Source organism: Kribbella sp. NPDC054772 (assembly GCF_053611945.1).
The window spans coordinates 1-57671 of sequence record NZ_JBSHBJ010000018.1 but is presented as its reverse complement, the minus strand read 5'-3'; the positions used below and the strand labels follow the sequence as shown (position 1 = coordinate 57671).

The 57671-nt window shown below is 68.2% G+C and carries 48 protein-coding genes (1 of these 48 running past the window's edge); 10 read left to right on the top strand and 38 right to left on the bottom strand.

Annotation, left to right across the window (positions count from 1 at the left end; translation table 11 throughout):
- Positions 1–1662, bottom strand: the 5' portion of a protein-coding gene (locus ACWGID_RS25625; RefSeq protein WP_452200602.1) for a family 78 glycoside hydrolase catalytic domain. 1053 nt of this gene lie to the left of the window's left edge; the window shows 1662 of its 2715 coding nt (coding positions 1–1662); it begins with the start codon at positions 1660–1662; its stop codon lies off the left edge, out of view.
- Positions 1659–3365: a hypothetical protein gene (locus tag ACWGID_RS25620; protein ID WP_452200600.1), complete on the bottom strand. Its 1707-nt coding sequence runs from the start codon at positions 3363–3365 to the stop codon at positions 1659–1661. Before ACWGID_RS25620 ends, ACWGID_RS25625 begins: the two co-directional genes overlap by 4 nt.
- Before the next feature lie 130 nt (positions 3366–3495).
- On the opposite strand from ACWGID_RS25620, the gene ACWGID_RS25615 reads away from it, so the two are divergent.
- The 3 genes from ACWGID_RS25615 to ACWGID_RS25605 are packed head-to-tail and all read left to right on the top strand — an operon-like array spanning position 3496 to position 7035.
- Positions 3496–4503 (top strand): zinc-dependent alcohol dehydrogenase, encoded by a 1008-nt coding sequence (locus ACWGID_RS25615; protein ID WP_452200598.1) that lies wholly within the window; start codon positions 3496–3498, stop codon positions 4501–4503.
- Complete coding sequence (locus tag ACWGID_RS25610; protein ID WP_452200596.1) at positions 4500–5777, top strand: RuBisCO large subunit C-terminal-like domain-containing protein; 1278 nt, start codon at positions 4500–4502, stop codon at positions 5775–5777. Before ACWGID_RS25615 ends, ACWGID_RS25610 begins: the two co-directional genes overlap by 4 nt.
- A 1-nt stretch (position 5778) precedes the next feature.
- A complete protein-coding gene (locus tag ACWGID_RS25605) occupies positions 5779–7035 on the top strand; it encodes a four-carbon acid sugar kinase family protein (RefSeq protein ID WP_452200594.1) in 1257 nt (418 codons plus the stop codon).
- On the opposite strand, the gene ACWGID_RS25600 is transcribed toward ACWGID_RS25605, so the two are convergent.
- From ACWGID_RS25600 to ACWGID_RS25545, 12 genes are read right to left on the bottom strand one after another with little or no spacing between them, the layout of a single operon-like run.
- Positions 7013–8137: a glycoside hydrolase family 28 protein gene (locus ACWGID_RS25600; protein WP_452200592.1), complete on the bottom strand. Its 1125-nt coding sequence runs from the start codon at positions 8135–8137 to the stop codon at positions 7013–7015. The two genes, ACWGID_RS25605 and ACWGID_RS25600, sit on opposite strands and share 23 nt — an antisense overlap.
- Positions 8137–10200: a hypothetical protein gene (locus ACWGID_RS25595; RefSeq protein WP_452200590.1), complete on the bottom strand. Its 2064-nt coding sequence runs from the start codon at positions 10198–10200 to the stop codon at positions 8137–8139. The genes ACWGID_RS25600 and ACWGID_RS25595 overlap by 1 nt, the downstream gene beginning before the upstream one ends.
- Positions 10200–11360, bottom strand: coding sequence for a DUF5605 domain-containing protein (locus ACWGID_RS25590; RefSeq protein ID WP_452200588.1), 1161 nt, complete (start codon positions 11358–11360; stop codon positions 10200–10202). Before ACWGID_RS25590 ends, ACWGID_RS25595 begins: the two co-directional genes overlap by 1 nt.
- Positions 11357–12754 carry a DUF5060 domain-containing protein gene (locus tag ACWGID_RS25585; protein WP_452200586.1) on the bottom strand — a complete coding sequence of 466 codons (1398 nt, stop codon included), beginning with the start codon at positions 12752–12754 and terminating at the stop codon, positions 11357–11359. The genes ACWGID_RS25590 and ACWGID_RS25585 overlap by 4 nt, the downstream gene beginning before the upstream one ends.
- On the bottom strand, positions 12751–13815 hold the full coding sequence (locus tag ACWGID_RS25580) for a sialidase family protein (protein ID WP_452200584.1): 1065 nt from the start codon (positions 13813–13815) through the stop codon (positions 12751–12753). The genes ACWGID_RS25585 and ACWGID_RS25580 overlap by 4 nt, the downstream gene beginning before the upstream one ends.
- 33 nt (positions 13816–13848) lie before the next feature.
- Positions 13849–15369, bottom strand: coding sequence for an ABC transporter substrate-binding protein (locus tag ACWGID_RS25575; protein WP_452200582.1), 1521 nt, complete (start codon positions 15367–15369; stop codon positions 13849–13851).
- A 12-nt stretch (positions 15370–15381) separates the two neighbouring features.
- Positions 15382–16389, bottom strand: coding sequence for an ABC transporter ATP-binding protein (locus ACWGID_RS25570; RefSeq protein WP_452200580.1), 1008 nt, complete (start codon positions 16387–16389; stop codon positions 15382–15384).
- Positions 16389–17384 (bottom strand): ABC transporter ATP-binding protein, encoded by a 996-nt coding sequence (locus ACWGID_RS25565; RefSeq protein ID WP_452200578.1) that lies wholly within the window; start codon positions 17382–17384, stop codon positions 16389–16391. Before ACWGID_RS25565 ends, ACWGID_RS25570 begins: the two co-directional genes overlap by 1 nt.
- Positions 17385–17393: 9 nt before the next feature.
- Positions 17394–18548 (bottom strand): ABC transporter permease, encoded by a 1155-nt coding sequence (locus tag ACWGID_RS25560; RefSeq protein WP_452200576.1) that lies wholly within the window; start codon positions 18546–18548, stop codon positions 17394–17396.
- A 6-nt stretch (positions 18549–18554) separates the two neighbouring features.
- Positions 18555–19553 carry an ABC transporter permease gene (locus tag ACWGID_RS25555; protein WP_452200574.1) on the bottom strand — a complete coding sequence of 333 codons (999 nt, stop codon included), beginning with the start codon at positions 19551–19553 and terminating at the stop codon, positions 18555–18557.
- A 3-nt stretch (positions 19554–19556) separates the two neighbouring features.
- Positions 19557–21539, bottom strand: a complete 1983-nt coding sequence (locus ACWGID_RS25550) for an ABC transporter substrate-binding protein (RefSeq protein ID WP_452200572.1) — start codon at positions 21537–21539, stop codon at positions 19557–19559.
- A gap of 7 nt (positions 21540–21546) precedes the next feature.
- Complete coding sequence (locus ACWGID_RS25545) at positions 21547–23958, bottom strand: Ig-like domain-containing protein (RefSeq protein WP_452200570.1); 2412 nt, start codon at positions 23956–23958, stop codon at positions 21547–21549.
- 230 nt (positions 23959–24188) lie between these two features.
- On the opposite strand from ACWGID_RS25545, the gene ACWGID_RS25540 reads away from it, so the two are divergent.
- On the top strand, positions 24189–25961 hold the full coding sequence (locus tag ACWGID_RS25540; RefSeq protein WP_452200568.1) for a glycoside hydrolase family 127 protein: 1773 nt from the start codon (positions 24189–24191) through the stop codon (positions 25959–25961).
- Positions 25962–26076: 115 nt separating this feature from the next.
- Positions 26077–28890 carry a glycoside hydrolase family 2 TIM barrel-domain containing protein gene (locus tag ACWGID_RS25535; RefSeq protein WP_452200566.1) on the top strand — a complete coding sequence of 938 codons (2814 nt, stop codon included), beginning with the start codon at positions 26077–26079 and terminating at the stop codon, positions 28888–28890.
- On the opposite strand, the gene ACWGID_RS25530 is transcribed toward ACWGID_RS25535, so the two are convergent.
- Genes ACWGID_RS25530 through ACWGID_RS25490 form a run of 9 tightly spaced genes read right to left on the bottom strand, consistent with a single transcriptional unit; the run spans position 28874 to position 40490 of the window.
- Positions 28874–30982 carry a DUF6351 family protein gene (locus ACWGID_RS25530; RefSeq protein WP_452200564.1) on the bottom strand — a complete coding sequence of 703 codons (2109 nt, stop codon included), beginning with the start codon at positions 30980–30982 and terminating at the stop codon, positions 28874–28876. The two genes, ACWGID_RS25535 and ACWGID_RS25530, sit on opposite strands and share 17 nt — an antisense overlap.
- Positions 30983–31019: 37 nt before the next feature.
- Positions 31020–32447 carry a cellulase family glycosylhydrolase gene (locus ACWGID_RS25525; protein ID WP_452200562.1) on the bottom strand — a complete coding sequence of 476 codons (1428 nt, stop codon included), beginning with the start codon at positions 32445–32447 and terminating at the stop codon, positions 31020–31022.
- A gap of 14 nt (positions 32448–32461) precedes the next feature.
- Complete coding sequence (locus ACWGID_RS25520; protein WP_452200560.1) at positions 32462–34021, bottom strand: FAD-dependent oxidoreductase; 1560 nt, start codon at positions 34019–34021, stop codon at positions 32462–32464.
- Between the two features lie 3 nt (positions 34022–34024).
- Positions 34025–35059 (bottom strand): LacI family DNA-binding transcriptional regulator, encoded by a 1035-nt coding sequence (locus ACWGID_RS25515; RefSeq protein ID WP_452200558.1) that lies wholly within the window; start codon positions 35057–35059, stop codon positions 34025–34027.
- The gene (locus ACWGID_RS25510; RefSeq protein WP_452200556.1) at positions 35056–36012 is read right to left on the bottom strand and encodes an ABC transporter ATP-binding protein; all 957 of its coding nucleotides are present in this window, start codon (positions 36010–36012) and stop codon (positions 35056–35058) included. The genes ACWGID_RS25515 and ACWGID_RS25510 overlap by 4 nt, the downstream gene beginning before the upstream one ends.
- Positions 36009–36983 (bottom strand): ABC transporter ATP-binding protein, encoded by a 975-nt coding sequence (locus tag ACWGID_RS25505; RefSeq protein ID WP_452200554.1) that lies wholly within the window; start codon positions 36981–36983, stop codon positions 36009–36011. Before ACWGID_RS25505 ends, ACWGID_RS25510 begins: the two co-directional genes overlap by 4 nt.
- Positions 36980–37840: an ABC transporter permease gene (locus ACWGID_RS25500; RefSeq protein WP_452200552.1), complete on the bottom strand. Its 861-nt coding sequence runs from the start codon at positions 37838–37840 to the stop codon at positions 36980–36982. Before ACWGID_RS25500 ends, ACWGID_RS25505 begins: the two co-directional genes overlap by 4 nt.
- A 2-nt stretch (positions 37841–37842) precedes the next feature.
- Complete coding sequence (locus tag ACWGID_RS25495; RefSeq protein ID WP_452200550.1) at positions 37843–38841, bottom strand: ABC transporter permease; 999 nt, start codon at positions 38839–38841, stop codon at positions 37843–37845.
- 2 nt (positions 38842–38843) lie between these two features.
- Positions 38844–40490 carry an ABC transporter substrate-binding protein gene (locus tag ACWGID_RS25490; protein WP_452200549.1) on the bottom strand — a complete coding sequence of 549 codons (1647 nt, stop codon included), beginning with the start codon at positions 40488–40490 and terminating at the stop codon, positions 38844–38846.
- A gap of 587 nt (positions 40491–41077) precedes the next feature.
- On the opposite strand from ACWGID_RS25490, the gene ACWGID_RS25485 reads away from it, so the two are divergent.
- The gene (locus ACWGID_RS25485; RefSeq protein WP_452200547.1) at positions 41078–41896 is read left to right on the top strand and encodes an alpha/beta hydrolase; all 819 of its coding nucleotides are present in this window, start codon (positions 41078–41080) and stop codon (positions 41894–41896) included.
- A gap of 7 nt (positions 41897–41903) precedes the next feature.
- Here the strand turns inward: ACWGID_RS25485 and ACWGID_RS25480 are convergent, their stop codons facing one another.
- The 13 genes from ACWGID_RS25480 to ACWGID_RS25420 all read right to left on the bottom strand — a co-directional run bounded on the left by ACWGID_RS25480 (position 41904) and on the right by ACWGID_RS25420 (position 52491).
- Entirely contained in the window at positions 41904–42335 is a 432-nt protein-coding gene (locus tag ACWGID_RS25480) for a DUF2550 domain-containing protein (RefSeq protein ID WP_452200545.1), read from the bottom strand.
- A gap of 99 nt (positions 42336–42434) precedes the next feature.
- Positions 42435–42836 carry a F0F1 ATP synthase subunit epsilon gene (locus ACWGID_RS25475; protein ID WP_452200543.1) on the bottom strand — a complete coding sequence of 134 codons (402 nt, stop codon included), beginning with the start codon at positions 42834–42836 and terminating at the stop codon, positions 42435–42437.
- Between the two features lies 1 nt (position 42837).
- Positions 42838–44292 carry a F0F1 ATP synthase subunit beta gene (gene atpD, locus ACWGID_RS25470; protein WP_452200541.1) on the bottom strand — a complete coding sequence of 485 codons (1455 nt, stop codon included), beginning with the start codon at positions 44290–44292 and terminating at the stop codon, positions 42838–42840.
- Between the two features lie 5 nt (positions 44293–44297).
- The gene (locus ACWGID_RS25465; protein WP_452200539.1) at positions 44298–45209 is read right to left on the bottom strand and encodes a F0F1 ATP synthase subunit gamma; all 912 of its coding nucleotides are present in this window, start codon (positions 45207–45209) and stop codon (positions 44298–44300) included.
- Positions 45210–45215: 6 nt separating this feature from the next.
- Positions 45216–46853: a F0F1 ATP synthase subunit alpha gene (gene atpA / locus ACWGID_RS25460; RefSeq protein ID WP_452200537.1), complete on the bottom strand. Its 1638-nt coding sequence runs from the start codon at positions 46851–46853 to the stop codon at positions 45216–45218.
- Between the two features lie 93 nt (positions 46854–46946).
- Positions 46947–47744: a F0F1 ATP synthase subunit delta gene (locus ACWGID_RS25455; RefSeq protein ID WP_452200535.1), complete on the bottom strand. Its 798-nt coding sequence runs from the start codon at positions 47742–47744 to the stop codon at positions 46947–46949.
- Positions 47744–48316, bottom strand: a complete 573-nt coding sequence (locus ACWGID_RS25450) for a F0F1 ATP synthase subunit B (RefSeq protein ID WP_452200533.1) — start codon at positions 48314–48316, stop codon at positions 47744–47746. The genes ACWGID_RS25455 and ACWGID_RS25450 overlap by 1 nt, the downstream gene beginning before the upstream one ends.
- Before the next feature lie 37 nt (positions 48317–48353).
- The gene (gene atpE, locus ACWGID_RS25445) at positions 48354–48590 is read right to left on the bottom strand and encodes an ATP synthase F0 subunit C (protein ID WP_359929978.1); all 237 of its coding nucleotides are present in this window, start codon (positions 48588–48590) and stop codon (positions 48354–48356) included.
- Between the two features lie 75 nt (positions 48591–48665).
- Positions 48666–49448: a F0F1 ATP synthase subunit A gene (atpB, locus tag ACWGID_RS25440; RefSeq protein ID WP_452200532.1), complete on the bottom strand. Its 783-nt coding sequence runs from the start codon at positions 49446–49448 to the stop codon at positions 48666–48668.
- Between the two features lie 109 nt (positions 49449–49557).
- Positions 49558–49770: an AtpZ/AtpI family protein gene (locus ACWGID_RS25435; RefSeq protein ID WP_452200530.1), complete on the bottom strand. Its 213-nt coding sequence runs from the start codon at positions 49768–49770 to the stop codon at positions 49558–49560.
- Between the two features lie 90 nt (positions 49771–49860).
- The gene (locus ACWGID_RS25430; RefSeq protein ID WP_452200528.1) at positions 49861–50325 is read right to left on the bottom strand and encodes a hypothetical protein; all 465 of its coding nucleotides are present in this window, start codon (positions 50323–50325) and stop codon (positions 49861–49863) included.
- A gap of 205 nt (positions 50326–50530) precedes the next feature.
- Positions 50531–51649, bottom strand: a complete 1119-nt coding sequence (locus tag ACWGID_RS25425) for a glycosyltransferase family 4 protein (protein ID WP_452200526.1) — start codon at positions 51647–51649, stop codon at positions 50531–50533.
- Positions 51649–52491, bottom strand: a complete 843-nt coding sequence (locus ACWGID_RS25420) for an L-threonylcarbamoyladenylate synthase (protein WP_452200524.1) — start codon at positions 52489–52491, stop codon at positions 51649–51651. Before ACWGID_RS25420 ends, ACWGID_RS25425 begins: the two co-directional genes overlap by 1 nt.
- Positions 52492–52601: 110 nt before the next feature.
- Here ACWGID_RS25420 and ACWGID_RS25415 point away from each other — a divergent pair, with 110 nt between their 5' ends.
- The 4 genes from ACWGID_RS25415 to ACWGID_RS25400 all read left to right on the top strand — a co-directional run bounded on the left by ACWGID_RS25415 (position 52602) and on the right by ACWGID_RS25400 (position 55724).
- Positions 52602–53627, top strand: coding sequence for an adenosine deaminase (locus tag ACWGID_RS25415; protein WP_452200522.1), 1026 nt, complete (start codon positions 52602–52604; stop codon positions 53625–53627).
- 45 nt (positions 53628–53672) lie between these two features.
- Entirely contained in the window at positions 53673–54602 is a 930-nt protein-coding gene (locus tag ACWGID_RS25410) for a hypothetical protein (RefSeq protein WP_452200521.1), read from the top strand.
- Positions 54599–55483: an endonuclease/exonuclease/phosphatase family protein gene (locus ACWGID_RS25405; protein WP_452200519.1), complete on the top strand. Its 885-nt coding sequence runs from the start codon at positions 54599–54601 to the stop codon at positions 55481–55483. The genes ACWGID_RS25410 and ACWGID_RS25405 overlap by 4 nt, the downstream gene beginning before the upstream one ends.
- A gap of 100 nt (positions 55484–55583) precedes the next feature.
- On the top strand, positions 55584–55724 hold the full coding sequence (locus ACWGID_RS25400; protein WP_452200517.1) for a hypothetical protein: 141 nt from the start codon (positions 55584–55586) through the stop codon (positions 55722–55724).
- Between the two features lie 6 nt (positions 55725–55730).
- Here ACWGID_RS25400 and prmC read toward each other — a convergent pair whose 3' ends face one another.
- Both prmC and prfA read right to left on the bottom strand, forming a co-directional pair.
- On the bottom strand, positions 55731–56558 hold the full coding sequence (gene prmC, locus ACWGID_RS25395) for a peptide chain release factor N(5)-glutamine methyltransferase (protein WP_452200515.1): 828 nt from the start codon (positions 56556–56558) through the stop codon (positions 55731–55733).
- Positions 56555–57631 carry a peptide chain release factor 1 gene (gene prfA / locus ACWGID_RS25390; RefSeq protein WP_452200513.1) on the bottom strand — a complete coding sequence of 359 codons (1077 nt, stop codon included), beginning with the start codon at positions 57629–57631 and terminating at the stop codon, positions 56555–56557. Before prfA ends, prmC begins: the two co-directional genes overlap by 4 nt.
- Positions 57632–57671 lie beyond the last annotated feature (40 nt).

Here is a 57671-nt window from a genome sequence, read left to right as displayed (position 1 = left end):
ATCGGCCCAGGCCGGCGTCCCGTGCCGACCGGTGATGACGTGCGGGATCACATCCGGGATCGCGCCCTCGTCCGTCTGCGCGACGGCGAGGTCGGCGAACCAGTTCTCGAAGAACGTCAGTACGTCGGACTGGTACGCGGCCGTCGGGAGGAAGATCTGCGCGTCCGCTGTCCACCCGAGTCGCTCGTCACGCTGCGGACAGTCCGTCGGGACGCTGACGAAGTTGCCGCGTTGACCCCAGCGGATGTTGCTGAGCAGCTGATTGACCCCGGGGTCCGAGCAGTCGAACCGCCCCGCGACCGGCGTGTCCGAGTGCAGCACTCGACCCGTCACGTCCGCGGCCGTCAACTCACCCCGGTACCCCTCGATCTCGACGTACCGGAAGCCGTGGACCGTGAAGATCGGTTCGAAGAACTCTTCCGCGGCGCCGGCGCTGACGAAGTAGTCGGTCGCGTCGGCCGTGCGCAGGTTAGCGGTGTAGAGCTCGCCGTCGGCCTGGAGCATCTCGCCGTGCCGCAGGCGGATCCGATCGCCGGCCTGCGCGCCACGCACCCGCAGCCGCACCCGACCGGCAAGGTTCTGCCCGAGGTCGACGATGAACCGCCCGGGCTCCAGCGCAGTGATGGCGACTGCCGGGACATCCTCGGTCACGCGCACCGGATCGGTCGTCGTCGCGATCACCGTCGACACGTCACCACCGAGATCACCAGCCGGCACCCAGGCGTCTGCGTCGTACCCCGGGCTCGACCAATCGCCCAGCTCGAGCCGCGCGTCGTGCGACTCCCCCATCAGCAGGTCGGCGAACCGGATCGATCCGACGTGCTCCACCCATCGACCGTCCGTCGCCACCACGGTGCGCGAACCGTCCGGGTGGTCGACGACGAGTTGCGCGAGCAGCTGCGGCTTCTTGCCGTAGTGGTGCGCGTGACTGCGGGTGTCCCATCCGACGTACCCGGACCACCAGCCCTCACCCAGCACCGCACCGATCACGTTCTCGCCCTCGCGGAGGAGGTCCGTGACGTCGTACGTCTGGTAGGCGACGCGCTCGCGGTAGTCCGTCCAGCCCGGCGTCAGCTCGTCGTTGCCGACGCGCTGACCGTTCGCACTGAGCTGATAGAGACCGTGAGCAGTCGCATAGACGCGCGCACGCGTCACCGGCTGCGTGAGCTCGAACGAGCGGCGGTAGTACCGCGGCGGGGCGATGGTTGCCTGCCGCACGGTCCGCGGCTCGGCACGGTCCACCGGCGGCTCGAAGTACGGATCGGTCTCGTAGTCGTGTTCGATCCAGTGCGCCGCCCACTCGTCGTCGTGGAACAGGCCGGTCGCGAACGTCGCCTCGGCCGTCGACACAGCACCGGCCGCGTCACGTACCTCGAGCTGCCAGACGTAGTCGGTCTGCGAGGTCAGCGGAGCGCCACTGTGGTCGACGTACGTCTCCCGCTCGCTCCGCCACCCGCTGTCCCACACCAGTACGCCGCTACGCAGCACCTGCACCCGGAACGCGTCCTGCCGGTCGCCGCGGGTCGGTGACGCCAGCCGCCAGCTCAGCCGCGGTCGCGCCGTACCGATCCCGAGCGGGTCGACGCGATGCTCACACCGCAGGTCGTACGCCGTCAGCGTCGTCACGGTCGGCGCCTCGGACAGCACCCAGCCAGTTGTCACCAGGACCACTCCGTCTCAGGTCGGTGGAGCTCGTACTCACGCAGGCCGCCGGCGTGCTCCGGGCGGTCGCCGTACATCGGGCGGGACGTGCCGGGCGGGTCGATCGCTATTACGTCGTCGCCGCGCCAGGTGGTCCGGAATTCGTTGCCGGCCGCAAGCTCCGTGGTGGTCTGCTCGACCATCGGGAACGTCACGACGACGCGCTCGCCCGGCTGCGCCTTCGGAATCGACAGGTAGCCGTCCGGTGCCCAGATGCGCTCGGCGCCGGTCCACTCGTCGTCTCCGCGCTGCAGCCGCAGTCGCGCGTACCCAGCCCACTCCGGGATGCGCACGCGGAGGTCGTCGATCGGCTCGTTGACGTGCAACTCGACCTTGCCTTCGACGGGCAGGTGGCTGACGACGTCAACGGCGTGATGACCGCGGTTCAGCAACAGGTTCACTCGGGTCAGCCGGTTGTCGCCGGTGACAATGCTGTTCCACGCCCAGAACAGTCCGCGGACGCCGGACCCGACACAGCACGCCTGTACGTCGTTGGTGTGCCCACGCCCCAGTGGTACGTCGGACACGTAGTCGTTCGGAGCGCCGTACCCACAGAAGGCGCCGAGCACCCGCTCGCCGACGTTCACGTACGTCCGCCACCCCGGCTCGTCCTGCGAACGGTCGGGCGCGGACTCCACCCAGCTCACGTCCAGCAGTTGCGATGCGGCCAGGTGATTGCGGACGAAGCGCTCCACCACCGACCAGTACTGCGTGAGTCCGTTTCCGGCCAACGTAGTACCCAGGCCGACGAGGTCGACGAGTGAACAGGTCTCGTGTTCGTACTGCTGGTCGGCCAGGTCACCCGGAGTCCAGCCGAAGCCGGTCGCCTCACCGAGCACCCAGTCGTAGCTGCGCCGGACGAACTCGGTCAGCCCGTGGTCACCGGTGTGCCTCGCCAGCCGCGCCAGCCCTTCCAGCGTGCCCACGCGGGTGTGGAAATGACCACTGCGGTACGCACGGGCCGGGTTGAAGCTCCCGTCCGCGTTGAAGACACCGCTCTTCTCGACGATCAGCCGGGCGAACCACTCGCACAGCTCCAGCGCGTCGGTGTTGCCCGTGGCCTGGTGGTAGCGCAGCAGCGGCATGATCAGCCGGCCAGAGAACGACGCCGGGTCCGGCGCCAGGTGGAGGTCGATCGCGTTCGACGACGGCCAGCCGTCCGTCGTGTACTCCGACGCCGGGTAGAACCAGACGTCGCGCTCCTTGATCGCGATGCGCTTCAGAGCGGCGACCTGACGGTCCGCGGCCCGCTGGGCCTGTGGATCGTCCGCTGCGACCACTGCGGTGGTCATAGCGAGCAGCGTGGCGCGCTGGTCGATCAGATTGGCGTTGGGCAACCAATGGCCCTTGGGGTGGGTCTGCCGATACGTCAGACCGTCCTCGGCGAGCAGTGCGAACAGCCGCTGCCGGTACTGGTCGGCGATGGTGTCCCACCGCGGCTCCCAGTCCTTGCCGCCGGTCATCTGGCGGGTCAGCAGGATCGCATCGGTGAGCCGGCCGTGGCTGGAGCCGTAGTCCCAGTCGCCGTGGTCCATGCGGGCAGGGCGAGCCAACAGGTTCGCGCTGAAGAACGGGATGCCGTCCCAGTCGTCGTCGGCCAGGCCGGTCACCGCGTTCATCGCCAGCGCGGCTCGTTCCTCGAGTAACAGAGTCGCTGGGATCATCGCCATAAGGAAAACCTTTGCCTCCGGACGGGGCAAAGTCAACCGGCTATCCACAGGCTGGCCGATCGGCCTTGTTTTCTTGAGGTTTGACGACGGAGACTGGGCGGACGCCAGCAAAGGAGGAGCTCCGATGAAAGCAGCCGTTCTGGAGGCACCGCGGCAGGTCGAGGTGACCGACGTGCCGGATCCGGACGCGGGCGGCGACGTGCTGCTGCGGATGCGCGCGGTCGGGTTGTGCGGCTCCGACCTGCACACCTGGAGCGGTCATCACCCGTTCCGCAAACCTCCCGTGGTGCTCGGCCACGAAGGCGCGGGCGAGGTGGTCTCCTCCGCCGATCCACGCTTCCGGCCGGGCGACCGGGTGGCGGTGATGCCGGCGTTGTCGTGCTGGGGGTGCACGCGGTGCGAGGCCGGGAATCCCCATCTCTGCGTGCACAAACGCGTTCCGGGCCTCGGATGGGCCGGGATGCTGAGTGAGTACTTCGTCGCCCCGGCGCGCGTCCTGGTGCCCCTCAGCGACGAGATCGGGTACGACGAGGGCGCGATGATCGAGCCGGTCGCGGTGGGATGGCGATCCACGTCGGCCGTGCGGGGCGGTGACGCGGTCGCGGTGCTCGGCGGTGGCGCGATCGGGAGCCTGGCCGCCGCGATCAGCCGGTACCGCGGGGCACGGACGGTGATGGTGAGCGACGTCAAGCAGCACAATCGCGCGTTCCTGACGGAACGGGGCGTCGATCTCGTGGTGGATCCGGTCGCGTCGGATCTGGTGGCGACAGGGCTTGACGCGAGTGGTGGGGACGGCTTCGACGTCGTCGTGGTGGCGTCGGGACATCCGAGTTGCTTGGCGGAGGCGCTGGCGTTGTGCCGGCCGCGCGGACAGGTGGTGCTGCTGCCGATGTTCGGTGGCTCGTTGACGGTTGATCTGAATCCAGTGGTTCTCAAGGAGGTCACAGTGCAGGGCTCGACGATCTACACCCCGGCCGATTTCGCGGCGGCCGCGCGGCTCGTCAACACGCGGGCGCTGGATGTGCGCCCGTACATCTCGGACGTAGTGCCACTGGGGGAAGTGCCGGACGTGCTGTTGGCGATCGATGGTGGGGCTGACCACCTCAAGACGCAGATCGACCCGACCCGATGAGCGCCGCCGAGGTCGTCGCGACGTACCTTGTCGAGACCTATCTGCCGCTTGACCAGGCCGCCGAGGTGATCGCCGGGGAGCAGTCCACCGGGACGTTCATCCGCGTAGCCCGCGAGACCGTCGAGCTCCGTGAACGGTTCGCCGCCCGGGTGCTGTCGATCGAAGAACTCCCACCCACGGGCAACGCCGACCTCCCCGGAGCGATCCGCCCTGTGCCTCGAAAAGCAAGCGCCGGGGCCGCCGGCAAGCGGAGTGCGCGGGTGCGGATCGCGTTCGGGCTGGACAACTTCGGGCCGTCGCTGCCCAACCTGCTGGCCGCCGTCGCGGGGAACCTGTTCGAGATCCGCCAGGTCGCCGGCATCCGGCTGCTCGACCTCGACCTCCCGTCCGAGTTCGCCGGGCGTTACCCCGGACCGCAGTACGGCGTGCGTGGGACTCGCGAGCTGCTCAACCGGCCGGACGGCGTACTGCTCGGCACGATCGTGAAGCCCAGTATCGGCCTGCCGCCCGAGGAGCTTCGCCTCGTCGTCCGCGAACTCGCCGAGGCCGGTATCGACTTCATCAAGGACGACGAGCTGATGGGCAACCCACCACACTCGCCGCTGGCCGAGCGAGTCGCCGTCGTCACCGAGGAGCTCGACAAGGTTGCCGCCCGCACCGGCCGCCGCCCGATGTACGCGTTCAACATCACCGACGACCTGGACCGGATGGCAGCCAACCACGACCTGGTGAAGGCCGCGGGCGGCACCTGCGTGATGGTCTGCGTGAACCTGGTCGGTTTCGCCGCCCTCGCCTGGCTCCGCGAACGCTGCGCCCTCCCTATCCACGGCCACCGCGCCATGACCGGCGTCTACACCCGCGCACCGCAGCTCGGGATCGACTACATCGCCTGGTCCAAACTCGCGCGGCTGTCCGGCGCCGACCACCTGCACACGAACGGCTTCTCCAACAAGTTCTACGAGACCGACGAGGAAGTACTGCGCTCGATCACCGCCGTACGCACGCCACTCCTGGGAGGCTACGAAACCCTCCCGGTCCTGTCCTCCGGCCAGACGCCGGGGCTTGCGCCCGAGACGTACCGCCAGACCAAGACCACCGACCTGCTCGTCCTGGCCGGCGGCGGCATCCACGGCCACCCCGGCGGTCCCGGCGCCGGCGTCACCGCGATGCGGGCCGCCTGGTCGGCCGCCGTCTCCGGTACGCCGATCGAAACGGCCGCCCGCGAAACAACCGCCCTTCAGCAGGCCCTCGATGCATTCCCCGTGCGAGCCTGACGTGGTTGAGGCGGCGTTCTATGGGGACGACTTCACGGGGTCGACGGACGCGTTGGCACAGTTCGCGCGGGTCGGGTTGCGGGCGGCGTTGCTGGTCACGTTGCCGTCGGCATCGGCGCTATGCGAGCTCGCCACGCGGTACGACGTGATCGGTGTCGCCGGGATCGCGCGGTCGTTGCCGCCGGACGAGCAGGAAGCCGAGCTTCGTCCGGTGCTGGAAGCGTTCCGCGAGCTCGGGCCGCGCGTCGTGCAGTACAAGGTCTGTTCGACCGCGGACTCCGCCCCCGGTCGCGGCAGCATCGGCCGTGCGCTGGAGGTCGGGCGGGACGTCTTCGGCCCGGCCCCGGTCCCGATACTGGTGGCGCAACCGGAGTTGGGGCGCTACACCACCTTCAGCCACCACTTCGCCGCCGAAGCGGGCACGATCCACCGCCTCGACCGCCAACCCACCATGTCCACGCACCCCTCGACGCCAATGCACGAGTCCGACCTCCGCCGCCACGTCGCCGCCCAAACGAGTCTCCGCATCGAAGCCCTCCACCTCACCAGCTACCCAAGCCTCCCCCAGTCCTACGCCACGCTCACCGCAGCCCCCGTGGACGCCGTGGACGCGGTGGACGCGGTGGTTCTTGACGCGTTGACCGACGAGGATCTCCGCGCTCTCGGGCGCGCGATCCTGCAGCAGGGCGCCCGGCAGCCCATCTTCGCGATCGGGTCGGGCGGTCTCTCCCGCGCGTTGGCACTCGACCTCTGTCCTGCTGATCCCAAGCCCACCACCTCACCGCCCGCGATCGGTGGCGGCGAACCGGTGCTGGTGGTGTCGGGGAGTCAGTCACGCCGGACCGCAGAGCAAATCGAGGATGCTCGGACGAAGGAATGGGCTGTGCTGGGGCTCGCCGACGATGCGGCGACGCGGGCCGTGGCGGCGTTCGACGCCGGAGCTGACGGCGTGGTGGTGCACACGAATGACCTCCCGCGCGAAGACCTGGCAGCGGTGCCGAGCGGCCTGGCTCAGGTCGTACGCCGGGTGACGCGGGAGGCCGGCGTACGACGGGTGGTCGTGGCCGGTGGGGATACCTCGGGCCAGGTGCTGCGGCAGCTGGAGCTCAGTGCCCTGGAGCTGGTCGACACAACAGCACCCGGGGTACAGCGGTGCCGCGCCGTCTCGGGTGTGCAGGAGCTCGACGGGCTCGAGGTCTTGTTGAAGCCCGGTCAGCTGGGCGACGTGGATCTGTTCAGCACGTATCGGAACAGCTGATGGTGAAGGCTTCGACCGGGGCCCGTCGGCTGTCGATGATCTCGACGGTCCGCGGTGCGGAGCCCACCGTCAGGTTGGTGACGGTGATGTCGCGGACGACGGGTGCATGGCCGGCGAACTCATCAGGTTCCGCGTGGCGCGTCGTGATGAGAACAGCGGACGTCGTGACCGCGTCGACGACGACGTTCTCGACGGTGATGTCTTCGATCCGACCGCCGCGCTGGGAGTTCGTCTTGATGCGGAGCGCGTGGTCGACGGCCGAACCGGTGACGTGCAGGTCTCGCGCGTGCACGCCCCGAACACCTCCGGAGGCTTCGCTGCCGATGGTCAGGGCACCGTGGCCGGCGCTGAAACGGCAGGAGTCGATGCGGATGTTCTCCGACGGACGGCCGACCCGGCGACCGTCGGCGTCCCGGCCGGACTTGATCGCGATGCAGTCGTCCCCGGTGGTGAACGAGCAGCCGGTGATGAGCACGTCCGAGCAGGAGTCGGGGTTGCAGCCGTCGTTGTTCGGGCCGTGACAGTCGACGGTGATGCCGCGGACCAGAACGTCGTCACAGAACACCGGATGGACGACCCACATCGGGGCGTTGACGATCCGGACGTCCTCGATCCGCACCCGCCGGCACGAATACGGCTGGACGAAACTCGGCCGGAACCCGTGCCCCGGCTCGAACACCCGCTCCTCCACCGGTACGCCGTCCTCGACCATCTGCAGGAGGCGCTGCCAGTCGGTGCGTGGCCGGGTATCGCTCCACCAGTTGTCCGTGCTCGCACCACCGTCGAGAGTGCCGGTGCCGGTGACCGCGACATTCACCTCGTCGTACGCGTAGATCAGCGGTGAGTGGCTGAAGCACTCGATCCCCTGCCAACGCGTCCGCACGATCGGGTACGCCGCTGAGTCGGCAAGGAACCGCAACGTCGCACCGGCCGACACATGCAACTCGACATTGCTGCGCAACCGAATCGGCCCGGTGCGAAACACGCCGGCCGGTACGACAACACGCCCGCCCGTCAGCGCACAAGCATCAACCGCCGCCGCGATCGCAACGGACCAGTCCCCGCTCGAAGCGCCATAGTCAGTGATCAAGTAGTCAGTCATCAGCTGTCGTTCAGGTCCCGGATTCGGAGGGCGTTGGCCAACGGAACGGCGATCACCCACGAGGGGTTCCACGTGTTCGCGTGGCCGCGGCGTTGCCAGTGGGTCTGGAAGACCGCCTCGCCCTGCTCCCCAGGCAGCGGGAAGTTCCAATCTCCCGGGTCAGCAGCAATGCCCTGAGTCATGGCGTGCAGCGTGGTTCGGGCAGCGTCGACGTACTCCGGACGGTCAGTCGTCAGCCCGAAGGCGAGCAGTTCATAGGTCGGGAAGAACACATCCAGGTGGTGGTTCTGAACGCTGACAGTGGGCCACCCGACCGCGTTGAACCCGGCGGCCCGCAGCGGCGCGTCCTCGTCCTGCTCCGGCGACCACACGTAGACCCACGTGAGCAGCCAGTCGGCAGCGACCTCGCACCAGGTCGCGTACAACGGATCCGCAGTACGCCGGAAGAGTTCGTACGCCGCCATGAAGTAGTACATGCCGGCTTCTTTGTCCTCGCACGCCGCGTCCAAAGTGGACCGGGCGAACGGGCGGTCGAACGTCCGCGCGTGCTGATCGTGGTACCGCGTCAGCCAAACGGTCGCCTCGGCCAACAGCGCCGGGTCGTCAAGCACCTCCGACGCCTTCAGCACAGCAAGCACACACGGGATTCCGGCCGCCGACACCGTGGCGGCCGCGGCGGTCCCGTCCAGCCGCCACCCGACCGGGAACGTCCCGTCCGGCAGCAATGCGCCACGAAGGAACGCCACAGCTTCCTCGAGCGCCTTCACCCAGGACGCCGGCACCGGCTCCCCGACCCGGCGGAACAACGCGATGATGTCGGCGAGATCGGTGACCGTCTCGCCGTACGCGCGGCTGGAGATCATCGGGCGACTGCCGGCGCGGAAGCTGGTCCAGCGCCGAGTGCTGACCTGATACGAGTTGTGGCGCAGGCCAGGCGTCTGCGTCGGGCTCCCCGCGAGGTAGAACTCCACGGCGGCGCGACAGCGATCGATCCGCAGCCGGTCGCGGGTGTTGAAGCCAACCGTGGCGTCACACCAGGCGAGTTTGAGAGCCTGCCCGGTCCAGCCGTACAGGAAGTGCACCGGCTTCTCCGGCCCGTTGCCGGGGATCTCGCTGAACTTGGTGTAGCCGGCCACCGCGCCCGACTGGTACCACCTGTTGTCCAGAGCAACTGTCTTGCGGGTGATCAGTTCCTCGATCGCCAGCCCAGGAGCCCCAGGACTCGTGAAGAGCGCTCGGCCGGTGTGGACCAGGTGACGGAAGGCGTGGCCGCGCAGATCCTGCGGTCCCCAATCGAGGACCAGCCGCTGGGTGTAGACCTCCCCGGGGCGCAACGTGAGGTAGCCGTCCTCGGTCACCTCGGTCTCGGCCTTGCTGACGTACCGGATGTCCTGCTTACCGTCGAACATCAGTACGCCGCTCAGCGCCGCAAGCACCAGCCCTTCCTGCCGCAGAACCCCGAGCGACCCGTACCGGACCTGCCCGTCGGTCGAACGCCGTGCCTGCGGCCGGGAGAAGACGGACAGCCAGCGACGCTCACGACCCTCGCGCCACTCCACGCCCATCCCCGGGATCGGCAGCCGGTCCTCCTCCGCGACGAACCCGCCGCCCGGAGTCGGACCAACCCGCGGTACGGCGCGGGTCGGGTCGGCGGACGGATTGTCGTTGTAGATCAGACCGGGAATCGTCAGCTGGCTGTCCTTCACCCGGCCCAAGTCGAGCAGCAGCCCGACGGCCAGGTCGGCGAGGCGGCGCTGGCTGGTGTTGCGCCAACGGACCTCGAGGTTCAACCGATCCGCGTCGTCGAACACCAGGCGCAACTCGACGGCCACCGATCCCATCCGGCAGCCGGCGCGGTGCTCCCCCGCCCGCCGCGAGATCCACCAGCCGTCGGTCGGCTCCATGAGGGTCGGCTGCCACGGACGGCCGGTGGAAACGCTCAGCAGATTGACCACCGGCCGCTCGAGATAGACCGGCCCGTCAGTCAGACCGAGCTGCAGCACGACGCCGTCGGGCGTACGCCGGAGCTCGGCCTGACGTGGACCGGAGGTCAACGCAGGCATCAGGACGCTCGCCGGATCTGGATCGCCTGGTACTGCGTCCCGGGCAGCCGCACCGTCAGCCTGTCAGCCACCGTCTCGCGGGTACGCCGGACCGAGTGGTTCCACACGTCCAGCACGTCGACGTCGTACTCCCCGGAAGGCAGTGAGAAGGTCCGGTCCGGGAACTGGTGCTCGCCGAGGTACTGCAGGTAGTACGAGCCAGGGACCGCGAGCGTCGGCGCGTCGCGGTAGTCGTCGATAGGTTCGACACCTTCGGGCAACTCATCAAGCACCTCGCGCAGCAGCCGCAGACGCTGCGCCACCACTCCACCCGGTCGCGCCCCACCGCCCGACCACGGTCCGGTCTCCGCGTCGACGTACCACTCGCCGTGGGTGACGTAGGCGCCGCGGACGGTCCCCTCCCAGATCCGGGTCAGCATCTCCTCGGGGCGCAGGCTGGTGTCCGGTGTGACGCCGTTGCCCTCGTGACCGCAGGCGTCGACGAAGACCGGCTTGGCGAAGTGGCGTCGCAGCGCCGAGACACCGCGCAGGTTCTCCAGCCGGACGCTGAGGTGCGTCAGCCACGGCGTCCCAGGATCGGTTGCCTCATGCATCGAGATCAGGTGCTGCCCGGAGTCGAGCTCCCCGATCAGCTCGGCGACCGCACGAGCAGCCGGGCCGGCCTTCAAACACCAGGTGACATTGCGGTACGCCGCGAGCCGGTTCACCACGTCGCGGACGACCACCGTGTCCGCCGGCAACACGATGTCGGCGAAGATGTCCGCGGCCAGCAGATCCTGGACCTGTTCCTCGATCACGTCGGTCAACTGCAGCCGAACGCGGTTGAACGGCGACGCCGCGAGTGCAAGACGCGCCGCAGGCCACTGGTGGACCAGACCGAACCACTCAGTGGTCAGCGGATGGTACGGCGTTCCGTCGGCCAGCCGCAGCGTGGTGCCAGAGCGGCGGACCGGGCCGTGCGAAGTCGCAGGCGTGCACTCGAACGTCCCACCGTCGTACGACCACGTGCCTTCCAGGTCGGGACTGAAGCGGACCTTCCAGCCACCGGCGGACTGGAACGATTCCGCGTAGGCCAGTGCGCCGTCAGCATGCCGGAACATCACGGCGGTCGGTCCGGGCACGGGGAGTTCGAGCACGTCCCAGCGTGCTACTGACGTCATCGGGTCCCTCTCAGGGCGAGGTACGGGGTGGCGGGCAGTGGGATGCGGCTCGGGCCGGAGTAGTCGGCCAGCGGCGTGATGGTCATCGCGCGCGTGTCGATCAGGTCGAAGTGGAACGGCGAACCGCTCGGCAGGTCGAGGTCGACCGCGGACGGCTGCCGGTCGCCGAGGTAGTGCAGCACGCAGCGGTCGCCGTCGAGGTCACCGTCCGACTGCCGCGGCAGCCCGGCGAACACGCCGCGGAGGAAATCGATCCGCTCCGGACTCTCGCCGTACAGCCGGCCGCCGACCGAGATCCACGCGCGGGTCTCGCGGTCGACGAACGACTCGCCGTGGCCGACGTACCCGCCGAGTGCCATGCCCTGCCAGAAGCGGTGCACCATCTCGTCCGCGGTCAGGTTGCCCCAGCGGCGGCCGGCGTTGCCCTCGTAGCCGATCTCGTCGATCACCACCGGCTTCGGGCAGTCCCGCCAGACCTCGACCTCGGCGCCGTCCCAGTGCTGCACGCTCTGGTGGGTGATCCACGGCTTGCCGAAGTCGTACGGCGTGAAGACCTCGTACATCTTGGTCCCGTTGTGGATCGACCGCAGCCGCTGGTACGGGTCGTAGCGCTGCACCAGCTGCAGCAGCCGGTCCCAGTCCGCGATCGTCTTCTCGTGGTTGAAGTCGTACTCGTTCGACACCGACCACCAGACGTTCCGGTACGCCGCCAGTCGCGCGACGACGTACCGCAGGTACGCCGCGTCCTGGGCCGGCGTCATCCGGTCGAAGCCCCAGACGCCGCGGTCGTACGGGTGGAACAGGATCAGGTCCGCCTGCACCCCGAGCGCCAGCAGGTCCGCGACCCGGGCCTCGAACTCCCGGAAGAACGCCGGGTCGTAGCGCTCGACGTCCACCTCACCGGGCGTGGTGCCGACGAACGGCAGCCGCTCGGGGCGCATCCCCTCGGTCGGCAGCAGGCACATCCGCACCTTGTCGAACGGTGCCGACCGCAACGACTCGAGCGTGAGCTCCTGGAGCTCCTTGGTCTCGTAGGTCCAGTGGTAGCAGGTGGTCCCGATGCAGTCGTACCGCGAGCCGTCGGCGTACGCGAAGTGGTGCCTGCCGGCCACCTCGACCGGACCGTGGTTCCCCGGTTCGGGTGGAGTGCACTCGAACCGGCCGCGGTGCCCGTCCAGTTCGGCCGCGGAGCTGCTGGTGATGTACTCCCAGCTGCCCTCGCGGTCGGGCGAGAACCGGGCCCGATACGTCCCGTCGCCGTCGTAGAAACCGTCGACGGTCACCATCCGGTTCCGGAACTGATAGGTGACCTGGAACTCGACCTCGGCGAAGGGGTTGCCTTCCGATGGTCCGGACAAGGTGAGCTCGTGCAGGCCCCACTTCGTGATACTCATGGCAATCGGTCTCCTGCCTGGATCCATTCCGGCGCCAGGGTCACGTGCTTGATGGTCTTGCGCAGGAACGAGTACGCGACGTGCAACTGCCCGTCCCGGGTCTGCAGCAGCGTCGGGTACGAGTAGCCCAACTCGTTCTCGTGGTACTCCTCGTCCTGCACCTGGAGGTTCCGCCAGTACGGCCAGGTGGCGCCGTCGTCCTCGGACAACGCCAGTGTCAGCGGGGTCCGCAGGGTCTTCCGGCGTACGCCGCCCTGCCCGTCGTCGACCCAGCGGAACTGGTCCCGCTCGGCCGACGAGTCGTTGAACACCATCACGAGCCGGCCGTCGCCGAGCCGGAGTACCTGCACCGCGGAGTTGTTGTTCGGCAACGCGGTCTTCTCCGGCGACGTCCAGGTCCGGCCGTTGTCCTTCGACACCGACCGGTGGATGCGGTCGGCGGCGCGACTCCGGAAGTACCCGACGAGCTCGCCGGGCGACAGCTCGACGATGCTCATCTGCACCTGCCCGATCGCATCAGGCACCTCGACCGTCGACCAGTTCTCGCCCTGGTCGGTGCTGAGCTTCAGCACCGTCCGCTCGGCACTCTTGTCGCAGTCGTACGCCGGCAGCAGCCAGTCACCGTTGCTCAGGACAACGACCGGGTTGCGGATGAAGCTGCCGAGGTGGTCGAACAGCACCTCGCTCTGGTCCCACGTGAGTCCACCGTCGTGCGAAACCCGGCGGATGACACGCGAGGTCGACTGGTCGTGCGGCTCGTTGGAGGTGTGCAACAGCCAGACCTCGCCACCGCCGACCACGAACAGCAGCGGGTTCTGCTCTGAGCGGCGAGTGTCGGAGGACAGCTGCTCCGGCGGCAACCAGGTGTCGGTGCCGGCGGGCAGGCGGGACAGCACGATGTTCGTGTCCGGGTGCCCCTCCTTGGGGCCGTTGAACCAGGCGCACAACAGGTCGCCGGACGCGGTCTCGACCAGCGTCGCGGCGTGGCTGTCGCCGGGATGGATGGTGGGCAGGAGGGCCGCACCCTCTCGGATGCGGCCGTCGAACCTGGGGTCAGTCACGATGCGATCACCATGTCGCCTTCACCTCTGCGGTCACCAGGTCAGCCCGCGGGCGACCTGCGCCTTGATGTAGTCGGGGATGTCGACCTGCTCCGCGACCTGCAGCGACGAGTCGACGTCCATGCCGTCCTTGAGCACGTGCTGCCGGAACACCTTGTACAGCGGGATGTCCCAGTACTCGGTGTTCTGGTAGTTCTTGATCACCGCGTTGTCGCCCCAGTACACGGCCGAGGTGTCGATGGCCGCGAGCTCCGGGATCGACTTGCCGAAGGCCTTCACCGTGGCGTCGGTCTTCAGTACCGCCTTCATGCCGTACGACGAGATGCGGCTCTGCATCTCCTCCGACACCAGGTACTTGACGACCTCGAGCGCCTGGTCCTGGTGCTTGGACTGCGGCGGGATGAACGCCGCCCGGGTGTCCGGCTGGTAGATCGTCTTCGAGCCGCGGGACAGCACCGGCATCGAGGTGACCCCGATCTTCACGCTCTTCGCCCACTCGGCGTACTGCGCGGCGTCGTCCTCCTCGATGTAGTACGAGCTGAGGGCGTACGCGTTCAGCTTCGAGAGGTTGTTCACCGCCATCGCCAGGTGACCCGGGAAGCTCATGTCACCCTTGAAGAAGTCGTCCACCGTGGTGAAGTTGTTCCGCGGGATCATCAGGAACCGGTACATGTTGTTCGCGATGGTCTTCCAGTCCGCGCTGGTCAGGTTGACCTTCACGTCCTCGGGCTTGGGCTGCTCGCTGTCGCCGGGCACGAACGGGTAGAGCCCGAGCTGGTTCATCGCGAGGTAGTTGTCCGGGTGCTGCATGTAGCCCTTGTAGTGGTCGATCCCGTCCTGCCGGGTCAGCTTCTGGGCGATCTTGTAGACGTCGTCGTACGTCGAGCCGGCCGTCGGGTACTTGACGCCGAACTTGTCGAAGATCAGCTTGTTGTAGAACAGCAGGCTCTCGTCGATCCACAGCGGGACGCCGTACAGGCCGCCGTCGGAGCGGGACTTGATCTGCTCGACCGAGCCGAGGTTCAGCGTCGACAGGTCGATGCCGGCGCCCTGGACGGCGGCGGTGATGTCCTGGGTCCAGCCGAGCGGCTCGAGGTCCCGGTCGATCCGCAGCCGCGGGTCCTCCAGGATCAGGTCCGGCACCCGGCCGGCCTTCGCGAGGTCCTCGTAGCGGACCGGGTAGTCCCAGGTCGCGTACTTCACCTTGATGTTCGGGAACTTCGCCCGGATCGCGTCACCGAACACGGAGTCGAAGTACCGGTGCGCCTCGCGGCCGCTGTCGTTGCCGCCGAGCTCGAACGGCTTGAAGTTGGCGGCGAAGACGAACAGCTCGTCGTCGGCCACCGAGAACGGCACGTTGTACTTGTTCGGGATGTCGACGACTCCGGCCGCGGACTGCGCGGTCGCGCGCGGGACGGCGCTGGTCGAGCTGGTGGTCGCGGCGTTCGCGGGAGCCGCCTGCAGCGCGCCACCGAACGCGGCCAGGCCGCCGATCAGGGCGCCGTTGCGTAACAGGCCACGACGGGACATGTTTCCTTCGGACGATTCAGACATGGTGGACCTTTCCTACGGGGCGGTGGTGGCCGTGAGGACACCCTTCAGATCCAGCTGCTCGGCCAGGTGGCACGCGACTTTGCGGCCCCTGATCTCCCGCAGCTGCGGGACTTCGCTCGCACACCGGGCTTCGGCGTACCCGCACCGGGGATGGAACGGGCACCCGGCCGGCACCTTGGACGGGTCCGCGATCTCACCGCGGAGCTTGATCCGCTCGCGCTGCCCGCGGGTGGCGGGGTCGGGATCCGGTACGGCGCTCAGCAGCGCCTCGGTGTACGGGTGCAGTGGCTTGGAGTAGAGCTCTTCGGTCGACGCGCTCTCGACGAGCTTGCCGACGTACATCACCGCGACGTCGTCGGCGATGTGCTCGACGATGCCGAGGTCGTGAGAGACGAACAGGTAGGTGAGGCCGGACTCCTCCTGCAGATCGCGCAGGAGGTTGAGGATCTGCGCCCGGACCGAGACGTCGAGCGCACTGACCGCCTCGTCGGCGACTACCAACCGCGGGTTGGTGGCGAGCGCCCGGGCGATCACGACCCGCTGCCGCTCGCCACCGCTGAACGCGTGCGGGTAGCGGTGCGCGTACTCCGCCCGCAGCCCCACGCGCCGCAGCAGCGCGGCGACCTTGTCGTCGATCTCGTCGCGCGAACCGGCCTCCTGGACCTTCAGCGGCTCGGCGATGATGTCGCGCAGCGTCTTGCGCGGGTCAAGCGAGGAGTGCGGGTCCTGGAAGATCAGCCGGACCTGCGCGCGGTACGGCTTCAGCTGCTTCTCGGACAGCGACGCCAGGTCGACGCCGTCGAACATGATGCTGCCCGACGTCGGCTCGTACGCCCGCACGATGCACCGGCCGAGGGTCGTCTTGCCGCAGCCCGACTCACCGACCAGACCGAGCGTCCGGCCGGCCCGGATCGACAGATCGACCCCATCGACGGCCTTCACATACCCACGGTTCCGCCCGAGCAACCCTCCCTCGAGCGGGAAGTGCATCGTCAGACCCTTGGTTTCCAGCAGGCTCATCAGTTCTCCTCGCCGTACAGCAGGCAGGCCACATCGATCTCGTCGCTGCGGACGCGGGCCGGCACGATCTGGTCGCACTTCCCGGCCATGAACGCGTCGCAGCGCGGATGGAACCGGCACCCCGACGGCCGCTCGTACGGCGGCGGCACAGTCCCCCGTACCGCGACGAGTCGGTCCTGACCCTGTTGTCCCAGTCGCGGCACCGACCGCACCAGCGCCTGCGTGTACGGATGCTTGGGCGCACTCAGTACGGCGGACGCGGGTCCCTGCTCGACGACTTCGCCGAGGTACATCACCGCGACCTCGTCGGCGACCTGCGCGGCGACCCCGAGGTCGTGGGTGATCAGCATGATCGCCATCCCCAGCTCCTCCTGGAGATCCTGCAGCAGGTCGAGGATCTGCGCCTGTGTGGTGACGTCCAGCGCGGTGGTCGGCTCGTCCGCGATCAGCAGCCGCGGCTGGCAGGACAGCGCCATCGCGATCATGGCTCGTTGCCGCATGCCACCACTGAGCTGGAACGGGTACGAGTCCACCCGGCGCTTGGGGTCCGGGATGCCGACCCGGTCGAGCATCTCGATCGCCCGTTCCCGGGCGGCCTGCTTGCTCAGGTTCTCGTGCAGCCGGACCGCCTCGATGATCTGGTCCCCGATGGTGTGCACCAGGCTCAGTGACGCCATCGGTTCCTGGAACACCATCGCGATATCGGCCCAGCGGACCTTGCGCAGCCGCTTGTCCTTCGCGGCCAGCAGGTCCAGCGGTTCCTTGCCCGGCTCGTCGTCATGCAGCAGGATCTCGCCGCCGACGATCCGGGCCGGCCGTTCGACCAGCCGCAGGATCGACCGCGCGGTGACGCTCTTACCGCACCCGGACTCGCCGACCACGGCCAGTGTCCGGCCGCGCTGGACCGTCAGGCTGACGCCGTCCACGGCCTTGACCACACCGTCGCCGAGCTCGAAGTGGGTCCTGAGCTCGCGCACTTCCAGGAGAGGTTGCATGTCAGGTCCTCACTTGTACGGGTCGGCGGCGTCCCGCAGACCGTCACCGACGAAGTTCATGGCGAGTACGACGACCACGACCGCGAGGCCCGGGGTCAGCAGCCAGGGGGCGGTGGCGACCGCGCGGACGTTCTGCGCGCCCTCGAGCAGCACACCCCAGCTGACGGCCGGCGGCTGCAGACCGAGACCGAGGAACGACAGGCTGGTCTCGCCGAGGATCATCCGCGGCACCGCCATCGACACCGACGCGATGATGTGGCTGGCGAACGACGGCACCATGTGGCCGAAGATGATCCCGGTCCGGCCGACCCCGTCCAACCGGGCCGCCATCACGAAGTCCTCTTCGCGCAGGCTGAGGAACCGGCCGCGGACGTCCCGCGCCAGACCGGTCCAGCCGATCAGCGACAGGATCACCGTGATCGCGAAGTACCTCGTCAGTGGTCCCCAACTGCCGGGCAGGGCCGCCGACAACGCCATCCACAGCGGCAGCGTCGGGATCGACATGATGAACTCGATGATCCGCTGGATGATGTTGTCGACCGTGCCACCCAGATAGCCGGAGATACCACCGATCAGCATGCCGAGCAGGAAGCTCGCGAACACCCCGACCAGTCCGATCGACAGCGATACCCGGGCACCGTGGATCAGCCGCGACAGCAGGTCCCGGCCGGACTGGTCGGCACCGACGAGGAAGAACGGTTCGCCGGCCGTGGTCGGTCCGATCAGGTGGATGTCGGACTTGAGCGGCCCGAGGATCGAGTACTCGTCGCCGCGCACGAACCACCCGACGTCGACGATCTTGGACTTGTCGACGGTGAAGGTCTGCTCGAAGGTCTCCTGGTCGCGCGTCGAGGAGTACCCGTACACGAACATCCCGTGCTCGCTGTCGATGTGCACCCGCTGTGGCGGGGCGTACGGCAGCGCGGTGTGCGCGGTGTCGGCGCTCGACGGGGCGAAGAACCCCGCGAAGATCGCGATGAAGTAGATCGGGATCAGCACGATCAGGCCGATCAGCGCCAGCCGGTGCCGGCGGAACTGCCGCCACATCAACCGCCACTGCGGCAGCGCGCCGTGATCGCGAAGACTCTTCACCACCTCCCCGGGTGCCTCCGGCGAGGTGCCCGGCGGTCTTTCGGGTGCGATCGTCTCGGTCTGCTGGACCATCTGGATCTATCCCTTCTGGAACCGGGTGCGGATCCGCGGATCCCACCAGGCCAGTGCGAGGTCGCTGAGCATCGTGCCGATCACCGTCAGCGTGCTGAGGATCAGAACGAAGCTGCCGACCAGGTACATGTCCTGGCTCTTCACCGCCCCGAGCAGCAGCGGACCGCTGGTCGGCAGGCTCATCACGACCGACACGATCGTCTCGCCGCTGATCAGGCCGGGCAGTAGCCAGCCGACCGTGCTGAAGAACGGGCTGAGCGACATCCGGACCGGGTACTTGAGCAGCAGCTTCCACTCCGGCAGTCCCTTGGCGCGGGCGGTCGCGACGTACGGTTTGTGGAGCTCGTCGAGCAGGTTGGCCCGGGTGATCCGGATCAGTCCCGCCGTACCGGCGACCCCGACCACCACGATCGGGATCCACAGGTGCGATATCAGGTCGATGAGCTTGCCCAGGTTCCAGGCCGCGTCGGCGTACTCCGGTGAGAACAGTCCGCCGACGCTCTGGCCGAAGTACCGGAAGCCGACGTACATCATCACCAGCGCGAGCATGAACTCCGGGACGGCCATTCCGATGAAGCCGAGGAACGAGGCCAGGTAGTCGCCGGTGGAGTACTGCCGCAGTGCGCTGTAGATGCCTATTGGGAACGCGATCGCCCAGACGAACAACAGGCTGGCCACCGACAGCAGCATCGACAGCAGTACCCGGCTGCCTATCAGACTGGATACCGACTGGTTCCAGGCGAACGACTGACCGAGGTCGCCGTGCAGGACGACGCCCCCGATCCACGTCAGGTACTGGACCATGAACGGCTTGTCGAGACCGTAGTGCCGCTTGAGCTCGGCGATCTGCGAGTCCGGGATGTCCTGACCGCGCGCCTCGGCGTTCGCGATCACCGTGGTGGTGTAGTCGCCCGGCGGCAGCTTGATGACCACGAAGGTGACGAACGAGATCGCCGCCAGCGTGATGAACATCCAGACCAGCCGCCGGGCCACGAAGCGCAGCATCGGCTACTGCTCCATCGAGAACTGTTCGGGGTGCACGATGCCCGGCGCCACCGACTCGTTCATCTCCGACGGCACGTTGTGGAAGTCGTTCTTCACCACACCGTAGGTGTTCGGAACCGAGCTGATCCCGATGTAGTAGAACTGGTCGGCCGCGATCTGCAGCACCTGCTTGCCGAGGTCCAGGGTCTTGTCCGGGTCCGGCTCCTGCCGCGCCTTGGTGAACAGCTCGAGCTGCTTCTGTACCTCGGCCGGCGGCTTCATCCCCTTCTCGCCCTTCGACTGGTACCACTGCGCCCAGCCGATCCCGTACCGCGCACTGCCGTCATTGGTCGGCACCCAGTAGTGGTCACCACCGGTACCGGTCGGGAGGACGAACGTGCCGCAGGTCCAGGTGCCGGCGTCGTGGTCGTTGCCCTTGACCCGTTCCTTGTAGAGGTCCTCGCTGACCGGCTGGGCGCGGAGCTCGATCCCGACCGCGGCCCAGCGCTTCTTGATGAACTCGATCGCCTCGACGTGGTCGGGGAACGACTCGCTGACGAGCACCGTGACCGACACCGGCTTGCCGTCGGCGCCGAGCCGCTTGCCGTCCGCCGACTTCTTGGTCAGACCGGCCGCGTCCAGGTGCTGGTTGGCCTTCGCGGCGTCGAACTCCACGAACTGGGTGGCCAGCTGTTCGTTGTAGTACGGCGAGTCCTTCGGCGGAGCACCCTGCCACGGTTCACCCTGGCCGGCGTACACCGCGTCGATGACCTCCTTGCGGTTGATCGCCAGCGACAGACCGGTCCGGAACTCCTTGTTCGAGAACAACGCGCGCTTGGTCGCGTCCTTGTGCGTCAGGTTCAGGCCGATGACCATCGTGTTGGTGAGCTGCGTCGGCACCTCGATGATCTTGTAGTTGCCCTTCTGCCGGTTCTGCGCGACGACCGGCTTGTTCTGCGGCGTACCGAAGTTCCGGTACTGCATGCCGAACTCGCCGTTCATCACCTTCAGCAGCTCGACCTGGGCGTCCTGGACGACCTCGATGCGGCAGTTGTCGATGTAGGGCAGCTGGCGGCCGGCGTCGTCGACCTTCCAGTAGTACGGGTTCCGGGTCAGGGTGACCGCGGAGCCCTTGCCGAGCCCGGTGGTCACCTTCCACGGCGCCAGCGTCGGCTGCTCCGGGTTCGTCCACGGGTTCTGCTTCTGGGTGAACAGGTCCGTCCAGCTGCCGACGCCGGCCTTCTTCGCCAGCGCGTTCGCGGACTTGTTGTACTTCAGGTGGAACTGCCGGAAGTAGTGCTTCGGCAGCACCATCCCGTAGGCACCCTCGCGCAGGAAGATGCCGTCGGCGATCTGGCCGAGAAGCGACGGCTGCGGCGCGGTGTAGGTGATCGTGACCGTGCGCTCGTCGGTCTTCTCGACCTTCGCCAGCTTCTCGGTGTCCGGCGACAGGAACGCGTCGTAGATCCCGTCCGGGTGCAGACCTTCGTCGCACTGCACCTCGAGGATCGTGAACAGCATGTCGTCCGCGGTACACGGCTTGCCGTCCGACCACTTCAGGCCCTCGCGGAGCTTGAAGGTGAACACCTTGCTCTCGGCATCGACCGTGAACTCGGCGGTGTTCGACTCCATCTCGTCGTACCCGGGCTTGCCGGTCTTGTCCGGCTTCCAGCGGACCAGCGGCTCGTAGTTCATCGCGTACCACAGCCACTGGGTGTCTTCCTGGGTCAGCATCGCCGAGCGCCAGGTGCCGCCGTACTGCGCCTTGCCCTCCAGGGGCTTGATCACGGGCGGGTTCTTCGGCAACCGGTCCGCCAGCGGAGGCAGCGAGCCCTTGTCCACCAGGGCTTTCAGCAGCGGCGATTCCTTCTCGCCGGCCGCCGCGGCCTGTGCGCCGGACCCGGCCGGCTTGGTGTCGAAGAAACCGCAGCCGGGGATGGTCGCGACCGCCAGGAGTCCGAGACCGCCCTGCAGCAGGCGCCTACGGTTGATGGTGCTTTCAGACATGTCTACCTCACTGCTGCTCGAGCGTGATGTTGCTGAACTGCGCCGTCCCGTAGTCGACGAGACCGTTGTCGATCTGGCCGCCGTCGACGGCGAAACCGATGTAGAAGGTCCGGCTCGGCATCACGAGCTTCTCGTAGCCGAAGCGGTCCCACTTGACCTGATCCGTAGAGATGAACGCCTCGAACTCGACGTCCCCGAACTGCGGGCGCTCGCGCCGGAGCAGCCGCAGCCAGTAGACCTTCGTGTGGTCCAGGTACGTCCCGTCCCACGGCCACGGGCCGACGCTCGGCACGGTGCCGTCGGTCTGGATCCGGATCGCCTGCGCCTTCATACCGCCGTCGTCGGTGGCGGTCGGCGCGGCGCTCGCGTTGTCGTTGACGGTGCCGTACCCACCGGCGACGCCGTACCCGATGCCGCCGTACATGTACGGCGCGGCCGGGTCGAGGCTGTCGCGGATCATCACGCCCGCGGTCAGGCCGTTCGCGACCTTGCTGATCTTGTCCAGCCGCGCGGTGATCTGCGAGACCGCACCGGCACCGCCGACCTGGAGCTTGCGGTACACGTAGTGGAAGTTGCTGTTCCGCCCGTAGATCCGGCCGGAGCCCTTGATCGTCAGGACGCCGTTCTCCAGGTTGCCGGAGCCCGGGACCGGGGGCTTGCCGACCGCGGTCGAGGTCCAGGCCGACGTACCGGTCTGCCGGTTGACGTGGACCTGGACGGCGGTCGACTGCGTCGACGTACCGTTCTGGTCGGTCGCCCGTGCGGTGAGCCAGTAGGAGCCGTCGGCAACATTCTTCCACTGGACCTGGTACGGCGCACTCGTCGCGCTGCCGATCAGCTGGTCCCCGGAGTAGAACTCGACCTTCGCGAGCCGGCCGCCCTTCGCGGCGGCCGCATCGGCCTTCACCGTGACGGTCGGCGCCGTCCGGCCCGGGATCGTCTGGTTCTGCGCGGGGCTGCTGATCGCGACCGTCGGGTTGCCGACCGGGTCCGGGACCAGCGAGTTCAGGTAGTTCTCGAGGTACGTGTAGCCGTTCGGGGCGATCTTCTGCGCGTCGGACGGGTCGTTGGGGTCGAGGCCGTTCGCCTTCTCCCACCAGTCCGGGATGCCGTCGTGGTCGGAGTCGACCGGCGCCTCTGCCTGGACGAGATCCGGGTAGCCGCCGACGTCCTTCTGCGAGTTGATCAGCCGGCCGGTGCCGTTGCGCACCTCCGCGATCACCCGGGCGTCGGCCGCGTCCCGCTTCGGCAGGATCGCACCCGCGCCGGCGAGCACCGCGTCGTACGCCTTGTTCGGCGCCTGGAGGTCGCCGCGGCCCGGGATCGAGTGCGGCTGGGTCAGCTCGACGATGCCGCCGATCGGGTAGCGGATGCCCTTGCGGTTGTGCGCGGTGACGTCCGGATAGCCCTCGACCTGGTTGCCGGCGACGTACCACTGGCCGCCGCGGTTCGCGCTCAGCACGACCGGCGCGACCTCGTCCTGGGTGGTCGGGCCCGGCTTGTAGAAGTTGTTCATGATGTTGATGCCGTTGGCCCACTCGCCGCCGTACAGCGACGTGTACCCGTAGTCGTAGATCACGTTGTTGTAGTGGTCGACCTCGAGCGTGATGCCTTCGGTGTAGCCGAACCGCGGGTTCCGGCCGCCCTCGTGGGCGATCAGGTTGTGGTGGTAGGTGTTGCGCTCACCACCCCAGATGCCGCCGTACCCGTGCCGGTTCTTCGGGTGCGCGGACAGCGCGAGGCCCTCCGACACGATGCACCACTGCACGGTGACGTCGTAGTTCCCGTACGGCGACAGGCACTCGTCGACCGCCCAGCTGAACGAGCAGTGGTCGATGATCAGGTTGCGGATCTCGGGGCTGACCGAGCCGGGGACGTTGGTGTTGAACGAGTCGTCAGCGATCTCGTTCTCGTCGCCGAGCCGGAAGCGCAGGTAGCGGATCACGATGTCGTGCGCGCTGCCCTTGATGTTCGTGCTGTGCCCCGCCACGCAGATCCCGCCACCAGGCGCGGTCTGGCCGGCGATGGTCAGGTTGCTGCCGGCGATCAGCAGGCCTGTCTCCAGCTGGATCGTGCCGGAGACCCGGAACACGATCGTCCGGTCCGAACCGGAGACAGCGTCGCGCAGCGATCCGGGTCCGGAATCGGCCAGCGTGGTCACCTCGTAGACGGACCCGCCGCGGCCGCCCTTGGCCCACTTACCGGCACCTTCGGCGCCGGGGAAGGCCGGCAGCTGGTCGTCGTTCGCGGTCCGGCCGGCGGTGCTCGTCGCACTCGCGGTCGGCGTGATACCCAGCGACGCGACGCCGATGGCGGCCGCGGTGGTTCCGACGAAACCACGCCGGGACCAGCCGGGCGGTGTCGTCGAGATCTGGGGCGGCTCTGCGGCGGACGCGGTGTCCGGGGAGGGATTGGTCATCGGCCATGCCTCGCTTTCGGCAGGGGGCGGCTGCTGAGGTGCGCAGTCTCACTGAATATCTAGTCAACTCCGAATGGAACGACGGCCCTCATGGTCACGGAGGTTACGAGCCGATGTCAAGGGCGTGACGCCGATAAATTGCAATCGTTTGCACACAGCGGTTTCCCAGGCCGCAATCGTTTGCACTGAACTCTTGCCCCGACCTCGCAGGCGATGGTTACCTTGCCTCCATGCCTTTGCGCCCACTCCCCCTCGGCAGCTCCCAGCTCACCGGTGGCTTCTGGTCGAACCGCCAGCGGATCAACCGGGAGACGACCATTCCGGCGGCCGCCCGGCGGCTCGAGGAGGTCGGCACCCTGCGGAACTTCCGCCAGGCGTCCGGGCAGGAACCGGTCACCGGATTCGAGGGCAAGCTCTTCGCCGACACCGACGTCTACAAGTGGCTCGAGGCGGTCGCCTGGGAACAGGCCCGCGGGCGTTCGGACCAACTCGCTTCCTGGCAGTCCGGCGGCAGCGCGCTGGTCGCCGCGGCGCAAGAGGCCGACGGCTACCTGAACACCTACACCACGCTCGCACTCGACGGCCGGCGGTACGGCGACCTGGAGAAGGGCCACGAGCTCTACTGCGCCGGCCATCTGTTGCAAGCAGCCGTCGCGCAGGTGCGGACAACTGGGGATCGCATCCTGCTCGACGTCGCGTGCCGGCTCGCCGACCATCTGTGCAAGACCTTCGGGCCGGGCCGGTTGGAAGGTGTCGACGGGCACCCACTGATCGAGATGGCGCTCGTCGATCTCTATCGCGAGAGCGGAACCGCGGCGTACCTCGAGCTGGCCGCGTACTTCGTCGAGGCCCGCGGGCACGGGATGCTCACGGTCCCGGGTCACCACGGACCGGCGTACTTCCAGGATCACCTGCCGGTCCGCGAGGTGCGGACGATCGCCGGTCACGCGGTCCGGGCGCTGTACCTCGCGGCCGGCGCGACCGATGTCGCGGTGGAGACCGGGGACGTTGAGCTGCTCGACGCGTTGCGGGCGACGTGGTCGACGATGGTCGAGAGTCAGACGTATCTGACCGGTGGCGTCGGCGCCCGGTGGTACGGCGAGGCGTTCGGCGACCCGTTCGAGTTGCCACCGGATGCGGCGTACTGCGAGACCTGCGCGGCGATCGCCAGCGTGCAGTGGAGCTGGCGGCTGCTGCTCGCGACGGGTGAGAGCAAGTACGCCGACCTGATCGAGCGGACGCTGTACAACTCGGTGATCTCGGGCGTCTCGCTCGCCGGCGACCGGTTCTTCTACGTGAACGCGTTGAAGGTGCGGAACAACGCCTTCGCGGACGACCAGCGTTCCGCGGTTGGTGGACGGCAGCCCTGGTTCGGGACCGCGTGCTGCCCGCCGAACGTGATGCGGACGCTGTCGTCGCTGGATCAGCTGATCGCGACGTCGGACGACGACGGCGTCCAGGTACAGCTCTATGCGCCGGCCTCGGTGACTGCGGACCTGCCGATCGGGCGAGTCGGGTTCGAGGTACAGACCGACTACCCGTGGCACGGGACCGTGCGGGTGCGGATCACGGCGGCGCCGGACGCGCCGTGGACGCTGGGGCTTCGGATCCCGGCGTGGGCCGACAGTCACCGGCTGACCGTCAACGGGCACGAAGGACCGCTGCGGCGAGTGTGGTCGGTCGGCGACGAGGTCGTGCTGGAGTTGCCGGTCGCGGCCCGCCGTACGACGCCGGACGATCGGATCGACTCGGTGCGTGGCTGTGTCGCGATCGAACGCGGCCCGTTGGTGTACTGCTTCGAGCAACAGGACCAGGACGTCGTCCTCGACGAGACGGCCGTCGTCGCGGGCGAGCTCGTCGAACGCGAGCAGCCCGACCTACTCGGCGGCGTGACAACCATCGAGGTCCCGGGACGGGACGGACCGTTGACAGCGATCCCCTATTACGCGTGGGCGAACCGGACGGTCGGACCGATGACGGTGTGGATCCGGGAGGACGCGTGACTCTGTATATGCCGCGACTCCGTCGCGGCGGGTCATCGGGCTGTGACTCCCGTCCTTCCCTCGTCGCTCCGGTCGCTACGCTCCCTGCGCTCCTCAGTCCAGGCTGGGAGGCCCGATGACCTACTGGGAAGATCCCGGCCCGGGGTACGGCGTGCTGCCGGCGCGGGCCGCCGTACGGTCGGATGCGCCGCGGCTGAGCCTTAACGGTCAGTCGCGGTTCCGGTGGGCACCGACCGTGGCGGAGGCCGCGCACGGGTTCGAGGCGGTCGACTTCGACGACTCGGACTGGGACTGGCTGCCGGTGCCGTCGAGCTGGCCGATGCACGGGCACGGGAGTCCGGCGTACACGAACCAGAAGTACCCGTTCCCGGTGGACCCGCCGTACGTGCCGGACGAGAACCCGACCGGCGATCACCGGCTGGCGTTCGAGCTCCCGGCCTCGTGGACCGGGTCGTCGGTACTGCGGTTCGACGGCGTGGACTCGTGTGCGCGCGTCTGGCTGAACGGGGTCGAGCTCGGAGTGACGCGCGGTTCGCGACTGCCGGCCGAGTTCGCGGTCGGCGAGGTACTGCGCCCGGGGCGGAACGTGCTCGCCGTACGGGTGCACCAGTGGTCGTCGGGGTCGTACCTCGAGGACCAGGACATGTGGTGGCTGCCCGGGATCTTCCGCGACGTCACGCTGATCGCGCGGCCGGTGGACGCGGATGTGTTCGTGCACGCGGACTACGTCGACGGTGCCGGTGTGCTGCGGGTGGAGTCGGTCCCGGGTGCCGTCGTACGGATCGCGGAGCTCGGCGCCGAGGTGCCGTGCGGCGAGTCGGTGACGCTCCCGGCCGTCGAACCGTGGTCCGCCGAGGAGCCCCGGTTGTACGACGCGGTCGTGGAGCTGCCCGGTGAGCGGGTGTCGCTGCGGATCGGCTTCCGCACGGTCGAGATCGTCGACGGGGTACTGCGGGTCAACGGGCGCCGCATCGTCTTTCACGGGGTCAACCGGCACGAGCACGATCCGGTGTTCGGTCGCGCCGTACCGTACGAGCGGATGCGCGACGAACTGCTGGTGATGAAGCGGCACAACATCAACGCGATCCGGACCAGCCACTACCCGCCGGACTCGAAGCTGCTGGAGTTGTGCGACGAGCTCGGGTTCTGGGTGATGGACGAGTGCGACTACGAGACGCACGGCTTCTTCCTGCTCGACTGGCAGGGCAACCCGGCCGGCGATCCGCGGTTCCTGGACGCGTCCGTGGACCGGATGCGGCGCACGGTCGAGCGGGACAAGAACCACCCATCGGTGATCATGTGGTCGCTCGGCAACGAGGCCGGCGTCGGGCCGAACCTGACCGCGATGGCGGAGTGGACCCGCGACCGGGATCCGTCGCGACCGCTGCACTACGAGGGTGACCTGTCGTGTGCGGACGTGGATGTGTACAGCCGGATGTACGCGTCGCACGCGGAGGTCGAGGCGATCGGCAAACGGGCCGAGAAACCGTTGGACGATCCGACGTTGGACGCGCGCCGGCGGGCGATGCCGTTCGTGCTGTGCGAGTACTCGCATGCCGGAGGCAACGGTCCCGGCGGACTACCGGAGTACGAGGAGCTCTTCGACCGGTACGAACGCTGCCAGGGCGGCTTCCTGTGGGAGTGGATGGAACACGGCATCCTGCGGGCCGACGGTTCCTACGGGTACGGCGGAGACTTCGGTGAGGAACTGCACGACGGGACGTACGTCCTCGACGGACTGGTCTTTCCCGACCTGACGCCGCAACCGGTGCTCGCCGAGGTCCACAAGGTCTACGAACCGGTCCGCCTCACCGTCACCGACGACGTCCTGACCATCCACAACCGGTACGACGTGTCGGACACCTCCCATCTCTCGCTGCACTGGGACGTCGCCGACGAGGGCACGGTCGTGGCCCGCGGCACAGTCGACCTCCCGCTCATCTCGGCGGGAGACTCCGCCACGGTCAAACTCCCCGACCTGCCGGAGCTCCAGAACCGTGAACGCTGGCTGACGATCCGAGCGGTCCTCACCAGCGACACCGACTGGGCACCTGCTGGTCACGAGGTGGCCTTCACCCAAACCCAACTCTCCGCTGCGCCCGCCAAGCACTCCCCCAGGAAATCGCTCGCGCTCGGGCCCGCGACGTTCCATCCCGAGACCGGACGACTGATCGGCTTGCAGGGCTGGGACGTCGTGCATCGTCCGCTGGAGCTGTGGCGAGCGCCGACTCAGCACGACGCCCGGACCTGGGACGCGACGACGTTGGACCGGAAGTCTCGATGGGCCAACGCCGGGCTTGACCGGCTGCGGTATCGGACCGTCTCCGTGGAGCGGTGCGATGACGAGCTCACGGTGGTGACGATGGTGGGGGCCGCGGCGACGGACGCGCGGGTGCTCACGACGTACCGCTGGACGACCGATGGCGAGAGTGTGACGGCCGATGTCGAGGTGGAGCCGTTGGGTGAGTGGTTGGTGCCGTGGGCGCGGCTGGGGGTGACGTTCGGCGTGCCGGCGGGCTTCCGGCAGGTGACCTGGTTCGGCCAGGGACCGGGACAGGCGTACCCCGACTCACGCTCGGCGGCCCGGATCGGCCGCTACACGAGCACGATCGACGACCTGCAGGTCCCGTACCTCTACCCGCAGGAGAACGGTGCCCGGGGCAACGTCCGGTGGGCCGAGCTGTCCGGTAGCGCCGGCCTGCTCCGCCTGACCGGCGACCCGGACTTCGCGATGACTGTCAGACGCTGGACGATCGCCGACCTGGCCGCCGCGCAGCATCCGGCCGACCTGCACCCGAGCGATCGCGTCTGGATCACGCTGGACGCACTGCAGCACGGTCTCGGCAGTCCGACCAGCGGTGCCCCGATCCTCCCGCCGCACGATCTCCAACCGCGGAAGCACCACTTCAGGTTCAGTTTGGGTAGCTGAGCCAGGTCCCGGCGAGCGGCTGTTGATCGATCCCCGGCTTCGACCAGTCACACACACCGTCGGGGAAGATCGTCAACAGCTGCTGCCACTGCGCGTCCGTGAACCCGGGGTACTCCGACCGGGCGGGCTCGCGCAGCTCGCACTTGATCACATCCGACGCGACACGGGCGCCAGCCACCTCGCGGGGGAACGACGCCGACGGGAACAACTTCTCGCACCGCGACGACGGGTTCCGGTCCAGCGGCTGCGCGATGAACCCACCCGGTCCGCGACACCCCTCGGCCAGCCCGGACGGCTTGGCCGCGACGATCTTGTCGATCCGCGGCCGGCTCGTCCCGTCGGCGGTCAACTGGGTCAGCCAGCTGTCCATCTCGTCGACCGCGTGCCGCAGCAACGGGCTCGACGTACTGAACAGCCCGTACCTCGCGTCCTCGAGCAGGCTCACCTGGTTGACCGAGGTGCCGTTCGCCTTCTGCAACCGGGCCCGCATCGAGAGCGTGTGGTACCGGACGTGGATGTCGCCGTACGCCAGGTTGTCGGAGTACGCGCGGTAGTCGATGATCGGCACGTCCTTCAGCCCTCCCCCGCCGTTGGTCATTCGCCCGGTCCGGTACGCCGTCCGCACGGCCTCCGGGTCGGCCACGGTCCGGGCCGGGACCAGATTCGCGTCCGCGTCGAAGCCACCGATCCGCTGGTTCAGGTCGAGGAACTGCGCCGGCGTGATCACCCCGGACCGCAGGACCTTGAGCCCGTACTGCACGCCCACGTTGTCGAGCGGTCGCCGCGCGAACCCGGTCGCCGGATCAGCGCCGTACTCATTGATCGCGTGGTCGAAGACATCGCAGCGTGTCCCGCGAGGGTTCGTCACCGGGTTGTACCGCAGGACCACGGGGACAGCGGCACAGTTGCGCCGCGGGTCGATCCGGGCGGCGCTGATCGCCATACTCGGCAGCGTCGCGTACTTCGCGAACCCGGCCACGCGGCGCTTCTGTTCCCGCGTCCATTGCACCGTGCTGCGGCTGTCGAAGTACGAGTCGAGCAGCCGCGCGTCGCTGATGAACGGGATCGTGCCGAAGCCGACGTCGGGGAACGAGCAGCCGACGATGATGCCGTCGAAGATGCCCGGGTAGTTGTCGGTGATCTGCTGCGCCTGGTAGGAGCCGCCGGAGCAGCCGAACCCGACGGTGAACTCCGGCTGCCCGTAGTGCTCGACGAACAGTTCCTTCGTCATCATCGCGGACTCGGCCGCGGTCACGTCGTTGCAGTTCTGCCCGAAGACGTTCTGCGACGACGACATCAGCGCGTACCCGCGCCCGAGCAGGAACGGATCCGTGACGCTGCCGGTCGTCGCCCCGGACCGGTACCACCCGCCGGCGCAGCCGCCGCCGAGCGTGAAGATCGCGCGACCGTTCCAGGCCTCCGAGCGCCGGATAGGAGTCGGCGCGCCCTCGCGCAGCGGATCGTGCAGCATGCTGGTCTGCACGACCGCCCGGTTCGCGCTCCCGGTCTCCATCCGCACGATGAACGGATCACCGGAGTCCGTCTCCGCGAGATCCGCCGGGTACCTCGTCGCGCCGGCCGGCCATTTCGCCCAGCGGCGCGCGGTGGTCCGGTAGAAGTAGTCGACCCGCGGCGCGATCGTGCAGTCGGCGTCCTGCGCCGGTCCGAGCGTGCCGCCGATCACCGGGATCTTGAACTTCGCCGTCTCACACGCGAACGGCTGCTCGTGCGGCCCCGAGAACACCGGGCCTTCCCGGGGGTAGTTGCGCACGTCCAGCGTCGTCCGCCGGCCCCCGGCCTCGGCCCGGAGCACGTTGGCTCCGGGCCGGAGGTTCTTGACCAGTCCGGTCCGGCCGGTGTCGTCAGGGACGAAATCCCCCGACACGTCCTGACCGTTGAGCGACACCCGGACCTGACCGTCCGGATCGGGGGCGTCGACGTGCACCAGCGCGTCGCCGCCCGTCACCGTGTCGGCGCGGCTGGAGAGGACCTCCAGCTTCACCGGCCGCGCGGCGACCGCCGGCACCAGCGGGAACACCAGGGCACCCGCGATGAACGCAGCGACGAATCGTCTCGGTCGGGACGCTGGCAACGGCCTCCTCCAAGTGAGCCGGCCGGCCACTGAGGGCTCAGTGAGCGGCCACCTCGTAGACGCGGGCAATGTCCGGTGTCGTGTTCGACGGGTCGGTGACGGTCAGGCGTATCTGGTCAATTGTCGCGGATGGCCCGGGCACCGAGACCAGCGACCGGGTGTTACCGGTGACACTGCCCAGTTGGACCCACCCGGCGGCGGTGTGCCCTTCCACCATGAACGCGGTCAGCGTGGTCCCGGTGGCGACGTTCGGATAGCCGTAGCCGCTGTACACGTCGACCTGGTTGACGTCCTTGAACGCACCGAGGTTCAGCGTGAGCACCGGCGTCGTGTCACCGACCGCGGACATCCAGCGCCCGCTGTCCGTACACGCCCCGTCGACCGCCTTCGCCGCACCCGAGTTCGCGTCGTACGTCGAGGACGCGGTCGCCGTCGCCCCGCGGGCGAGATGGCTGGAACACGGTGACGTCGCCGGAGCGCCGGCCAGCCAGTCGCGGATGAAAGCACCCTCGTACTCGCCGGACAGCAGGTTCCAGAACTTGTCGAACATCACCGGGGCCCAGAAGTTGTCGAACACCCAACCGAGCCACCCGATCTGTGGACGCGCGTCCAGGTACTGCCGCAACGGCAGCCCCCAGCCGGACGTCGTACCGGCGGTGACCGCGTTCGCCGCCGGCGACGGGTCCCAGCCGAACTCTGTCAGGACGACCGGCAATGTCGCGGCCGCCGTACCGAACTTGGGATCCAGGCTCGCGGCGGTCGCCGGGCCCTGGTTCGGGTACAGGTGGTAGACGTAGGCGATGTTGCCGCCGGTGATCGGATCGGTGAGCGCCCCGTTCAGCCGCGTGCTCCACGAGGGGCTGCCCATCAGGATGACGTTGGACGCGACCGACCGGATCGAGTTCACGACCGGCTGGATGTAGGACTTCCAGGTCGCCCAGTTGTCCGGGGCGATCGGCTCGTTGAACACCTCGAACAGCACGTTCGGGTTGTTCGCGTACCGCGGCGCGATGAAGTCCCAGAACCCCTTCACGTCGGACTGCGGTACGGCGCCCGCGGCGTCACCGTAGTTGCGGACCAGGTGCAGGTCGATGATCACGTAGAGACCCTTGGCCACCGCGTGGTCGACGTACGGCTTGATGTAGGTGGCGTCGTAGGCGTTCAGGTCCTTGCCGATCGCCTCGGTGACGAGCAGCCGCAGCACCTTGGAGTGCCAGCCGTTCGCGACCGTCATGTCGATCAGGTCGTTGATCGGCTTGGAGTTGCAGTCGGTGCAGACGTCGTTCTGCTCGGGGGCGATGACGGAGACACCTTTGAGGGTGACATCGGTACCGGCGCTGTTCTTGATGCGATTGCCTTCGGTGTGTAGCGCGGGGAGTGCGGTGGTGGACGCCGAGGCGTTCACCAGGACCGCGGCGGAGAGGAGTAGCGCAGTACACAGGGCGGCCAAAGACTTTCGGAGCACAGCATCATCCCTTGTCAGTCGCGATGGGTGCGGATCTCTTCGGGCCATGCCAGCGGGGTCCTCAGGCGGTCCGCCAGCAGGCGCTGGTAGTCGGCCAGATGGGTGGGATCGTTGCGGACCTTGCGTGGTGACAGGCCTTCGGTCAGGCAGAAGCTGACCAGTGCGCCGACCGCCTCGCCGATGCTCCACTCGACCGGGTGGAGGCGGTAACAACCGTTGGTGATGTGCGTGGTCCCGATGTTCTTGTTCGCCGGCAGCAGGTTGTCGACGCGCACCGGGATCAGCGCGCCGAGCGGGATCTGGAACGGGTACGCCTCGATGTCGACGTAGGTGCGGCCAGCCGTACTCGGGTGCAGGTCGATCCGGTACCGCCCGAGCCCGACGGTGTCCGCGAACACCTCGCTGCCCGCGCCGTCCGGCCGCGCCTCCACCCCGACGTGCTGCTCGAGCACGGTGAACTCGGCCTGGATCCGCCGCGCCTCACGGATGTACGGCGTCTTCGCGAGACCGTCCGCCGTACCGGTGACGTCCGGGCGCAACCGCAGCCCCGGATAGCCGCCCTCGGTCTGCATCCAGTACAGGAACGACAGCGACAGGTCCCGGCTCGCGGCCAGCGCCTTCGCCGGGTCCGGGGCACCCAGCAGGGGCTGCTCCCAGTAGTCGAGCTGCGGCCAGTTGACCACCGTGACCGCCGGGATCGCCTTGTCGACAAAGTTGCTCTCAGCAAGGATCTGCCGGTACCGCCAGAGCGAGAACGGTGCCCGCTGGTCCGGGTTCGCCTCGAGCAGCTTCCACTCCCGCTGCTGCAGCGTCGACGGTACGACGTCCGTCCAGGACAGCTGCGATCCCGGCCAGAACGGCGCGACGGCGGTCTGCCAGTGCTCGTACCCGGCCGGCCGGTCGATGGTGTGGTCCTCCCCCGCCCGGTGCTCGAGAGCGAAGCACCATGAGAACGCCTGCTGATCAAGGGGATTCGCGACCTCGGGCGCATGCAGCTCACCCGTCTGGTCGCGCCCCTCCGCACCGATCACGTGCTCGACGTTCGCGAGCTCGACGAGGTCGCCGAGCTCGGTGGCGTCCACGACGTACGTCGCCGAGACCGTCACGTCATCGCCCGTGCGGAGGTCCCGCAGGGTGACAGCGTCGATCTCGTCGCCGGAGGTGGACGCCGCGATCGGCTCGTGTTCCATCAGCACCGTCAGGCGTCCGGAGGCGCGCCACGGGGCGAGCATCTCCTCCAGCACAGCTGCGGCGACGCGTGGTTCGTGGCAGAAGCGGCTGACGACGCCGAGGCCCGGGTCGAGCAGCGGGTCCACAGCGACCTCGGCGCGGAGCGGGTAGTTCCGGCGGTAGTAGTCGCGGATCCGCTGGCGAAGTTCGGCGTACCCGCTGGCGGCGTACTGCTCGATCCAGGGGTGCTCGTCCGGCGGGACGAGCTGGCTGGTGAGTTGCCCGCCCAGCCAGTCGGTCGGCTCGGTCAGTACGGCGCTGCGGCCGAGGCGGACCGCGGTGAGGGCCGCGGCGACCCCGCCGAGTCCACCGCCGACGACCAGGACGTCCGTTGCGAGTTCCACCCGTTACTCCTTAACACTCGACTTGTCTGCAGGGGCGGCGACGGTTTCGCCGGCCACCAGATCACAGGCCACCAGTTGGCTGACCGGCTCCGCGTCGGGGTTCTCGACCCGCGCCACCAGCGCGTCGATCGCGATCCGGCCGATCTCCTTGCGCGGGATCACCAAGCAGTCCCAGCGGTGACCGGGCTCGTCCCCCGAGCCTTCCAATACGGCGACGGAGAGGTCCTCGGGAATGCTCAGCCCGCGCTCCGCGAGCCGGGCACGCAGGTCCTCCGCGAGGCCGACGCTCTCCGCGACCACCGCGGTCTCCGGTCCGCTCACCAACGCGTCCAGCCACTCCTCGGACAGATCCGGTACGCCGTTGAACCCGGGCGACCTGTCCTGCAGGCCAAGGCGTTCGACGGCGTCGCGGTACCCGGCCCGGCGATCGGCGTACGCCTCCTGCTCGATCCCGGCGCGCAGGTACGCGAGGTGCCGATGGCCGCGGTCGGCGAGCGACTCGACCAGCCGGCCGGCGGCGCTGTGGTAGTCCGGCACGATGCAGGGCACGTCGGCACCGGGCACCTCGCGGCGGCCGATGTGGACGAACAGGTACCCGTCGTGCCACAACCGCGCCAGCTCCTCGCGATCGGTCGCGGCACCGAGCAGGACCGTCCCGTCGGCGAGGTTCAGCCGGTTGGTGCCGTCGCGGTAGATCCGCCGCCGGCCGTCGCTGGTCCCCGTCGACGTGAACAGGACCAGGTCGTACCCGATCTCCTCGGCCCGCTCCTCGATCCCGAGCAGGAACTCGAAGTAGAAGTCCTCGCGGGCGTGCGGGAACACGGCCTCGAAGGTATGAACGCCGAGCAGCCGGTTGCGCTTGTTGCGCAGGTTCCGCGCGGCGGCGTTCGGGACGTACCCGAGCTCCTTCACCGCCGCCAGGATGCGGTCCCGGGTCTCGACCGGGATCCGGTCCACGTCCCCGCTCACCACCCTCGAGACGGCGGACTGCGAGACGCCCGCGAGCTGCGCTACGTCGGACTGTCGTGGTGCTTTCATTTGTTCTCCTGCAACCAGCAATGGGTCCAGCGCCCGTTGGGTAGTTCGGTCCGGGGCGGTGCGTCGGTCCGGCAGACGTCCATCGCGAACGGGCACCGCGGATGGAACCGGCACCCGGCCGGCGGGTCGATCAGACTCGGCGGCTCACCGAGATCCTCCGCGTCGAAGAGACCGTCGCGGTCCCGGCGCTCGGGATCCGGGGACGAGTCGATCAGCAGCTGCGTGTACGGGTGCAGCGGGTCGGCGATCACGTCCTCCTTGGGACCGCCTTCGACCATCTGACCGGCGTACATCACGACGATGTCGTCGCACAGGTAGCGCGCGCTCGCGATGTCGTGGGTGATGTACAGCAGCGCCAGACCGTCCTCGGTCCGCAGCCGGTCGAGCAGGTTCAGCATTTCGAGCCGAATCGACACGTCCAGCATCGAGATCGGCTCGTCCCCGAGCAGCACCTTCGGCTCGACCGCCAGCGCCCGCGCGATCACGACCCGCTGCCGTTGCCCGCCGGACAACTCGTGCGGGAACTTGTCGATGAACTGCTCGGTCGGCGTCAGGCTCACGCGCTCCAGCAGCTCCACCACCCGCCGCTCCAACTCGTCCTTCGTCCGCACGGCGTGATGCAGCTTGACCGCCCGCTCCAGGTTGTACCGCACCCGGTGCAACGGGTTCAGCGACCCGAACGGGTCCTGGAAGATCAGCTGTACGTCGCTGTAGTACGCCCGCGGCTTGCCCTTCACGACCTCGCCACGCAACCGGATCTCACCGGACGTCGGCGGATAGAAACGCGCAAGCAGCCGCGCCAGCGTGGTCTTCCCGCTGCCGCTCTCGCCCACCAGCGCCACGATCCGGCCGGGCTGCAATGCCAGCGTCGCGTCCTCGACCGCGCGCACCGTCGACCGCCCGGCCGCGAAATGCTTCGAGACCGCCCGGGCCTCGAGAACGGGTTGGCTCATGCTCGATCATCTCCCGACGGGTACAGCCGGCATGCGACGGCATGGTCCTCGATCGTCAGTAGCTCCGGTCGTTGCTTGTCGCAACCGTCGAAGCGGTCCGCGCAGCGCGGGTGAAACGGGCAGCCGGGTGGTGGGTTGCGGAGGTCCGGTGGACTGCCGGAGATCCCGGTGAGTCTCCGCAACGGCGAGCGCAACGGTGGGAACGAGTCGCGCAGGCCGCGGGTGTACGGGTGGCGGGGCTTGGTGTAGAGCGACTCCGCGGTGCCGATCTCGACGATCCGGCCGCCGTACATGATCGCGATCCGGTCGGCGAGCTCGAGGAGCAGCGAGAGGTCGTGCGTGACGAACACGACCGCGAAACCGAGCTCGCGGCGCAGACGCAGTACCTGGGCGAGGATCTGGCGTTGCATCACGACGTCGACGGCGGTCGTGGGCTCGTCCATCACGACGAGTTCGGGACCGCAGGCCAGGGCGAGCGCAATGCTGGCGCGCTGACGCATGCCGCCGGAGAGTTCGTGCGGGTAGGCGCGGACGCGATCGGCGGAGATCCCGACCATGCCGAGGAGTTCGGCGGCGCGGTCCCACGCGTCCTGGCGACTCAGTTTCTTGTCGTGCGAACGGAGTACGTCGACGAACTGGGCGCCGACCCGCATCACCGGGTTGAGGGCATCCATCGCGCTCTGAAGAACGATCGCCAGCGACGTCCAGCGGAGTTTGCGGAGTTGCTCGGGGGTGAGCCCGACGAGATCGGTGCCGTGGAACTCGATCCGGCCGGCGGTGGTGACCGCCGGCGGCCGCTGCAGCCGGGTGAGCGCGGTGATCAGCGTCGACTTCCCCGATCCCGACTCCCCCGCCACACCGAGGATCTCGCCGCGGCGCAGCTCGAACGTCACGTCGTCACACGCCCGCACCGGCCGATCCCCGGTCACGTAGTCGACCGTCAGCCCGTCCACCACCAGTACGTCGCTCATGCCTCGACCACCTTCCGGGCCCGGACCACGACCGAACGCCGGGCCATCCGCAGCTTCGGGTTGGACACCTCGTCGACGCCGAAGTTGACCAGCGTCGCCGCCGTACCGATCAGCGCGATACACAGCCCCGGCGGCACGAACCACCACCACAGACCACGCAGTACGGCGCTCTGCTGCTGCGCCGCCTGGATCATCGTGCCCCAGCTGATCGACCCGGAGTCGGTGATGCCCAGGAACGCCAGTCCGGCCTCCGCCATCACGCCACCGATCATGCCGTGCAGGAACATCGCCGAGATCCAGCCGGTCAGATGCGGCAGCACCTCGCAGAAGATCAGCCGGCGGTGCGGCTCACCGACCATCCGCATCGCGAGCACGAAGTCGCGGCTGCTCAGACTCAGCGACTGTGCACGCAGCGTCCGCGCGCCGCCCGACCAGCCGAACAGGCCGATGATCAGCGCGATCACGAGCGGACCGGTGCCCTGCACGTAACCCGCGACGATCAGGATCAGTGGGAGGACCGGCATCACCAGGAAGAGGTTCGTGAGGAAGTTCAGGCCGTTGTCGACCGCGCCACCGAAGTACCCGGCCGGGACGCCGACCAGGATCGCGATCAGGGTGCCGATCGCGGCGGCCAGGAGGCCGACCAGCATCGAGCCGCGGGCACCGGCGATGGTCTGCGCGAGCACATCCTGCCCGAACTGGGTGGTGCCGAACAGGTGCTGCGGACTCGGCGGCTGGGAGATCGCGCTGATGTCGTTCGCGCGCGGGTCCCCGCCGATCATCGGCCCGAAGACGGCCAGCAGCATGAAGAACACCAGGATGGACAGGCCGATGCGGACTTTCCAGCTCTTCAGCATCGTCATCCCCTCGCCCGGATCCGCGGATCGAGCAGCACGTAGGCCAGGTCCGCGACCAGGTTCGCCAGCAGGACCGCGAGCGTGATCAGCAGGAATACGCCCTGCATCATCGGGTAGTCGCGTTTCTGCAGCGACTCGTACAGCAGGTACCCGATCCCGGGATAGCTGAAGACGATCTCGGTGAGCAGCGCGCCGCCGACGACCCCGCCGAGCGCCATCGCGAACCCGGTGAAACTCGGCAGCATCGCGTTCCGGGCGGCGTACCGGAACATCACCCGGCGCGGCGAGAGGCCCTTGGCCTGCGCGAGCAGCACGTAGTCCTCGCGGACGGTGGTCACGGTCATGTTCCGCATCCCGAGCAGCCAGCCGCCGAAGGCCGAGAACACGATAGTTGCTGCGGGCAACACGCCGTGATGCAGCACGCTGACGGCGTACGCGAGACTGAAGCCCTGCGGGAGGTCGGCGTCGTACCCGCCGGACAGTGGGGTCCAGCCGAGGACGAACCCGAACACCCAGAGGGCGAGGAGCGCGACCCAGAAGTACGGGACGCTGCTCAGGAACGTGGTGAACGGGGTCAGGATCGCGTCGAGGCGACTGCCCGCCCGCCAGCCCGCGATGACGCCGAGCAGCGTGCCGATCGCGAAGGCGGTGACGGTCGTCGTACCGACCAGCAGGAGGGTCCACGGGAGGGCCTGCCAGACCAGGTCGGCGACCGGGACCGGGAAGTTGACCACGGAGACGCCGAGGTCACCGTGGGACAACTGCCGCAGGTAGTCGGCGAACTGCTGGGCCAGGTTGGCGTGCGGGTTGCCGAAGATCGCGCGGATCGACATCAGGGTCTCGGCCGGGACCTGCTGGCCGCTGACGCGCTCCAGTTCCTCGACGATCGCGGACGACGGGTCGCCGGGCATCAGCCGCGGCAGCAGGAAGTTCAGGCCGATGGCGGCGGCCGCGGCGGCCAGGTAGAACCCCAGCCGCCGGGCCAGGAAGGCCCACCGCATCGTCAGTTCCCCCGGCGCTGGAGCTTCAGCATGGTCAGGATCGTGTCCGGTCCCATCCCGACGAACGGGATGTGCTCGAAGTTGTCCGGCGCCGGCCAACCGGTCCAGCGGGTCGCGTTGATGTCGACGAAGTAGAAGTTGTTGTAGATCGGGCTGAACGGGACCTTGTCGACGACGATCTTCTGCAACTGCCGGCCGAGCGTATTCAACTGCTCGACGTCGTCGGTGCGCTGCATCGCGGCAACGATCGCGTCGGTCTGCGGGTCGTTCCAGCGGCCCTGGTTCAGCGTGGCCGACTTGCCGATCGGTGTCAGGTACTGGCTGCTCAGGAACCGGTAGACGCCGTACACACCGGAGCCACCCGTCGACGCGGCCACCAGATCGAACTGGCCGAGGTTCTGCTTGTCGTAGTACCCGGCGCTCGGCTGACCGGCGCTCTTCACCTGCAGGCCGAGGGTCTTCTTCCAGGTGTTGATCAGGATGTCGGCGTAGTTGCCCCAGCCCCAGTCGGAGTTGAACAGGATGCTCGGCTGGTACCGCTTGCCGTCCTTCACCAGGGCGCCGTTGTCGACCGTCCAGCCACCTTTCGCGAGCTCAGCCTTCGCCGCGTCCGGGTCGACCTTCTGGACCTTGCCCTTGTACGCCGGGTCGAGCCAGTCGGCGAACAGCTGCTCGGAGAGTCCGGTCGGCCCTGCCTCGGTACCAGGACGCTGCAGCGTTGTGACGACCGCCGTCCGATCGATGGTGAGGGCGAGGGCACGCCGTACGTGCTCGTCGTTGAACGGAGCCTTGCCGGTGTTGAAGAGGACCGACATCGCGCCGCCGTTGGAGTACAGCTGGTACAGGTGCTTGTCCGGGTCCTTGGCGACGTACTCCTTCTCGCCGTTCGGCCAGCTGGCCGACGCCCAGTCGATATCGCCCTTCAGCAGCTGGGCCTTCAGAGCGTCCGCGCTGGTCGGGATGATCTTGTACGTGCTCATCGGGAGCTTGCCGCCCCAGTAGTCGGCGCGCGCCTGCAGCGTGATCTGCTGCGGCTTGAACTCCTTCAGCGTGAACGGACCGGTGCCGACCGGGTCCGGGTTCGTCCAGGTATTCAGGTTCTGACCGGACCAGATGTGCTTCGGCACCATCGGCAGCAGGATGTTCGCGAACTGGTTGAGCGTCGCGTACGACGGCTCCGCGAACCGCACCTGGATCGTGTGCTCGTCGGTCTTCGCCACCGACTTGTAGGTGATCCCGGCGATGCTGAAGTCCGGTTTCTCGATCGGGAGACCGAGCGAGTAGGCGACGTCGTCCGCGGTGAACTTCTGGCCGTCCGACCAGGTGACGTCGTCGCGGAGCTTGATCGTCAGCAGCTCGCCCTGCTCACCGAACGACCAGCTCTCGGCGAGCCACGGCTTCACCACGCCGCCGTCGCTGTAGTCGACGCGCATCAGGGGCTCGTAGACCAGCTCCATGTTCGGCGCCTTGTCCGTCGCCGGACCCATCACGTTGTAGTTGCGGACGAACGTCGTACCGCCGTCGGTCTTGGCGTAGACGATCGACGCACCCGCCGCTGCACCACCACCGGCCGGCTTCGCCGCGGGGCCTGAGCACCCCGCCACGAGAACCGCACCAACCACCAAAAACACCCGCCACCGACTGCGCATATCTCTCACCCCAGAACTAGAGCGGCTGCACGTTCATACGTATGAGCACTCGAATATGAGCTAATTAGGCGATGCTCTTACGTATGCGCAGGAACCTACGAACGTTAAGCGCGCATGTCAATACCGAGACGACCCAGAGGCGGCGATCTCGTAGCGAGCCCGCTTGCACAAGTACTGGTGGGTCAGGACAGGTTATTGCTTGTGTTCACCCACCGGAGGGTGTTCAAGCGTGCAGGGTTCCGCGACCGTTCGCCGCAGATCCCGGACCACCGATCGACGGAACCAGCTGCGGTGTTGAGTAACTAACACGCATGGTTTTAGCTTCAGGTCGTCGCTCGGCGACACGTTGTGACCAGAGTTCCGTCCCCGCCCGGAGGTTGCTCGTGCACGCACAACTGTCCTGGATCGGTCGGCGAGCAGTACTCGCCACCGCTCTCTTCCTCGGACTTTCACCCCTAGCCCCCGCCCAGGCGGCTCCGCCGCCACCCCCGACAGCGATCGCAGCACCCGCCCCAGAGCAAGCCGCACCGCTCGGCGCCCACGTCGTCGCGGTCAAGCAGGTTGGGGATCGGCTTACCGATTTGACTGTGCGGTCGCAGGCGCTTGGTGGGCGTACCGTCAACGTCCGGCTGCTGACGCCGGATGGTTGGGATCCTGCGGACCGTAGTCAGCACTGGCCGACGTTCTGGCTCCTGCACGGGTGCTGCGGTGACTACACGTCCTGGTCCGGCACCGACATCGCGAAGATCCCGAGCCTGCGCAACGTCCTCGTCGTGATGCCCGAGGCCGGCTGGAACGGCTGGTACAGCGACTGGTGGAACTACGGCGCCGGCGGCGACCCGGCGTGGGAGACGTTCCACACCGTCGAACTGTCCCACCTGCTCGAACACGACTGGGGCGCCAGCTCGAACCGCGTCGTCGCCGGGCTCTCGATGGGCGGCCAAGGAGCACTCCTGTACGCCGCCCGCCATCCCGGCATGTTCCGCGCGGTCGCGGCGTACTCCGGTTCGGCCCATCCCCTGCTGAACGACGAGTCGATCAACCGGATCAAGGGCTTCTTCGCCGGGCAGGGCAACGACCCGCTCCGGGTCTGGGGCGATCCGGTCGCTCAGCGCGGGATCTGGGAAGCCCACGACCCGTACTACCTGGCGCACCGACTCAAGTCGCTACCGGTCTACCTGTCCTGTGGCGACGGTACGGCCGGACCGTTCGACCCGCCCGGGAAGACGGACGCGCTGGAGGCCGACTTCAACCGCCAGAACCACGCCCTCGCGGCCCAACTGGAACAGGTCGGCGCGAAACACCTGACGACGAACTTCTACGGACCGGGCACCCACGGCTGGGCCTACTGGCAGCGCGAACTGCACGCCTCCCTGCCGATGCTGCTCAGCGCACTCGAGAGGTAGGGCGGATTCAGAGGTAGGTCTGCGTGCTGGGTGGAGCCGACTCCATCCAGGCGAGGACGCCGGTGAGCGCCTCTTCGGTCATCGCGAAATGGACCGTGCGGTCGCTGATCTTCGCGTCGACGATGACGTGACCCGCGTACGTGACGAGGGGCTCGTTCCCCATCGGGCGCCGGGTGGTGACGCTCTCGAGCTGGCGGCGGTTCACCGACAGCTTCGGCCACCAGGCGAGGCTGAAGACCCGGAACCACTGCAGGTCGTCGCCGACGTACCGGGCCAGGCCGAGGGCCCATCCGCGCCCGTGCTCCTTCTCGGCGAGCTGGAGGCTGCAATCAAAAGTTCCGCCGTCCCTGGACAACCAGCGACGGCGGAACGCGACGAGCACGATGAACAGTACGGCGGCAGCCAGACAGACCCCGACGACATCGAGGACTGTCCTCATACCTTGCCGACCCCATTTCCGGTGCCAATTCGGGTGCTACTCCGGGCACCGCCGGAGAACCGTACTGTCAGTGACGATATTCGATTATGGCAGGTCGGGTCAGGACGTCTGCTCGGCGGCCCGTACCCGGGCCTCGGCGAGTCGTACCTCGTCGGCGTCGGCGTCGGCCAGGCCGGCCGCCATCGCCTGCTCGAGCTCGCGCCGAGCCTCTTCGAGGTCGATGTCGTGACCCATCTCGGCGTTCTCGGCCAGGATCGAGACCCGGTCGTTCGCCACCGAGATGAACCCGTCCGGCGCGGCCGCGACGAAGTACTCGTCGTCGACGGTCCGCACCTGGACGGTGCCGCCCTGCAACAGGCCCAGCAGCGGCGCGTGGCCGGGCAGGATGCCGACGTCACCGTCCGTGGTCCGGGCGATCACGATCTTGGCCTGGCCCTGCCACACGGTCCGCTCGGCCGCGACCAGCGCGACCTCGAGGTGTTTACCCGTGTCCTCGGCCATCTCAGTTTTCCTTCTGCAGCTCGGCCCACTTGCGCTCGACGTCGTCCAGCGATCCGACGTTGAAGAACGCCTGCTCGGCGATGTGGTCGCACTCGCCCTCGGTGATCTTCTTGAAGGACTCGATCGTGTCCTTCAGCGGCACCGTGGACCCGGCGATGTTGGTGAACTTCTCCGCCATGTAGGTGTTCTGCGAGAGGAACTGCTCGATCCGGCGCGCCCGCGCGACGGTGATCTTGTCCTCTTCGGACAGCTCGTCGACACCCAGGATGGCGATGATGTCCTGCAGTTCCTTGTTCTTCTGCAGGATCTGCTTCACCCGGACGGCCACGTCGTAGTGCTCCTGGCCGATGTACTGCGGGTCGAGGATCCGCGACGTGGAGGTCAGCGGGTCGACGGCCGGGTACAGACCACGCGACGCGATGTCACGCGACAGCTCGGTGGTCGCGTCCAGGTGCGCGAACGTGGTGGCCGGCGCCGGGTCGGTGTAGTCGTCGGCGGGCACGTAGATCGCCTGCATCGAGGTGATCGAGTGACCGCGCGTCGAGGTGATCCGCTCCTGCAGCACGCCCATCTCGTCGGCCAGGTTCGGCTGGTAACCAACGGCCGACGGCATCCGGCCGAGCAGCGTGGAGACCTCGGAACCGGCCTGCGTGAACCGGAAGATGTTGTCGATGAAGAGCAGGACGTCCTGCTCCTTGACGTCGCGGAAGTACTCCGCCATCGTCAGCGCCGACAGCGCGACGCGCAGACGCGTGCCCGGCGGCTCGTCCATCTGGCCGAACACCAGCGCGGTGTCCTTGAAGACGCCGGCCTCTTCCATCTCGTTGATGAGGTCGTTGCCCTCACGGGTGCGCTCACCGACGCCCGCGAACACCGACGTACCACCGAAGTTGTGGGCGATCCGGTAGATCATCTCCTGGATCATGACGGTCTTGCCGACGCCCGCACCGCCGAACAGGCCGATCTTTCCACCCTGCACGTACGGCGTGAGCAGGTCGAGGACCTTGATACCGGTCTCGAGCATCTCGGTCTTGGACTCGAGCTGGTCGAAGGCCGGCGCCTTGCGGTGGATCGGCCAGCGCTCGGCGATCTCGAACTCGGACTCGTCCTGGTTCAGGCACTTGCCGGTCACGGACCACACGCGGCCCTTGGTGACGTCACCGACCGGGACGGAGATCGCGGCGCCGGTGTCGCGCACCTCGGCGCCCCGGACCAGACCGTCGGTCGGCTTCATCGAGATCGCCCGGACGATGTTGTCGCCGACGTGCAGCGCGACCTCGAGGGTGATCGTCTGGGTCAGCTCGCCGATGGTCAGGTCGACCTCGAGAGCGTTGTACATCTCGGGCATCTCGTCGGCCGCGAACTCGACGTCGACGACCGGGCCGATCACCCGGGCGACGCGACCGACGCCCGGGGCGCCGGCCTCGTTGTTCTTCTCGGTAACCGTGGCAGTCATCTCTCTCACTCGCTCCCGGCGTTCGCGTCGGCCAGCGCGCTGGCGCCACCGACGATCTCGCTGATTTCCTGGGTAATTTGCGCCTGGCGGGCCTGGTTCAGGTCCCGGGTCAGGCTCTCGATCAGGTCCTGCGCGTTGTCGGTCGCGGACTTCATCGCGCGCTGCCGGTTGGCCAGCTCCGACGCCGCCGCCTGCAGCATGCAGTAGTGGATCCGGCTGGCGACGTACTTGGGCAGCAGCCCGTCCAGCACGTCCTCCGCGGACGGCTCGAACTCGTACAGCGGCAGGACGTCGTCCGCGGCCGGCGGCTCCTCGCCCTCGACGACCTCCAGCGGCAGCAGCCGGATGACGTCCGCGCGCTGGGTCAGCATCGACACGAACCGGGTGAAGACGATGTGGATCTCGTCGACGCCGCCCTCCTCGGTCGGGGTCAGGAAGGCCTCGATCAGCGCGTCGGCGATCTCCCGGGCCCGGGCGAAACTCGGGTTGTCGGAGTCACCGGTCCACGACTGCGCGACCTCGCGCTGGCGGAAGGTGTAGTACGCCACGCCCTTGCGACCACTCAGGAACGGGACGATCTCCTTCTCGTCCTCGCGGAGCAGCTGGTTCAGCCGCTCGCCCTCACGGATCACGTTGGACGAGTACGCGCCGGCCTGGCCGCGGTCGGAGGTGATCAGCAGCACCGCCGCCCGCCTCGGGTTCGGCTTCTCGGTGGTCAGCGGGTGGTCGACGTTCGAGAACGTCGCCACCGCCGACACCGCACGGGTGAGCTCACGCGCGTACGGACCGGCCGCCTGGGCGCGTTGCTGCGCCTTGACGATCCGGGACGCCGCGATCAGCTCCATCGCGCGGGTGAGCTTCTTGATCGTCGTGACCGAGGCCTTCCGATCGCGAAGCTCCCGCAGGTTGGCTGGCACGGTGGATCAGCCCCGCTTCTGCTTGACGATCTGCTCCTGGTCGACGTCTGCCTCGGACATCGCCTCGGCAGGAGCCTCGGTACCGAGCAGGTTGCCGTCGGAGGTCTGGAACGTCGGCTTGAACTTGTCCAGCGCGTCGGTCACGGCCGCCGCCTCGTCGTCACCGAACTGGCCGGACTCCCGGATCGCGTCGAGAACCTTGCTCTCGCGCTTCAGGAAGTCCAGGAAGTCCCGCTCGAACCGGAGTACGTCGATCACCGGGACGTCGTCGAACTTGCCGTTCGTACCCGCCCAGATCGAGACCGTCTGGTCCTCGACCGGGTACGGCGAGTACTGCGGCTGACGGAGCAGCTCGACCAGACGCTGACCGCGGTCCAGCTGCCGGCGCGACGTGGCGTCGAGGTCGGAGGCGAACATCGCGAACGCCTCCATCGCGCGGAACTGGGCCAGGTCCAGCTTCAGCGAGCCGGAGACCTTCTTCATGCCCTTGACCTGCGCGGCACCACCGACGCGGGACACCGAGATACCGACGTCGATGGCCGGGCGGATGTTGGCGTTGAACAGGTCCGACTGCAGGAAGATCTGGCCGTCGGTGATCGAGATGACGTTGGTCGGGATGAACGCCGAGACGTCGTTCGCCTTGGTCTCGATGACCGGCAGACCCGTCATCGAGCCGGCGCCGAGCTCGTCGGACAGCTTCGCGCAACGCTCGAGCAGGCGGCTGTGCAGGTAGAAGACGTCACCCGGGTAGGCCTCACGGCCCGGCGGGCGGCGCAGCAGCAGCGACATGGCGCGGTACGCCTCGGCCTGCTTGCTCAGGTCGTCGAAGACGATCAGGACGTGCTTGCCCTGGTACATCCAGTGCTGGCCGATCGCCGAGCCGGTGTACGGCGCGACGTACTTGAAGCCGGCCGGGTCGGACGCCGGGGAGGCGACGATGGTGGTGTACTCCATCGCGCCGGCCTCCTCCAGCGCGCCGCGGACGGACGCGATGGTGGAACCCTTCTGGCCGATCGCCACGTAGATGCAGCGGACCTGCTTCTTCGGGTCGCCGGAATCCCAGTTGGCCTTCTGGTTGATGATCGTGTCGATCGCGATCGCGGTCTTGCCGGTCTTGCGGTCGCCGATGATCAGCTGGCGCTGGCCACGGCCGACCGGGATCATCCCGTCGATGGCCTTGATACCGGTCTGCAGCGGCTCGCGGACCTCCTGGCGGTCCATCACGCCGGCCGCCTGGAGCTCGAGCGGGCGGTCGCCCTCGAGGTCGGCGATCTCGCCGAGGCCGTCGATCGGCTTGCCCATCGGGTCGATGACGCGACCCAGGTAGCCCTCGCCGACCGGCACCGACAGGACCTGACCGGTCCGGCGGACCTGCTGGCCCTCCTCGATCCCGTCGAACTCACCGAGTACGACGACACCGATGGTGCGGACGTCGAGGTTCAGCGCGATCCCGCGGGTGCCGTCCTCGAACTCGAGCAGCTCGTTGGTCATCGCCGAGGGCAGGCCCTCGACGTGCGCGATCCCGTCACCCGCGTCGACCACGGTGCCGACCTCTTCGGCGGTGGTGTCGGCCGGTTGGTACTCGGTGACGAACCGATCCAGGGCGTCCCGGATCTCCTCCGGCCTGATCGTGAGCTCAGCCATTGTGTTTCCTGCTTCCTTTGACCCTTGCTGGCCTGTTGTGGCTCTAAGAGGCTTTCGGCGACCCTTAGCGCCGCTTATGTCGTTAAGGGGCGTTCAGCCCGCGATGCGCCGTTGCGCGTCGTCGAGCCTGGCCGCGATGGTTCCGTCGATCACTTCGTCGCCGATGTCCACCCGGACGCCGCCGACCACGCTCGGGTCGACGATCACGTTCAGCTGGATCTCCCGGCCGTACTGCTGTCCGAGCGCCGTCGCGAGGCGGGTGCGCTCCGCCTCGGTCAGGTCGGTGGCCACCCGCACGGTCGCGATGCTGGCGTTCCGCCGGTTCGCCGTGGCGACCTGGAAGGCCCGCATCGAGGTCGCGAACGCGCGGCCCCGGCCGTCCACGGCCTGCTCGGCGAGTCGCACCGTACTGGTATCGGCCTTGCCCTGCAGCAGTCCACGGATGAGTTCCTGCCGGTGCTCGACCGGGATGCTCCGGTCACCGAGCTTGTCGGCCAGCGTCCGCTCGACGGCGACCACCCGGTCGAGCCGGAACAGCTCGTCCTCGACCTCGTCCAGCTTGCGCCGGCTGTCGGCGTAGGCCACCTCGGCCTCGACGCTCAGCTGGTCCAGGGCGTCGCCCAGGTCCCGGCCGCTGACCCAGCGACCGGCCACCGCGGCGGACAGGACCTCCAGCGCCTGGGGGGAGATCTTGCCGCCGAACAACTGCTCGGCCAGTGCGATCTTGGACGCCGCCGGCCGGGCCGGGTCGGTCAGGGCCCGCCGGAGCGCGCCGCTGCCGTCCAGCAACTTGGCGATCGAGAACAGCTCGCCGCCCAGCGCCTCGGCCGGGCTCGCACTCGCCAGGGCCTGTTCGGCCCGGGCGAGTGACTCGTTCGACGCGCCGCGCATCAGCCGTCCGTTCCGACAGCCTGACGAGCGGACTCCGAGGCCTCCAGATCGGCCAGGAAGCGCTCGACGGTCCGGCGCTGCCGGGCCTCGTCCTCGAGCGACTCACCGACGATCCGGCCGGCCAGCGTGGTCGCCATGGTGCCGACCTCGCCCCGCAGCGAAGCGACCGCCTGGGTGCGCTCCGCGTCGATCTGGGTCCGCGCGTGGGTGACGATCCGCTCGGCCTCGACGTTCGCCTGCTCACGCATCTCCGCGATGATCTGGGCGCCCTGCTCGCGGGCGTCCTCGCGGATCTTCGCAGCTTCCTGCCGGGCCTCGGCCAGCTGCGCGTTGTACTTCTCCAAAGCCGCCTTCGCCTCGGCCTGGGCCTGCTTGGCCTCGTTCATCCCGCCTTCGATCGCCGCGGTCCGATCGGCGTACGCCTTCTCGAACTTCGGTACGACGACCTTGGCGAAGGCGATGGCCAGCAGGACCAGGAAGACGAAGCCGAAGATGATCTCGGCGGTGTGCGGGATCAGCGGGTTGACGTCCTCGCCGGCCGCCTCAGCCAGAGGGAGCACCATCGTCATCATGTCCGTGTCCTGTCAGTCAGTCTGGAAAAGGGGTGGATCAGGCGCCGGCCTTGAACACGAACGCCAGCGCGATACCGATGATGGCCAGAACCTCGGTGACGCCGAAGCCGATCCACGCGATCGACTGCAGCTTGCTCTGGGCCTCCGGCTGCCGCGCGGTGCCGTTGATGACCGCCGCGAAGATCAGACCAACGCCGACGCCCGGGCCGATCGCGGCGAGGCCGTAGCCCAGGACGGCGATGTTGCCGGTGATTGCGAGAGCGATGTTGCTCATTTGCGGTGTTTCCTTTCGGTACGGATAGGGGCTATCCGGGTTTCCGTTGCTGCGGGTCTGTGGGGGTACTGCGGATCAGTGGTCGTCGGCGATGGCGCTGCCGATGTACTGCGCGGTCAGCACCACGAAGATGTAGGCCTGGATGCACTGGACGAACAGCTCCAGTCCGGCGATCGCGAGGCCCATCAGGAAGGTGAGGACGCCGACGCCGCCGAGCGCGATGCTGCCGGACTCGAACACCATGTACTCGGCGCCGAGGACGAACACCAGCAGCAGGATGTGGCCGGCGAACATGTTGGCGAACAGCCGCAGGCTCAGCGAGACCGGGCGCACCAGGATGTTCGAGATGAACTCGATCGGGATCATCAGCGGCATCAGCCAGACCGGCACACCGGCCGGCATCGTCTGGTGCTTGAAGTAGCCCCAGGCGCCGTGCTTGCGGATCCCGACCGCGTTGTAGATGACCCAGGTCATGATCGCGGCCACGTACGCCCAGCCGATGTGGCTGAAGGTCGGGAACTGCAGCAGCGGGACGGTCGCGGCCACGTTGTTCAGCAGGATGAAGTAGAAGAGGCCGCACAGGTACGGCACGTACTTCATGTACTCCTGGCTGCCGATCGCGTCCCGGGCGATCGAGTTGCGCACGAAGTTGTACCCGAGCTCGCCGGCGAACTGCAGCCTGGTCGGGACGATCGCGGCCTTGCGGGACGCACCCCAGTAGAACCAGACGATGACGACGACGGTCAGCGCGCTGATCAGGACGGGCTTGGTGAACCAGTCCACACCGTCGATGATCGGCGGGGTGTTGAAGCTCTGTGGACCGGGTGCGATGAACTCGGTCGGAACGCCGGCGGTCACCGGGTCTCCTCTCGCGTCGTGCTCAAGTCGGACGCCTTGTGGCAAAGGGCAGGGCGGCTCAGGGCATGGCGGTCAACAACGTCAGACCCGGTAAGGATCAGACCTGTGGTCAGGACCGCGACCCGTACCGGAAGTGCAACAGCAAGATGGTGAGGCCGGCACCGATCACGATGCCCACCAGCACCAGGAACTGGGTGCCGAAGAGGCGATCCAACAAGAACCCGATGCCGCCGTACACCGCGACACCGCCGATCAAGTAGGACAGGACCCGCCAGCCGTCGCCCCCTCCGGGTGATGGCTTCGGATCCTGATGCTCGCTCATTGGCAATCGAAACGTACCAGTTGGCGACATCGGCGGTCACATCGGCCCCCGTAATCTCCACCACAGCAGGCGAATCGTTACCGATGGTGCTCACGCCGTCACCTCCTTGTCGAGGTCGTAGATCGGCACCCGGAGCCGGGACCAGGCCCAGATCTCGCCGGCCATCCAGCCCATCACGACCACCATCGCGACCAGGCCGAGCACGGTCAGATTCACGTGCCTGGCCAGGCTGTCCGAGCTCAGCGCGACCGCGAGCAGACCGCCGAAGACCGCGATCCGCCCGGTGTAGCTGGCCATCGCGACGGCGAGCTGCATGGTCGGGCTGGTCTTGCGGGACAGGTGCAGCGCGAGCAGACCCACGCCGGAGAAGACGATCACGATCAGCAGGCCGAGCAACGCGCCCCAGAGACCGGGCAGACCGGCGGCGACCGTGGACACCGCGGTCGCGTTGACCCCAACCACCAGCGCGGCGACGAGAGCGCCACGCAACATCGCCAGCGCCGGGTGCTTGGTCGCTTGTCCGGCGGGTTTCGGGCTGTTGGCCGAAGGAGCCATCTGGTGGTTCCGTCCTGCAGGCGAACTGGTCTCGCGGCCAGCGCGTCGGGTGGGCGGGGTCAGGGGTGTCGCGGTTCTTTGCTGGTGCTTGTGAAAACTAGCACAAAGTCTGCACCGTCAGCAAAACGAGAGTCCCCTCCCGCTGTACAGGCACACCTTATCGGTAGGCCACGCGGACGGGTGGTCTGGTCCCTCCCAGCGGGGATCAGACTTTGGCGAGCGGTTTCCGGGAACGCCGCGGGAGACCGGTCGTGAGCAGCACCGCGATCACCGCGACGGTGAACACGATGAGGGCGGTCCACCAGGTCAGGACCAGACCGAGGACCACGACGCCGTATGCGATCAACGCCGTCCAGAGGTACATCAGGAGGACTGCTCGGCGGTGCGAGTGGCCGCGTTGCATGAGCCGGTGGTGCAGATGCTGCTTGTCGGCCGCGAACGGCGACCGGCCGGCCTTGGTACGCCGGATGTAGGCCAGCGTCAGGTCCAGCGCGGGGATCGCGAGGATGGCGATCGGGAGTACCAGCGGGAGCAGTGCGGGCAGCAGGCTGGAGCCGCCGACCTCGTACGGCACCGCGTTCGGGTCCATCTGGCCGGTCAGGCTGATCGTCGACGCGGCCAGCATCAGGCCGATCAGCAACGCGCCCGAGTCACCCATGAAAACCCTGGCAGGGAAGAAGTTGTGCGGCAGGAAACCAAGACAGGCACCGGCCAGCGCGACCGTGATCAGCGTCGACGTGGTCGCGCGGTCGAGGTTCTCGTGGACGTTCAGCAGATAGCAGTAGATGAAGAACGCGGTCGCGCCGATCGCGGTCACACCGGCCGCCAGACCGTCCAGGCCGTCGACGAAGTTCACCGCGTTGCAGGACACCAGCATGATGCCCGCGGTGAGTACCGCGAGTTGCGCCGGGGACGGCGAGATCACGCCACCGGGCAACGGCAACCAGTACAACTGGATGCCTTGGACAACGAGTACGCCGACCGCGAGCACCTCACCGGCCAGCTTGGTGATCGCGTCCAGCTCGTACAGGTCGTCGACCACGCCGACGGCGCAGATCACCAGGCCACCGACCAGGATCGCCCGGGCGTCGTGCGCGACCTGCAAGCTGTTGCCGAGGAACGGCAGGCTGGAGGCGACCGCGAAACCGGCGATCAGGCCGCCGAGGATCGACAGGCCGCCGAAGTACGGGATCGGTACCTTGTGCACGTCCCGGGCCCGGACCTTGGCGACCGCGCCGTACCGCAGCGCGATCTGCCGGGCCACGCCGGTCAGCAGGAAGGTCGTGGCCATCGCCACGAACAGGACCAGCAGGTACTCGCGCACTAGTCCGCAGGCCTCACATCTGGGTCGGTCTTCTCCTCGTCCTTCTTGGACGCTTCGACCGGCTCATCAGTTGGCTTCTCGTCAACCGGCTTCTCATCCGCTTCAGTTGCCTTCGGCTCTTCAGTCGGCTTCGGCTCTTCGGCGGGCTGCTCTTCGGCGGGCTTTGCTTCGTCGGCCGGCTGCTCGGCCGCCGGCTTGTCGTCCTCGGTGGCGACTTCGGGGACGATCGCGCGGAGTTGTTCGACGGAGAGTGCGCCGACGCGCACCACGCGTGGGGTGTCGCCGGTGATGTCGACGATCGTCGACGGCTCTCCCCCGGTCACCGCCGCGCCGTCCAGGTACACCGCGACCGACTCGCCGAGCTGCTCCTCGGCGTCGTACACGTCGAGAGCGGCCGGCTGGCCGGACTTGTTCGCGGAGCTGACCGCGAGCGGTCCGGTGCGGGACAGCAGCTCGCGGGTGTTCTCGTGGTCCGGCACCCGGAGCGCGACGGTGCCCTGGGTCTCGCCCAGGTCCCACATCAGGGACGACTGCGCATGGCAGATCACGGTGAGCGGCCCCGGCCAGAACTCCTGGCAGAGCTTGCGCCCGTTGTCCGGGACGTCGGTGGCGAGCGCGTCCAGCGACTCGACCACCGAGATCAGCACCGGCGGCGGCATGTCGCGGCCCCTGCCCTTGGCGTCCAGCAGCCGCTGCACGGCGTCGGCCTTGAAGGCGTCGGCGGCGATCCCGTAGACGGTGTCGGTCGGCAGCACGACCAGGTCTCCGGCCTCGATGGCGTCCACCGCTGCGCGGTACGCCGGTGCCAGTTCGTCCCCGGTGAAATCGAAGCGCTCACTCACGGAGTGAATCGTGCCACTCACGCGGCCCCGGACTCCAACCGGGATGAACTCTGACACCCAATTGTCAGCTTCCGAGCCGACGACCGGCCGTTCTCCTTAGGATCCGGACCATGACTGTGAGCCGTGAGTTTCTCGCCGGGCTGCCGAAGGCCGAGTTGCATGTCCACCACGTCGGGTCCGCGTCGCCGCGGATCGTCGCCGAGCTCGCCGCCCGGCACCCGGGGTCGCCGGTGCCGGCCGACCCGGCCGCGTTGACGGAGTACTTCAAGTTCAGCGACTTCGCCCACTTCATCGACATCTACCTGTCCGTCGTCGAGCTGATCAAGACGCCCGGGGACGTCCGGCTGCTGACCTACGAGATCGCCCGCGAGATGTCCGAGCAGCAGAACCTGCGGTACGCCGAGCTGACCGTCACGCCGTACACCTCGGTGGTGCGCGGGATCGCGGCGGAAGCGTTCTGCGAGGCGATCGAGGACGCCCGGGTCGCGGCCGAGAAGGAGTTCGGCCTGGTCCTGCGGTGGATCTTCGACATCTCCGGCGAGGCGGGGCTCCCGGCCGCCGACGAGACGTTGCGGATCGCAACGAAGATCCGTCCGGACGGGCTGATCGGGTTCGGCCTCGGCGGCCCGGAGATCGGCGTACCACGGCCGCAGTTCCAGCCGCACTTCGAGGCGGCGGTCGCGGCCGGCCTGCACAGCCTGCCGCACGCGGGCGAGACGACCGGCCCGCAGACGATCTGGGACGCGCTGCAGGTGCTGAAGGCCGAGCGGATCGGCCACGGTACGTCGACCATGCAGGACCCCGCGCTGGTCGACTACCTCGGTGAGCACCGGATCCCGCTCGAGGTCAGCCCGACGTCGAACATCGCCACCCGCGCGGTCGAGTCGTACGACGTGCACCCGCTGCGCGCGATGGTCGACGCCGGCCTGGTGGTCACGATCAACTCCGACGACCCGCCGATGTTCGGCACCGACCTCACCAACGAGTACGCCGTCGCGGCGCGACTGCTGGACCTGGACGCGGCCGGTGTTGGTGAGCTGGCGAAGACCGCGGTCCGCGAGTCGTTCGCGGAGGACTCGGTGAAGGACTCGCTGATAGCGGAGATCGACACCTACGTCGAAGCGAACGCTGTGTAGCTGGCCCGCACCACCTCCGCTGCGTGAGTGTGCTTCCCTGGACCGATGCGGAAAGTCTGTGGGGTGCTGGCCGTCGTACTGCTGACTGTGACGGCCTGCAGCAACGAACCCGCATCGGTCAGCTCGTCACCCACGACTGCCCACTCGAGCCCCAGCCCCACTCCCCCGCCGCCACCCGCGGACGGCGACCTGCCCCGCGGCGGCCGCACGATCTTCCCGAAGTACCAACTCGTCGGGTACGTCGGTCTGCCCGGGTCACCGGCTCTCGGGCCGCTGGACAAGGACCTCGACGCGAAGGCCGCGAAACTGGAGACGCTGTCCCGTGCGTACGCGGGCGGCCGGACGCCGCTGCCGGTGATGGAGCTGATCACGGTCGTCGCGAAGGGGTCGCGCGGCAAGGACGGGCTGTACCGCGGGCGGCTGCCGGACTCGGCGATCGAGGAGTACCTGGCGGTCGCCCGGAAGCACAAGATGTTGCTGCTGCTCGACATCCAGCCGGGGCGGGCGAAGATCCTGCCCGAGGTGAAACGGCTCGAGCGGTGGCTGAAGGAACCCGACGTCGGGCTGGCGTTCGATCCCGAGTGGGCCGTCGGGCCGACGCAGGTGCCGGGCCGGGTGTTCGGGCACACGACCGGTGGTGAACTCGACAGCATCGCGGCGTACCTGTCGGGGCTGGTGACGGCGAACGACCTGCCGGAGAAGGTGTTCGTGTTCCACCAGCTGTCGACGCGGATCGTCAGCGACGAGCAGGCGCTGAAGCCGCATCCGGGAGTGGTGACGATCAAGTCGGTCGACGGGATCGGCGCGCGAACCGACAAGCTCAAGGCGTGGGCCAAGCTGACCACCAAACTGCCACCGGGCGTCCACGCCGGCTTCAAGCTCTTCTACACCGAGGACGCCCGCCAAGGCGCCCTGATGACGCCACCGCAAGTGATGGCCCTCAAACCCCGCCCGGAACTGGTGATCTACGAATGATCTCGATCGCCTTCGCCAACGTCGCCGGCGGCCGGTTCGTCGACGACGACGGTGCCTACGTCGACGCCGACCGTACGGCGGACTTCGGGCGGGCGCTGCGCGGTCTCCAACCGGACGTGCTGATCGTGACCGAGCTGGACCCCACCGGCGATCAGCTCGAACGTCTCGCCGCGGCGGCGATGCCGGGACGGACGCCGCACTGCCTGCGCCAGGAGTTCTCGGACGCGCACATTCCGGGGGTGGCGAAACTCGGGGTCGGCATCGCGTCGGCGTACCCGATCAGGGAGCTGGCGCGGATCGACCTGCCGGACCCGTCGATCGATTTCCTGCACTGGCGGACGGGTCAGCCGCTTCCTCCGCATCCGAAGGGGTTCCTGGTCGCGCGCGGCGATTTCGGGGCGTTGGGTGAGGTGGACATCGTGGGTGGGCAGGTGTGCCCGGTGCACATGTTCCGCAGTGCCGAAGGAGTCGAGTACACCTACCGCGACGGCGCGGGGCGAGCGGCCGGTGACGAGATGACGGCGTACCTGCGTCAGGAGCTGGCGGCGCGGGGTGTGCGGCGGGCGATCGTCGCGGGCGATCTGAACATGCCGAATCCGCGGGAGTTCTTCGGCGCGGGCCTGGGGCTGGTCGACGCGTTCGGCGACCCGCCACCCGCGACCACTCCGGACGGACGGTCGATCGACCGGCTCTTCTGCACCCCCGACCTCGTCACGCGCAAGACCGAAGTACTCCACCTGCCAGGCGCCGACCACTACCCCGTCGGCTGCCGGATCAGCCGCCGTGAACCGCCACCGGTGGTCGGCCGGATTCGTGAGCAGGAGCTCGGTCGGCCCCCGTCGCGGGCGGCGGCACGACGTCCAGGGTTCGGCCGCGGCTGATTCTGACGCAATCGGATGTTTCAAGTGGTTGCCGGCGGGATACCTCTCTCTGCGGGCACAGAAAACCGCCCATGGGTGCTCGCAGGAAAGTTGTGTCGTGATGACGAGTGGTTGGTATGCCGCGATGGATCGGGTTCGGGCCTACTGGATGGTGAACGGCGGGCGTGCGGATCTTGTTGCCGCAGGCATCTTGCTGGTGCTGGCCGTGGCGGCGTTCGCCGCGGACGTCGTACTGCGGTAAGGACCGTCAGACTCTGCGGCCGGTCGCGAATCTGTTGCGGCCGGCCAGGTCCACGTTGTCGCGGACCTCGGTGAACAGACCCGTCGTCGCGAAGACGGCAGGAGCCGACTCACCCTGGACATCGGCGTGCTCGCAGGCGAACCAGCCGCCCGGCGTCAGCAACCGGCCGGCCGTTGCCGCGACCACCTTGATCTCGTCGAGCCCGTCGTCGCCGGACCACAACGCGAGCGCCGGATCGTGATCGCGGACCTCCGCCGTCACCGACTCCCAGGCCGTCAACGGGATGTACGGCGGGTTGGAGATCACCGCGTCGACCTGCCCGTCGAGCTCCGGCAGGCAGCCGTCGATGTCGCCCTCGTGCAGGATCGCACCGGTACCGGCCAGGTTCCGGCGGGCCCACACGACCGCGTCCGCCGACAACTCGACCGCGTGCACGGTGCTGTCCGGCCGCTCGGTCGCGATCGCCCCCGCGATGGCGCCGGACCCGGTACACAGGTCGACCACCAGCGGATCCTTGACTCCCGCGATCCGCTCCAGGATCCAGCCGACCATCACCTCGGTCTCCGGCCGCGGCACGAACACGCCCGGGCCGACCACGAGTTCCCGGTACCGGAAGGCCGCCGTACCGGTGAGGTGCTGCAACGGCTCGCGAGCTGCTCGCCGTTCGACCAGCTCCAGAAAGCGTGCTTGCTGGTCGGCGGAAGGGTCGCTGAGGTGCAGGCGGCTGGAGCCCGTGACGAACGCGAGCAACTCCGCCGCGTCGAAATCCGGCGAAGCGACGCCCGCCTCCCGCAACCGGGCCGCTGCCTCGGCGACGAGGGCTTTCGTGCTCACTGGGACTCGACGGCCTCGAGGCGGGCGGTGAGATCCGCTTCGGTGAGGGCCTGGATGACCGGCTCGAGTTCGCCACCGAGGACCTGGTCCAGGTTGTGCGCCTTGTAGCCCACGCGGTGGTCCGAGAACCGGTTCTCCGGGAAGTTGTACGTGCGGACGCGCTCCGAGCGGTCGACGGTGCGGATCTGCGAACGCCGGGCGTCCGACGCCTCCTGGTCGGCCGCCTCCTGCGCCGCCGCGAGCAGCCGTGCACGCAGTACCCGCATTGCCTGCTCACGGTTCTGCAGCTGGGACTTCTCGTTCTGCATCGAGACCACGATGCCGGTCGGGAGGTGGGTGATCCGGACCGCGGAGTCGGTCGTGTTCACGCTCTGCCCACCCGGACCGGACGACCGGAACACGTCGATCCGCAGGTCGTTCGGGTCGATCTCGACGTCGACGTCCTCGGCCTCCGGCAGCACCAGTACGCCGGCCGCGGACGTGTGGATCCGGCCCTGCGACTCGGTCACCGGAACCCGCTGCACCCGGTGCACGCCGCCCTCGAACTTCAGCTTCGCGTACGGCGCCTCGCCCGGCTCCGGCGTACCTTTCGCCTTCACCGCGACCGTGATCGACTTGTACCCGCCGAGGTCGGACTCGGCCGAGTCGAGCACCTCGGTCTTCCAGTGCTGCGACTCGGCGTACTTCAGGTACATCTTCAGCAGGTCGCCGGCGAACAGCGCGGACTCGTCGCCGCCTTCCCCCGCCTTGATCTCGAGGATCGCGTCCTTGTCGTCTCCTGCGTCCCGCGGCACCAGCAGCGTCTGCAGCCGCTCGGCCAGTTCCTCGCGCCGCGCGGTCAGCTTGGTGGCCTCCTCGGCGAACGCCGGGTCCTCGGCCGCGAGCTCACGCGCCGCCTCGATGTCGTCACCGGTCTGCAACCACTCGTCGTACGCGCGCACCACCGGCGCCAGCGCGGCGTACCGCTTACCGACCCGGCGGGCGTTGGCCTGGTCGGAGTGCAGCTCCGGCTCCGCCATCTGCCGCTCCAGCTCGGCGTACTCCGCCTTCAATGTCTCGACCGCCTCGAACATGCCGCACTCCTCCTCTCGAGAACCTCTGGACAACGCAAAC

Coding starts and splice junctions, on each gene's coding strand:
- ACWGID_RS25560 (WP_452200576.1), bottom strand. CDS start 18,548: ATGGTCCAGCAGACCGAGACGATCGCACCCGAAAGACCGCCGGGCACC.
- ACWGID_RS25505 (WP_452200554.1), bottom strand. CDS start 36,983: ATGAGCGACGTACTGGTGGTGGACGGGCTGACGGTCGACTACGTGACC.
- atpD (WP_452200541.1), bottom strand. CDS start 44,292: ATGACTGCCACGGTTACCGAGAAGAACAACGAGGCCGGCGCCCCGGGC.
- ACWGID_RS25570 (WP_452200580.1), bottom strand. CDS start 16,389: ATGAGCCTGCTGGAAACCAAGGGTCTGACGATGCACTTCCCGCTCGAG.
- ACWGID_RS25500 (WP_452200552.1), bottom strand. CDS start 37,840: ATGCTGAAGAGCTGGAAAGTCCGCATCGGCCTGTCCATCCTGGTGTTC.
- ACWGID_RS25435 (WP_452200530.1), bottom strand. CDS start 49,770: ATGAGCGAGCATCAGGATCCGAAGCCATCACCCGGAGGGGGCGACGGC.
- ACWGID_RS25475 (WP_452200543.1), bottom strand. CDS start 42,836: ATGGCCGAGGACACGGGTAAACACCTCGAGGTCGCGCTGGTCGCGGCC.
- prfA (WP_452200513.1), bottom strand. CDS start 57,631: ATGTTCGAGGCGGTCGAGACATTGAAGGCGGAGTACGCCGAGCTGGAG.
- ACWGID_RS25490 (WP_452200549.1), bottom strand. CDS start 40,490: ATGCGCAGTCGGTGGCGGGTGTTTTTGGTGGTTGGTGCGGTTCTCGTG.
- ACWGID_RS25595 (WP_452200590.1), bottom strand. CDS start 10,200: ATGCCTGCGTTGACCTCCGGTCCACGTCAGGCCGAGCTCCGGCGTACG.
- ACWGID_RS25415 (WP_452200522.1), top strand. CDS start 52,602: ATGACTGTGAGCCGTGAGTTTCTCGCCGGGCTGCCGAAGGCCGAGTTG.
- ACWGID_RS25515 (WP_452200558.1), bottom strand. CDS start 35,059: ATGAAAGCACCACGACAGTCCGACGTAGCGCAGCTCGCGGGCGTCTCG.
- ACWGID_RS25450 (WP_452200533.1), bottom strand. CDS start 48,316: ATGATGACGATGGTGCTCCCTCTGGCTGAGGCGGCCGGCGAGGACGTC.
- ACWGID_RS25610 (WP_452200596.1), top strand. CDS start 4,500: ATGAGCGCCGCCGAGGTCGTCGCGACGTACCTTGTCGAGACCTATCTG.
- ACWGID_RS25590 (WP_452200588.1), bottom strand. CDS start 11,360: ATGACGTCAGTAGCACGCTGGGACGTGCTCGAACTCCCCGTGCCCGGA.
- ACWGID_RS25495 (WP_452200550.1), bottom strand. CDS start 38,841: ATGCGGTGGGCCTTCCTGGCCCGGCGGCTGGGGTTCTACCTGGCCGCC.
- ACWGID_RS25540 (WP_452200568.1), top strand. CDS start 24,189: ATGCCTTTGCGCCCACTCCCCCTCGGCAGCTCCCAGCTCACCGGTGGC.
- atpA (WP_452200537.1), bottom strand. CDS start 46,853: ATGGCTGAGCTCACGATCAGGCCGGAGGAGATCCGGGACGCCCTGGAT.
- ACWGID_RS25535 (WP_452200566.1), top strand. CDS start 26,077: ATGACCTACTGGGAAGATCCCGGCCCGGGGTACGGCGTGCTGCCGGCG.
- ACWGID_RS25615 (WP_452200598.1), top strand. CDS start 3,496: ATGAAAGCAGCCGTTCTGGAGGCACCGCGGCAGGTCGAGGTGACCGAC.
- ACWGID_RS25620 (WP_452200600.1), bottom strand. CDS start 3,365: ATGATCCCAGCGACTCTGTTACTCGAGGAACGAGCCGCGCTGGCGATG.
- ACWGID_RS25480 (WP_452200545.1), bottom strand. CDS start 42,335: ATGAGGACAGTCCTCGATGTCGTCGGGGTCTGTCTGGCTGCCGCCGTA.
- ACWGID_RS25400 (WP_452200517.1), top strand. CDS start 55,584: ATGACGAGTGGTTGGTATGCCGCGATGGATCGGGTTCGGGCCTACTGG.
- ACWGID_RS25455 (WP_452200535.1), bottom strand. CDS start 47,744: ATGCGCGGCGCGTCGAACGAGTCACTCGCCCGGGCCGAACAGGCCCTG.
- ACWGID_RS25410 (WP_452200521.1), top strand. CDS start 53,673: ATGCGGAAAGTCTGTGGGGTGCTGGCCGTCGTACTGCTGACTGTGACG.
- ACWGID_RS25430 (WP_452200528.1), bottom strand. CDS start 50,325: ATGGCTCCTTCGGCCAACAGCCCGAAACCCGCCGGACAAGCGACCAAG.
- ACWGID_RS25510 (WP_452200556.1), bottom strand. CDS start 36,012: ATGAGCCAACCCGTTCTCGAGGCCCGGGCGGTCTCGAAGCATTTCGCG.
- ACWGID_RS25405 (WP_452200519.1), top strand. CDS start 54,599: ATGATCTCGATCGCCTTCGCCAACGTCGCCGGCGGCCGGTTCGTCGAC.
- ACWGID_RS25550 (WP_452200572.1), bottom strand. CDS start 21,539: ATGTCTGAAAGCACCATCAACCGTAGGCGCCTGCTGCAGGGCGGTCTC.
- ACWGID_RS25555 (WP_452200574.1), bottom strand. CDS start 19,553: ATGCTGCGCTTCGTGGCCCGGCGGCTGGTCTGGATGTTCATCACGCTG.
- atpE (WP_359929978.1), bottom strand. CDS start 48,590: ATGAGCAACATCGCTCTCGCAATCACCGGCAACATCGCCGTCCTGGGC.
- ACWGID_RS25575 (WP_452200582.1), bottom strand. CDS start 15,369: ATGTCTGAATCGTCCGAAGGAAACATGTCCCGTCGTGGCCTGTTACGC.
- ACWGID_RS25585 (WP_452200586.1), bottom strand. CDS start 12,754: ATGAGTATCACGAAGTGGGGCCTGCACGAGCTCACCTTGTCCGGACCA.
- ACWGID_RS25565 (WP_452200578.1), bottom strand. CDS start 17,384: ATGCAACCTCTCCTGGAAGTGCGCGAGCTCAGGACCCACTTCGAGCTC.
- ACWGID_RS25600 (WP_452200592.1), bottom strand. CDS start 8,137: ATGACTGACTACTTGATCACTGACTATGGCGCTTCGAGCGGGGACTGG.
- ACWGID_RS25545 (WP_452200570.1), bottom strand. CDS start 23,958: ATGACCAATCCCTCCCCGGACACCGCGTCCGCCGCAGAGCCGCCCCAG.